This is a genomic window from Pseudomonas sp. R2-7-07 (assembly GCF_003852355.1).
In the GTDB taxonomy this organism is placed as follows: Bacteria; Pseudomonadota; Gammaproteobacteria; order Pseudomonadales; family Pseudomonadaceae; genus Aquipseudomonas.
The window spans coordinates 4,862,667-4,919,867 of sequence record NZ_CP027759.1 but is presented as its reverse complement, the minus strand read 5'-3'; the positions used below and the strand labels follow the sequence as shown (position 1 = coordinate 4,919,867).

Here is a 57,201-nt window from a genome sequence, read left to right as displayed (position 1 = left end):
AACCGTACTTGCCGTCGGGTCATTCCGGGGCGTAACTGGTCTATCATGTCCTGCGTGACGACATTGCCCTGCTGGATGTCGATTTTGTAAACCCCGGGGAATGAACAACCGGCGAGTGCGAGCAGTCCCACAAAGGTGAAACTGGTTAGCAAGAGCTTGGTGTTTTGCATCGGTGGGCGACTTCCACTATCTTGGCTGGGACAACGTAAACGCCGATCATACCCGTATTAAGAGAAGCTGCGAAGCAGCATCCGCGAGAAAGCTAACCATGGTTGAAAATAGCGAACTACGCAAAGCCGGTCTCAAAGTGACTCTGCCCCGAGTCAAGATTCTACAAATGCTCGATTCTGCTGAGCAGCGCCACATGAGTGCCGAGGACGTTTACAAGGCGCTGATGGAGTCTAATGAAGACGTCGGCCTGGCCACGGTTTACCGTGTCCTGACCCAGTTTGAAGCCGCAGGGCTGGTGGTTCGTCATAATTTCGACGGCGGTCATGCAGTGTTTGAATTGGCCGACGGCGGGCATCACGACCATATGGTTGACCTGGATACCAATGAGGTAATCGAGTTCACCAGCCCTGAGATCGAAGCGCTGCAGCATAAGATCGCTGAGGAGCATGGCTTCGATTTGGTCGACCATAATCTGGTGCTGTACATCCGTAAGAAAAAGTAAAAATCGACGCAGAGTTGCTCTGCGAAACGATTGAAGGCGACCCTAGGGTCGCCTTCGTGCTTTATATAAGAAGCAAAATGCTCGCCTCAAGCCTTCGCGGCGACGACCATTTTCTTCGCGTGCGCCAGAGACTCCTTGGTCAAATCAATACCGCCAAGCATTCGCGCCACTTCTTCCACGCGCTCCGACTTGTTCAGCTTGGACACGGCCGTGCGCGTCGCGTCGCTGCCTCGCACCTTGTGCACGAACAAATGTTGATGCCCTTGGGCTGCCACTTGCGGTAAGTGCGTCACCGTAAGCACCTGGCCTCGATCCCCCAGGCGTCGCAACAACTGGCCAACAATCTCTGCAGTTGGCCCGCCAATACCTACGTCCACTTCGTCAAACACCAGTGTCGGTACGCGCGAGGTTTGCGCGGTGATGACCTGGATGGCCAGGCTGATCCGTGAAAGCTCGCCGCCGGAGGCAACCTTTGCCAGGGCTTTGAGCGGTTGCCCCGGGTTGGCACTGACCAGCAGCTCCACCTGTTCCAGGCCATGGGGTTGCAGCTCATGGCTGGTGTTGGCGTTCAACTGGATGGTGAAGCGACCACCGGGCATGCCCAGGCGCTGGATTTCCTGTTCTACGGCGCCGGCCAGGCGGGTGGCGGCCTGCTGGCGAAGCTCGCTCAGCTCGCGAGCCTTTTCCTGATAATGCCGAGCGAAGGAGGCGAGTTCTTCGCCGAGGCGTTCAATGGACTCGTCGTTCGCGTTCAGGGTTTCGATTTCATCCAGCAGTTTTTGCTGCATCGCCGCCACTTCGGTTGGCTGGATTCGATGCTTGCGCGCCAGGGTGTAGATGGTGTCCAGGCGCTCTTCTATTTCCTGCAGGCGCGCCGGGTCGGCGTCGAAATGATCCAGAAAGCGATTCAGCTCGCCGACCGCTTCCTCCACCTGGATCTGCGCACTGGTCAGCAACGTGGTGGCTTCACTCAGTGAGCCGGACGCGTTATTCACGCTGGACAGCCGATTGAGGCTCGCCGTCAGTGCGTTAAGCACATTGCCGGAATCGCTTTCGCTGCATTGCTCGACCACCTGGCGACAGATGCCCAACAGTGTTTCGGCGTTGGTCAGGTTCTTGTGTTCCTGCTCAAGCTGCTCCAGTTCGGTCTCGCCCAGGCCCAGGCTTTCCAGCTCTTCGAGTTGATAGCTGAGCAATTGGTGGCGAGCGCGTTGCTCGTCGCCGGAATTGGAAAGGCGTTCCAGTTCCTGGCGCGTCTGCCGCCAGCGTTGAGCGGCCAGGTGAACCTGACGGGCAAGTTCGGTGGCGCCGGCGTACTCGTCGAGTAAGCGGCGATGGGTGTCGGTTTTAAGCAGGGATTGGTGTTCATGCTGGCTGTGAATATCGATCAGCAATTCGCCCAAGGCTTTGAGGTCGCCAAGGGGGCAGGGCGTACCATTGATGTAGCCGCGTGAGCGTCCTTCGGCGGTGATCACCCGGCGCAGAATGCACGGCCCTTCATGGTTGAGGTCGCGCTCGGCCAGCCAGGCCTCGGCTTCGGGAATGTCGACCAGGTCGAAGGTGGCCAAGATATCGGCCTTATCGGCGCCGGGGCGCACCACGCCGCTATCGGCGCGGTCGCCGAGTGTCAGGCCCAGGGCGTCGAGCATGATCGACTTGCCGGCGCCGGTCTCGCCTGTGATTACGCTCATGCCGCGATCCAGTTCGAGATCCAGATGTTCAACGATGGCGTAGTTATGTACGGACAGGTGCACGAGCATGAAGGTCGCTCCCAGGCTTTAGGTCTGGTTATTTATACAGTGTTTTGTTCTGGGCTGACAATCCTGACGCTTAGCTCGATTTGCTTGATAGATGTGTTTTTTTAGCGCGATTAGGAATGTAGAGGCAGGAAATGATCCAAGGCATGCGAAAGACTTTTGGTAACGCCTGCGCCCTTGAACCTGAAAATTGTGGCCCCATATACCGGAACAGAAGCGCGAGTTGAGTTCGCGCATGATTTTGAAAGGAGAAATCTATGGCTGACGAACAGACGCAGGATACGCAAACGCCAGACGCCAATTCGGCTGCCGGTGATGAACTGGCAACTCGTGTGCAAGTGCTCGAAGAGCAGCTGGCCGCAGCGCAGGATCAGTCGTTGCGTGTTGCCGCCGATCTGCAGAACGTCCGCCGTCGTGCCGAGCAGGACGTAGAAAAGGCTCACAAATTCGCGTTGGAAAAATTCGCCAACGACCTGCTGCCTATTATTGACAGCCTGGAGCGTGGCCTTGAATTGTCCAACCCGGACGACGAAAACATCCGCCCTATGCGCGAAGGGATCGAACTGACCCTGAAAATGTTCCAGGACACCCTGAAGCGTTATCAGTTGGAAGCCATCGATCCGCAAGGCGGTGAGCCGTTCAACGCGGAGCACCACCAGGCAATGGCGATGCAGGAAAGTCATGACCTCGAGCCCAACAGCGTATTGAAAGTGTTCCAGAAGGGCTACCTGCTCAATGGTCGCTTGTTGCGCCCGGCGATGGTCGTGGTGAGCAAGGCGCCTGCACCCGTTTCGCCTTCTATTGATGAGCAGGCTTGAAATCCGCCGCAAGGCCCCCATTTATAAGTCAAGCGTTTAAGTGCTACCGCAGTTAGCCACAACTGCTGCGGCATCCAAATTCAAGTTTCGGGAGAGTGAATCATGGGCAAAATTATCGGTATCGACCTGGGGACCACCAACTCGTGCGTCTCGGTCATGGAAAACGGCAAAGCCAAGGTTATCGAAAACGCTGAAGGCGCGCGTACCACGCCGTCGATCATCGCTTACGCCAACGACGGCGAGATCTTGGTCGGTCAGTCGGCCAAGCGTCAGGCTGTTACCAACCCGCACAACACCCTGTACGCGGTAAAACGTCTGATCGGTCGTAAGTTCGACGAAGAAGTCGTACAGAAAGATATCAAGATGGTGCCTTACAAAATCGCCAAGGCTGACAACGGTGACGCCTGGGTTGAAGTAAATGGCAACAAGATGTCTGCGCCGCAGATTTCGGCAGAAGTCTTGAAAAAGATGAAAAAAACTGCCGAAGACTACCTCGGTGAGACCGTGACCGAAGCGGTAATCACCGTTCCGGCCTACTTCAACGACAGCCAGCGCCAGGCGACCAAAGACGCCGGCCGCATCGCGGGCCTGGACGTAAAACGTATCATCAACGAGCCTACCGCAGCTGCCCTGGCTTACGGTATGGACAAGGCCAAAGGCGACCACACTGTGATCGTTTATGACCTGGGTGGCGGTACGTTCGACGTTTCGGTTATCGAAATCGCTGAAGTTGACGGCGAGCACCAGTTCGAGGTGTTGGCCACCAACGGCGACACCTTCCTGGGTGGTGAAGACTTCGATATCCGTCTGATCGACTACCTCGTTGACGAATTCAAGAAAGAAAGCGGCATGAACCTCAAGGGTGACCCGCTGGCGATGCAGCGCCTGAAAGAAGCTGCTGAGAAGGCCAAGATCGAACTGTCGTCGAGCATGTCCACCGACGTGAACCTGCCGTACATCACTGCAGACGCTACCGGCCCTAAACACTTGAACGTGAAGATCTCTCGCGCCAAGTTGGAAGCACTGGTTGAAGACCTGGTTCAGCGCACCATCGAACCATGCCGCATTGCGCTGAAAGACGCCGGTATCGACGTTGGCTCCATCAACGACGTGATCCTGGTCGGTGGTCAGACGCGTATGCCGCTGGTACAGCAGAAAGTAACCGAGTTCTTCGGTAAAGAAGCACGTAAAGACGTGAACCCGGACGAAGCGGTTGCCATGGGTGCTGCCATCCAGGGCGCGGTATTGGCCGGTGACGTGAAAGACGTGCTGCTGCTGGACGTCAGCCCGCTGACCCTGGGTATCGAAACCATGGGTGGCGTAATGACTGCGCTGATCGAGAAAAACACCACGATTCCTACCAAGAAATCCCAAGTGTTCTCGACTGCCGATGACAACCAGGGCGCCGTGACCATTCACGTGCTGCAAGGCGAGCGTAAGCAAGCTGCCCAGAACAAATCCCTGGGTAAATTCGATCTGGCCGAGATTCCACCAGCTCCACGTGGTGTGCCGCAGATCGAAGTAACCTTCGACATCGACGCCAACGGTATCCTGCACGTTGGTGCGAAAGACAAGGCTACCGGCAAAGAGCAGAAGATCACCATCAAGGCCAACTCGGGCCTGTCTGATGAAGAAATTCAACAGATGATTCGTGATGCTGAAGCCAACGCTGATGCGGATGCCAAGTTTGCCGAGCTGGCTGGCGCCCGTAACCAGGGTGATGCGCTGGTTCACTCGACGCGCAAAATGGTCGCTGACGCTGGCGACAAAGTGACTGCCGAAGAGAAAACTGCAATCGAAGCTGCCGTGGTTGCTCTGGAAGCCGCTATCAAAGGCGACGACAAGGCTGCTATCGAAGCCAAGGTTGAAGAGCTGTCGAAGGTGTCCGCGCCAGTGGCTCAGAAAATGTACGCCGAGCAAGGCCAGCCGGCCGAAGGTGCTGCACAACAAGCAGAGCCTGAAGCCAAGCACGACGATGTGGTCGATGCCGAGTTCGAAGAAGTCAAAGACCAGAAGTAACTTGGTCGCCCGGTTGACCGCTCACAAGCGGTGACTGGTAGGATGTCGCCGCGCGGGAGCTTGCTCCCGCGTTGGCGTGTCTGGGGTATGCGAATTTTTACAGTATGCGACAGCGTTCGGATGCTGGCGGTGTGATCGGGAATGCTCCTGCTTTCCGAGCAGTAAATGCCGCGTTTTTAGTCGGGTGGCCGGCTAAAGAGTAGTAATGACCAGGATCGTTGAATTGACGTGAGTTGGGTCCGGGCCTGCATTGGGGCTCAACGAGTTTGGCGAGGCTCAGGAGGGTCTGGCTGAACGTCCTTAAGAGTGCAAAGACTTATGGCAAAGCGTGACTATTACGAAGTATTGGGTGTGGAGCGTGGCTGCGCCGACGCGGACCTGAAAAAGGCTTACCGCCGTCTGGCAATGAAGCACCACCCGGACCGTAATCCGGATAGCAAAGAATCCGAAGAAATGTTCAAAGAGGCCAATGAGGCCTACGAATGTCTGTCTGATCCGAACAAGCGTGCAGCCTACGACCAGTATGGGCATGCCGGTGTCGACCCAAGCATGGGCGGCGGCGGTGCCGGTTTTGGTGGGCAGAACTTCTCCGATATTTTCGGTGATGTGTTCAGTGACTTCTTTGGTGGTGGCCGTGGCGGCCAGCGTGGCGGTGCCCAGCGTGGCAGCGACTTGCGCTACACCTTGGAGCTGAACCTGGAAGAAGCCGTGCGCGGCACCAACGTCAATATCCGTGTACCGACGCTGGTCAACTGCAAGCCGTGCGACGGTTCGGGTGCAAAGAAAGGCTCTTCGCCTATCACATGCCCGACCTGCGGCGGCATCGGTCAGGTTCGTATGCAGCAGGGCTTCTTCTCGGTGCAGCAAACCTGCCCGCGCTGCCATGGCCAGGGCAAGATCATCTCCGATCCGTGCGACTCCTGCCATGGCGAAGGCCGTGTCGAAGAGTACAAGACGCTGTCGGTGAAAGTGCCGGCGGGCGTGGATACCGGCGACCGCATTCGTCTGTCGGGCGAGGGGGAGGCGGGTGCTCAGGGTGGGCCCACGGGCGACCTGTACGTGGTCATCAATGTGCGCGAGCACTCGATCTTCCAGCGCGATGGCAAGCATCTGTTCTGTGAAGTGCCGATCAGCTTTGTCGATGCGGCCCTGGGTGGCGAGCTGGAAATTCCGACCCTTGACGGGCGGGTCAAGCTCAAGATCCCTGAGGGCACGCAGACCGGCAAGCAGTTCCGCATCCGTGGCAAAGGCGTTGCGCCAGTGCGCGGTGGTGGGGCGGGCGACTTGATGTGTCGTGTGGCGGTAGAAACGCCCGTCAATTTGAATCGCCGTCAGCGCGAGCTGCTTGAAGAGTTCCGCAGTTCGTTAGCGGGTGATGACTCCCACTCGCCAAAAACCACGGGCTTTTTCGATGGCGTGAAGCGCTTCTTCGGCGACCTGTAAGGAATTGAGTATGCGACGTATAGCCGTAATGGGCGCTGCCGGGCGCATGGGCAAGACGCTGGTCGAAGCGGTGCAGCAGCGCTCGCCGGCGTCCGGGCTGACCGCGGCGATCGTTCGCCCGGGCAGCACGTTGATCGGTGCGGATGCCGGTGAGTTGGCCTCGCTGGGCCGTATCGGCGTTTCGTTGTCCGGCAACCTGGAGCAGGTGGCTGACGAGTTCGACGTATTGATCGATTTCACGCTGCCGGAGGTGATGCTGAAAAACCTGGCGTTCTGTCGTAAGGCAGGCAAGGCGATGGTGATCGGTACCACCGGTTTGACGGCTGAGCAGAAGCACTTGTTGGTAGAGGCGGGCAAGGATATCCCGGTGGTCTTCGCTGCGAACTTCAGCGTGGGCGTGAACCTTTCTCTCAAGTTGCTGGACATGGCCGCTCGCGTATTGGGTGATGAGGCGGATATCGAGATTATCGAAACCCATCATCGTCACAAGATTGATGCACCGTCCGGAACTGCTTTGCGCATGGGCGAGGCTATCGCCGATGCATTGGGGCGTGACCTGTCGAAAGTGGCGGTGTATGGCCGCGAGGGGCATACCGGTGCCCGCGCGCGCGACACCATTGGGTTTGCGACAGTGCGCGGTGGTGATGTGGTGGGTGATCACACCGTGCTGTTCGCCACTGAAGGCGAGCGCCTTGAGATCACGCACAAGGCTTCCAGCCGCATGACGTTCGCCAAGGGTGCGGTACGTGCTGCGCTTTGGCTGGAGGGGCGCGAGCCTGGGCTGTACGACATGCGCGACGTGCTCGACCTGCACTAATCAGTAGCTTAAACAGGGCCTCAAGCTTATGCTTAGGCCCCGTTTTTACCCGCTAGGCGACGCCCTGTCGCATTCTCCTGCCTTTAAGGCTCATTAGCGGTGGACCCAAAAAGCCTTTTTCTGTAAGCTACAGCTTTAGTGTGTCCACTAAAAGCGCGCAGAATTATTCGGTGAAGAAGCGGGGTGACGTGTCCATACGTCACTCCGCTTTTTTACAACCTGCGATCGCCCTTTCAGGCTTTATTTACGGGAGGTCTTCTTGACTAAGCCAGCCATACTCGCCCTTGCTGATGGCAGCATTTTTCGCGGCGAAGCCATTGGAGCCGACGGTCAAACCGTTGGAGAGGTGGTGTTTAACACTGCCATGACCGGCTATCAGGAAATCCTTACCGATCCTTCCTACGCCCAACAGATCGTCACCCTGACCTATCCGCACATCGGCAACACCGGTACTACACCGGAAGACGTCGAGTCTGATCGTGTCTGGTCGGCCGGTCTGGTAATTCGTGACCTGCCTCTGGTTGCGAGCAACTGGCGTAACACGATGTCGCTGTCCGATTACCTGAAAGCCAACAACGTGGTGGCGATCGCGGGTATCGATACGCGCCGCCTCACGCGCATTCTGCGTGAAAAAGGCTCGCAGAATGGCTGCATCATGGTCGGTGACAATATCTCCGAAGAGGCGGCGATTGCCGCGGCGCAAGGGTTCCCTGGCCTGAAGGGCATGGACCTGGCGAAAGTCGTCAGCGTCAAAGAGCAGTACGAATGGCGCTCCACTGTCTGGGACCTGAAGACCGACAGTCACGCGACCATCGACGCGGCCGAGCTTCCATACCATGTGGTTGCCTACGACTACGGCGTCAAATACAACATCCTGCGCATGCTGGTTGCGCGGGGCTGCCGCGTCACCGTAGTGCCTGCACAAACCCCGGCCAGCGACGTGCTTGCCCTGCAGCCGGACGGTGTGTTCCTGTCCAACGGCCCAGGCGACCCTGAGCCATGCGACTACGCCATCCAGGCGATCAAGGAAGTGCTGGAAACCGAGATCCCGGTATTCGGCATCTGCCTGGGCCACCAGTTGCTGGCCCTGGCTTCCGGCGCCAAGACCCTGAAAATGGGGCACGGCCACCACGGCGCCAACCATCCTGTGCAGGATCTGGATACTGGCGTTGTAATGATCACCAGCCAGAACCACGGTTTTGCGGTGGATGAAGCGACCTTGCCGGCTAACGTGCGCGCCATTCACAAGTCGCTGTTCGACGGCTCCCTGCAAGGCATCGAGCGCACCGACAAGAGCGCGTTCAGCTTCCAGGGCCACCCTGAAGCCAGCCCGGGCCCGAACGACGTAGCGCCGCTGTTCGACCGTTTCATCAATGAGATGGCCAAGCGACGCTGACTGAGCGGCGTGCGGGCGGCCCCTGACTTCGGTGGCCCCCGCGGGCTCTTCAAGGATTGTTCAAGACGGCTTGCCGACTGACCTGCGGATTTGAGTGACAAACCCATGCCAAAACGTACAGACATAAAAAGCATCCTGATTCTCGGCGCTGGCCCGATCGTGATCGGCCAGGCCTGCGAATTCGACTACTCCGGCGCCCAGGCCTGTAAAGCCCTGCGCGAGGAGGGCTACCGCGTCATCCTGGTGAACTCCAACCCGGCCACCATCATGACCGACCCGGCCATGGCCGACGCCACCTACATCGAACCGATCAAATGGCAGACCGTTGCCAAGATCATCGAGAAAGAGCGTCCGGACGCGCTGCTGCCGACCATGGGTGGCCAGACCGCACTGAACTGCGCCCTGGACCTGGAGCGCGAAGGCGTCCTGGAAAAGTTCGGCGTAGAGATGATCGGTGCCAACGCCGACACCATCGACAAGGCTGAAGACCGTTCGCGTTTCGACAAGGCGATGAAGTCCATCGGCCTTGATTGCCCGCGCTCCGGTATCGCCCACAGCATGGAAGAGGCCAACGCCGTTCTCGAAAAGCTCGGCTTCCCGTGCATTATCCGTCCGTCCTTCACCATGGGCGGCACCGGTGGCGGCATTGCCTACAACCGTGAAGAGTTCGAAGAAATCTGTGCCCGTGGCCTGGACCTGTCGCCGACCAAAGAGCTGCTGATCGACGAATCCCTGATCGGCTGGAAAGAATACGAGATGGAGGTTGTCCGCGATAAGAAGGACAACTGCATCATCGTCTGCTCCATCGAAAACTTCGACCCAATGGGCGTGCACACCGGTGACTCGATCACCGTGGCTCCAGCGCAGACCCTGACGGACAAGGAATACCAGATCATGCGTAACGCCTCGTTGGCGGTATTGCGTGAGATCGGCGTTGAAACCGGTGGCTCCAACGTCCAGTTCGGCATCTGCCCGGACACAGGCCGCATGGTCGTGATCGAGATGAACCCGCGTGTATCGCGTTCTTCGGCGCTGGCCTCGAAAGCCACCGGTTTCCCGATTGCGCGTATCGCTGCCAAGCTGGCGATCGGTTACACCCTGGATGAGCTGCAAAACGAAATCACGGGCGGCGCCATGCCTGCCTCTTTCGAGCCGTCTATCGACTACGTTGTGACCAAGCTGCCGCGCTTTGCCTTCGAAAAATTCCCCAAGGCTGATGCGCGCCTGACCACCCAGATGAAGTCTGTCGGTGAAGTCATGGCAATCGGCCGCACGTTCCAGGAATCCCTGCAGAAAGCCCTGCGCGGCCTGGAAGTGGGTGTTTGCGGCCTGGACGAAAAGCTCGACCTGAGCAACCCGGAAAGCATGAGCATCCTCAAGCGCGAGCTGACCGTGCCGGGCGCCGAGCGTATCTGGTACGTGGCGGACGCCTTCCGCGCCGGCCTGAGCGTCGAAGATATCTTCGGCATGAACATGATCGACCCGTGGTTCCTGGTGCAGATCGAAGACCTGATCAAGGAAGAAGAGAAGGTCAAGACCCTCGGTCTTTCGTCGATCGACCGCGACCTGATGTTCCGCCTCAAGCGCAAGGGCTTCTCCGACCAACGCCTGGCCAAGCTGCTGGGTGTAACCGAGAAGAACCTGCGTACCCATCGCCACAAGCTGGATATCTTCCCGGTCTACAAGCGCGTTGACACCTGCGCAGCCGAGTTCGCCACCGACACCGCGTACATGTACTCCACCTACGAGGAAGAGTGCGAAGCCGCACCGTCGGACCGCGACAAGATCATCATCCTGGGCGGTGGTCCGAACCGTATCGGCCAGGGCATCGAGTTCGACTACTGCTGCGTACACGCCGCCCTTGCACTGCGCGAAGACGGCTACGAGACCATCATGGTCAACTGCAACCCGGAAACGGTTTCCACTGACTACGACACTTCCGACCGCCTGTATTTCGAGCCGGTAACGCTGGAAGACGTATTGGAAATCTGCCGCGTCGAGAAGCCAAAAGGCGTAATCGTCCAGTACGGCGGGCAAACCCCGTTGAAACTGGCGCGTGCCCTGGAAGCGGCTGGCGTGCCGATCATCGGTACCAGCCCGGACGCCATCGACCGCGCTGAAGACCGCGAGCGCTTCCAGCAAATGGTTGAGCGCCTGAACCTGCGCCAGCCGCCGAACGCCACCGTGCGCAGCGAAGACGAAGCCATCCGCGCAGCCAGCAAGATCGGCTACCCGCTGGTGGTGCGTCCGTCCTACGTACTGGGCGGCCGTGCGATGGAGATCGTCTACGAAGAAGACGAACTCAAGCGCTACCTGCGTGACGCGGTGAAAGTGTCCAACGACAGCCCTGTGCTGCTCGACCACTTCCTCAACTGCGCCATCGAAATGGACGTGGACGCGGTTTGTGACGGCACTGATGTGGTGATCGGCGCGATCATGCAGCACATTGAACAGGCTGGCGTTCACTCCGGTGACTCCGCCTGCTCGCTGCCGCCTTACTCGTTGCCTGCGCATATCCAGGACGAGATGCGCGAACAGGTCAAGAAAATGGCCCTGGAGCTGGGTGTGGTCGGCTTGATGAACGTACAGTTGGCGCTGCAAGGCGAAGACATCTACGTCATCGAAGTCAACCCGCGCGCTTCGCGTACCGTGCCGTTCGTGTCCAAGTGCATCGGTGTGTCCCTGGCCATGATCGCTGCGCGCGTGATGGCCGGTAAGACATTGAAGGAAATCGGCTTCACCAAGGAAATCATTCCGAACTTCTACAGCGTGAAAGAGGCGGTGTTCCCATTCGCCAAGTTCCCTGGCGTGGACCCGATCCTCGGCCCAGAGATGAAGTCCACCGGTGAAGTGATGGGCGTGGGTGACACCTTCGGCGAAGCATTCGCCAAGGCTCAGATGGGCGCCAGCGAAGTGCTGCCGACCGGCGGTACTGCGTTTATCAGCGTGCGTGATGACGACAAGCCACTGGTTGCGGGTGTGGCCCGTGATCTGATCAACTTGGGCTTTGATGTCGTGGCTACCGCCGGGACCGCCAAGCTGATCGAAGCTGCCGGCCTGAAAGTGCGCCGCGTGAACAAGGTGACCGAAGGTCGTCCGCACGTGGTCGACATGATCAAGAACGACGAAGTCACGCTGATCATCAACACCACCGAAGGTCGCCAGTCGATCGCGGACTCCTACTCGATTCGCCGTAATGCCTTGCAGCACAAGATCTACTGCACCACCACCATTGCTGCAGGCGAAGCCATCTGCGAAGCGCTCAAGTTCGGTCCGGAAAAGACCGTGCGTCGCTTGCAGGATCTACACGCAGGATTGAAGGCATGATCAAATATCCAATGACCGTCCAGGGCGCCAAGGCCCTGGAAGAGGAGCACGCCCATCTGACCAAGGTCGTACGTCCAAAGCTGAGCCAGGACATCGGTACGGCCCGCGAGCTGGGTGACTTGAAGGAAAACGCCGAATACCACGCTGCTCGCGAGCAGCAGGGTATGGTCGAGGCGCGGATCCGTGACATCGAAGGCCGTATGCAGAATGCGGTGATCATCGACGTCACGACCATCCCGCACACCGGCAAGGTGATTTTCGGCACCACGGTGGAAATCGCCAACGTGGAGACGGATGAGCGCGTTGTCTACCAAATCGTGGGCGAAGACGAGGCTGACTTCAAACTCGGCAAGATCTCTGTTGGTTCGCCGCTGGCCCGCGCCCTGATTGCCAAGGAAGAAGGCGACGTGGTTGCCGTGAAAACGCCGAGTGGCGTGATCGAGTACGAGATTGTCGAAGTTCGTCACATCTGAAAGACGGCGCCCGCTTCGTGCGGGCGCCATGCTGTGGCAACTTTCCCAGATGCTTTGGGTGGGTGGCCTATGGTTGTTGCATATTGGCGTGTTGCCGGCGCTGGGTTTAATAGGCCTGGCACCCTTGCTGATCGATGAGATCGATGGCTTGCTGACTACGTTGCTGGTGAGTTTTGCCGCAGCATGCGTGACGCTCCAGGCGTTGGTGCTGGTCAAGGCTGAAGGCTTGGGGAGTTTGTGGCGGGATATTCGCGGCCAACTGCTGTTGATGGCACTGTATGCGTGCGCAATGTATTGCATTGTGCATGTGTGGCTGCCGCAAGCGTTGCGCTGGCAGTTGTTCAGCTATCTTGTGCTAGGGTTTTCTGGCTTGGTGCTGGCGATACAGCCTGCGCCGGGATGGAGCGGCGGGGCGCGCGAAGCACGCCCTTGACCCTTGTCATCATTTGAAGCGATGAACGTTCGACAGTTGCTTGTTGACGTTGAAGTTCTTGCGATGCAGCAGCGCCATCTTGCCGATAACCTGAACCAGGTCCGCTTTGCCAACCTTGCACAGTTCTGCAATGGCGGCCAGGCGCGCTTCGCGATCAAGGATGTTGACCTTGATCTTGATCAGTTCATGATCATTGAGTGCACGTTCGAACTCGGCTAACACACCTTCAGTCAAACCGTTGTCTGCCACAATCAGAACTGGTTTCAAATGGTGGCCAATGGATTTGTACTGTTTCTTCTGCTCTTGAGTGAGCGGCATAATCTGACCCCTGCGTCTGATCTTGTAAAAAGCGGCGGCCAGTTTACCCGAGCGAGTCCGGGACCGCCCAGTTAATCACGACCCGTTTTATTTTCGAGGTGGCCCGTGGCCCGTTCCAAAACCAGCCTTAAGTGGCTACAAGAACATTTCAACGATCCTTACGTCAAAAAGGCGCAGAAGGACGGCTACCGTTCCCGGGCCAGTTACAAGCTGCTGGAGATCCAGGACAAGGACAAACTGATCCGGCCTGGCATGAGCGTTATCGACCTGGGCGCTGCTCCCGGAGGCTGGTCCCAGGTGACCAGTCGTCTGATTGGTGGGCAGGGCCGGTTGATCGCTTCCGACATCCTGGAAATGGACAGCATCCCCGATGTGACCTTTGTTCACGGGGACTTCACTCAGGACGCCGTGCTCGCGCAGATCCTCGAGGCCGTCGGAAATTCGCAGGTAGACCTTGTGATTTCCGACATGGCCCCCAATATGAGTGGATTACCGGCTGTTGATATGCCGCGCGCCATGTTCCTGTGCGAATTGGCACTGGATCTGGCTGGACGGGTGTTGCGTCCGGGTGGTGATTTTCTGGTCAAGGTCTTCCAGGGCGAAGGGTTTGACGAGTACCACAAGAACATCCGCAAGCTGTTTGACAAGGTTCAAACGCGTAAACCTGACTCTTCCCGGGACAGGTCCCGTGAGCAATACCTGCTCTGCCGCGGCTTTCGCGGTGTGGAAGGCGCGGCGAGCGAAGAGCGTTTTTGAGGAGTTGGAGGAGGGCGATAGGTTTTTTTATATCGCTTTCGTCACGAAGCTTTACGAATATTGTGTAGTTAAAGTTTCACAAAGGGTTACAGACGGCGCCTGCCAGTGGTGTAGGTAATGTAGTAAGTTAGGCCGGTGAATATCATGCGAAGCGCGCGCCAGTAGCGGAGCTTGCTTCAGAGGGTAGTTAATTGAACGATATGGCAAAGAATCTGATCCTGTGGTTGATCATCGCGGCTGTCCTGGTGACGGTGATGAACAACTTCTCCAGCCCTAACGAGCCGCAGACCCTCAACTATTCCGACTTCATCCAGCAAGTTAAGGATGGCAAGGTCGAGCGCGTAGCGGTTGATGGCTATGTGATTACCGGCAAACGTGTCGATGGCGACAGCTTCAAGACCATTCGTCCGGCCATTCAGGACAACGGTCTGATCGGCGACCTGGTAGACAACAAGGTCGTCGTGGAAGGCAAGCAGCCTGAGCAGCAGAGCATCTGGACCCAGCTCCTGGTAGCCAGCTTCCCGATCCTGGTAATTATCGCCGTGTTCATGTTCTTCATGCGCCAGATGCAAGGTGGTGCGGGAGGCAAGGGCGGGCCGATGAGCTTCGGCAAGAGCAAGGCACGCCTGCTCTCGGAGGACCAGGTGAAAACCACCCTGGCGGATGTCGCCGGTTGCGACGAAGCCAAGGAAGAAGTGGGTGAACTGGTCGAGTTCCTGCGCGATCCGGGCAAGTTCCAGCGCCTGGGCGGGCGTATTCCTCGCGGCGTGCTGATGGTCGGCCCGCCGGGTACCGGTAAAACCTTGCTGGCCAAGGCGATTGCCGGCGAAGCCAAGGTGCCGTTCTTCACCATTTCCGGTTCTGACTTTGTCGAGATGTTTGTCGGCGTCGGTGCCAGCCGTGTTCGCGATATGTTCGAACAGGCCAAGAAGCACGCGCCATGCATCATCTTCATTGACGAAATCGACGCTGTTGGTCGCCACCGTGGCGCCGGCATGGGCGGCGGTCATGACGAGCGTGAGCAGACCCTCAACCAGTTGCTGGTGGAGATGGATGGTTTCGAGATGAATGACGGCATTATCGTCATTGCCGCAACCAACCGTCCGGACGTATTGGACCCTGCGCTGCTGCGTCCAGGCCGTTTCGACCGTCAGGTGGTCGTGGGCTTGCCGGACATCCGTGGTCGCGAGCAGATCCTTAAAGTCCACATGCGCAAAGTGCCGATGGGCGACGACGTGGCTCCGGGCGTGATTGCCCGTGGTACGCCAGGCTTCTCCGGTGCCGACCTTGCCAACCTGGTGAACGAGGCTTCGTTGTTCGCGGCCCGTACCGGCAAGCGCATCGTTGAAATGAAAGAGTTCGAGTTGGCCAAGGACAAGATCATGATGGGCGCTGAGCGCAAATCCATGGTCATGTCCGAGAAAGAAAAACAGAACACCGCCTATCACGAGGCCGGTCACGCCATTGTTGGCCGCGTTGTGCCTGAGCATGACCCGGTCTACAAGGTGTCGATCATTCCACGCGGTCGTGCGTTGGGTGTGACGATGTTCCTGCCGGAAGAGGATCGCTACAGCCTCTCCAAGCGTGCGCTGATCAGCCAGATCTGCTCGCTGTACGGCGGTCGAATCGCAGAAGAAATGACCCTGGGCTTCGACGGGGTGACTACCGGCGCTTCCAACGACATCATGCGTGCCAGCCAGATCGCACGAAATATGGTGACCAAGTGGGGCTTGTCGGAAAAACTCGGTCCATTGATGTATGCCGAGGAAGAAGGCGAGGTATTCCTGGGCCGTGGCGGTGGCGGTCAAAGCGCCAGTTTCTCGGGTGAAACAGCCAAGCTGATCGATTCCGAGGTGCGCAGCATCATTGACCAGTGCTACGGCACGGCCAGGCAGATCCTTACCGACAACCGCGACAAGCTGGACGCGATGGCAGATGCGCTGATGAAGTACGAGACCATTGATGCCGATCAGATCGACGACATCATGGCCGGTCGTACACCTCGGGAGCCGCGCGATTGGGAAGGTGGTTCGGGCACCTCGGGCACTCCGCCAGTGGTGCAGAATGAGCGTCCTGAAGCCCCGATCGGCGGCCCGGCAGCTGACCACTAAGGTTTGAAATGATTTTCGCGTCGTACTCCACCCGGTTGCCTTGCGGCAACCGGGTTCTTGATTTGGCCCATGCACATGTCATGGGCATTCTTAATGTCACTCCAGACTCGTTTTCCGATGGTGGCCGCTTCAGCCAGCAGGATGCCGCGTTGCGTCATGCAGAGGCGATGGTGGCTGCCGGTGCAACGCTGATCGATGTCGGCGGCGAGTCGACTCGGCCTGGGGCTCGCGCCGTTTCTCCTGTGGAGGAACTGGAGCGGGTGGCGCCGATTGTCGAGCGCATTGCCCGGGAGCTGGATGTGATCATCTCCGTGGATACATCAACGCCGGCAGTGATGCGTGAGACTGCGCGCCTGGGGGCGGGGCTCATCAATGATGTGCGTGCGTTGCGGCGTGACGGTGCTCTCGACGCTGCTGCGGCGACTGGCCTGCCGGTATGTCTGATGCATATGCTGGGCGAACCCGGCAATATGCAGGATAATCCGCACTACGACGATCTGGTGGGCGAAGTCTGTGGTTTTCTTGCCGACAGGGTCGCTCAGTGCGCCAGCGTGGGCATTGGTCCTGAAAAGATCATCCTTGATCCGGGGTTTGGCTTCGCCAAGACCCTGCAACATAATTTAAGCCTGTTCAAACATATGGAAGCCCTGCATGCACTCGGTCGGCCCCTGTTGGTCGGCGTTTCGCGCAAGAGCATGATAGGGCAGGCCTTGAATCGCCCGGTGGGTGAGCGCTTGTTTGGCGGCCTCGCGCTGGCTGCGCTTGCCGTGACCAAGGGCGCTCGTATTTTGCGTGTGCATGACGTCGCCGAGACGATGGACGTGGTGCGCATGATTGCCGCTGTAGAATCAGCCGAATAAGAATGATGGAGCACTCATGACTAAAAAATATTTTGGCACCGACGGTATCCGTGGTCGGGTCGGTGAATACCCGATTACGCCGGATTTCATGCTCAAGCTGGGTTGGGCGGCAGGTATGGCGTTCCGCAGCATGGGCGCGTGCCGCATCCTGGTTGGCAAGGACACGCGTATTTCGGGCTACATGTTTGAATCCGCGCTGGAGGCCGGGTTGTCCGCTGCCGGCGCCGATGTAATGCTGCTAGGCCCCATGCCGACGCCGGCGATCGCCTACCTGACGCGTACCTTTCACGCTGAAGCCGGTATCGTGATCAGTGCTTCGCACAATCCCCATGACGACAATGGCATCAAGTTTTTCTCGGGGCAGGGCACCAAACTGCCGGACGAGATCGAGCTGATGATCGAAGAGCTGCTGGATGCGCCGATGACGGTGGTGGAGTCCAGCAAGCTGGGCAAGGTGTCGCGCATCAATGATGCCTCCGGCCGCTACATCGAGTTTTGTAAGAGCAGCGTTCCGAGCAGCACCAGTTTTGCCGGGCTGAAGATCGTCGTCGATTGCGCCCATGGTGCGACCTACAAAGTGGCGCCGAGCGTATTCAAGGAGCTCGGTGCGCAGGTCACCGTGCTGTCGGCCCAGCCTAACGGGTTGAACATCAACGACAACTGCGGCTCCACGCACATGGAGCAGTTGCAGGCGGCCGTTCTGGCTGAGCACGCGGACCTGGGCATCGCATTCGATGGCGATGGCGACCGCGTACTCATGGTGGATCACACCGGCATGATCGTGGATGGCGATGATCTGCTGTTCATCATTGCCCGAGACTTGCATGAGCGTAACAAGCTGCAGGGCGGCGTCGTTGGCACCCTGATGAGTAATCTCGGGCTTGAGTTGGCGTTGGCGGAGCTGGGCATTCCGTTTATTCGGGCCAATGTCGGCGATCGTTATGTGATCGCCGAGCTGCTGGAGCGCAACTGGCTGGTGGGCGGTGAGAATTCGGGGCACGTGGTGTGCTTCCAGCACACCACTACGGGCGACGCTATCATCGCTGCGCTGCAGGTGCTTCTGGCCTTGCGTCGCCGTCAGGAAAGCCTGGCCCAAGCGCGACAGGCGCTGCGCAAGTGTCCGCAGGTACTGCTCAACGTGCGTTTCGCCGGTGGCGCAAACCCGATCGAGCACCCTTCTGTCAAAGAAGCGTGCGAGCGCGTGACCCAGGCGATGGCTGGGCGTGGGCGTGTGTTATTGCGCAAGTCCGGCACAGAGCCTCTGGTGCGGGTGATGGTCGAGGGCGAGGACGAAACACAGGTTCGCGGCCATGCCGAAGACCTGGCAAAACTGGTAACTGAAGTTTGCGCCTGAATTCGGCTTGCCAGTGGTGATGTGGTTGGGTAACATCTGCGCCCACTTTGACCGACGGGGTACAGCATGCGTCGCACTATGGTAGCTGGTAACTGGAAGATGCACGGTACCCGCGCCAGTGTCGCTGAGCTGATCAATGGCCTTCGTCACTTGGCCTTGCCTAGCGGTGTTGATGTCGCGGTGTTCCCGCCTTGCTTGCATATCAACCAAGTGGTTGATGGCTTGAAGGGTAAGTCGATTCAGGTCGGCGCGCAGAACTCTGCGGTGGAGCCCATGCAAGGTGCGTTGACCGGTGAGATTTCGCCGAGTCAGCTGGTTGATGCGGGCTGTTCCTATGTGCTTGTCGGGCACTCCGAGCGTCGTCAGATGATGGGCGAGCGTGATGGAACCCTCAACCGCAAGTTCGCAGCGGCACAGGCTTGTGGCTTGATTCCAGTGTTGTGCATTGGGGAAACCCTTGAGCAGCGTGAGTCGGGCAAGACACTTGAAGTTGTCTCGCGTCAGCTGGGCAGCATCATCGAAGAGCTGGGTGTCGGTGCATTTGCAAAAGCGGTCATTGCTTACGAGCCGGTCTGGGCCATTGGCACCGGGCTGACTGCTACACCGCAACAGGCGCAGGATGTGCACGCAGCCATCCGCGCGCAGTTGGCGGCAGAGAATTCTGAAGTCGCACAAGGTGTGCGTCTTCTATACGGCGGCAGCGTGAAGGCGGCCAATGCGGTCGAACTGTTCGGCATGCCGGATATCGATGGGGGGCTCATTGGTGGAGCTTCCCTGAATGCAGATGAGTTCGGTGCGATCTGTCGCGCCGCGGGAAACTGAAAAAATGCTGGAAACAGTCGTAGTCGTTTTTCATCTGTTGGCTGCCCTGGGCGTAGTTGCCCTGGTTTTGTTGCAACAGGGCAAAGGTGCGGATGCTGGTGCGTCTTTCGGTGCAGGTGCTTCAAATACTGTATTCGGAAGCCAAGGTTCCTCTACCTTTCTTAGTAAGTTTACTGCTATACTTGCCGCCGGTTTCTTCATAACCAGCTTAGGGTTAGGTTACTTTGCTAAAGAGAAAGCTCATGTGCTGACTCAAGTAGGTTTGCCAAACCCAGCAGTGTTGGAAGTACCAAAAGCAAAACCGGCTTCTGATGATGTCCCGGTGCTTCAAGAGCAAAAGTCGGCTACTCCAGCGACTGACGTGCCTCCAGCTCAAGAGCAGAAGTAAGAAGGTTGTAAACGCTGTATTGCCGAGGTGGTGGAATTGGTAGACACGCAACCTTGAGGTGGTTGTGCCCATAGGGTGTAGGGGTTCGAGTCCCCTTCTCGGTACCAATTATCAGGAGAGCCCGCTGTTGCGGGCTTTCTTGTAGGTGGAAGGTTACATTGACCCTGTAAGGGATCGGTCGTATACTTCCGCCCCAGCTTTGTCGCGGGGTGGAGCAGTCTGGTAGCTCGTCGGGCTCATAACCCGAAGGTCGTCGGTTCAAATCCGGCCCCCGCAACCAGTTTTAGCGGAGCCCCTTTTAAGGGGCTTTTTGTTAGCTGGACACTTTCAACGCCGCTGTTCGACGGCGTTTCAAGGATGGGCGTTTCGCCCATTTTTTTATTTTGCACAGCATGCACATACATGCACGAGGGGGTTCAGGTGTCGAGCAAGCTAGAAGAGTTGCAGGCCTTGCTGGCCCCGGTGGTCGTGGCCCTAGGCTATGAATGCTGGGGTATTGAGTTTTCGGCTCAAGGTCGCCACTCAATGTTGCGCGTTTATATCGATAAAGAGGGCGGCGTGCTGGTGGACGATTGTGCCATTGTCAGCCGTCAGATCAGCGGTGTCCTGGATGTTGAAGATCCAATCGCCGTTGAATACACCCTTGAAGTTTCCTCGCCAGGCATGGAACGCCCACTGTTCACTATTGAGCAGTTTGCAAAATTTGCCGGTGAACAAGTGAAGATCAAGCTGCGCTCCCCCTTCGAGGGGCGACGCAACTTTCAGGGCCTTCTGCGCGGTGTAGAAGAGCAGGATGTCGTGGTGCAGGTAGAAGACCATGAGTTCCTGTTGCCGATCGATATGATCGACAAGGCCAACATTATTCCCAGTTTTGGCTGAGACGCGGATCCCGCGGATCCAATGGCTTGCGAAAGGCGAGGCGTACGATGAGCAAAGAAGTACTGCTGGTTGTTGAGTCGGTATCCAATGAAAAGGGCGTACCGGCAAACGTGATTTTTGAAGCGCTGGAGCTGGCCCTGGCCACTGCGACCAAAAAGCGTTTCGAAGATGAAGTTGATCTGCGTGTGGAAATCAACCGCCACACCGGTGCCTATGAGACTTTCCGTCGCTGGACGGTCGTCGAAGAAGCCGATCTTGATGATCCGGCGATTGAAACCTGGCCGAGCAAGGTTGCGCAAACGCACCCTGGCGCCAACGTCGGTGATGTCGTCGAAGAGAAGATCGAATCGATCGAGTTCGGCCGTATCGCTGCACAGACCGCCAAGCAGGTCATCGTGCAGAAGGTTCGCGAAGCCGAGCGTGCTCAAGTCGTCGACGCCTATCGCGAGCGCCTGGGTGAAATCATCTCCGGCACCGTGAAAAAAGTCACCCGCGACAACGTGATCGTCGACCTGGGCAACAACGCTGAAGCGTTGCTGGCCCGTGAAGACATCATTTCTCGCGAAACCTTCCGTGTCGGCGTGCGCTTGCGTGCGCTGCTCAAGGAAATCCGCACCGAGAACCGCGGCCCTCAGTTGATCCTGTCGCGTACCGCGCCGGAAATGCTGATCGAGCTGTTCCGTATCGAAGTGCCGGAAATTGCCGAAGGCCTGATCGAAGTCATGGCTGCGTCCCGCGACCCGGGTTCGCGCGCCAAGATCGCGGTCCGCTCCAAGGACAAACGCATCGACCCGCAGGGCGCTTGCATTGGTATGCGCGGTTCGCGCGTCCAGGCAGTGTCGGGTGAGTTGGGCGGTGAGCGTGTGGACATCGTCCTGTGGGACGATAACCCGGCGCAGTTCGTGATCAACGCCATGTCGCCAGCTGAAGTGGCGGCAATTATCGTTGACGAAGATGCCCATGCAATGGACATCGCCGTTGGCGCAGACAATCTGGCTCAGGCCATTGGTCGTGGTGGTCAGAACGTGCGTCTGGCCAGCCAACTGACCGGTTGGACCCTGAACGTGATGACCGAATCGGACATCCAGGCTAAGCAGCAAGCTGAAACCGGCGACATCCTGCGCAACTTTATCGAAGAGTTGGAAGTCGATGAAGACCTGGCTCAGGTGCTGGTAGATGAGGGCTTCACCAGCCTGGAAGAGATTGCCTACGTACCGTTGGAAGAAATGCTCAACATCGACGGCTTTGACGAAGACACCGTCAACGAGCTTCGCGCTCGGGCCAAGGATCGTTTGTTGACTAAAGCCATCGCTACTGAGGAAAAGCTGGCAGACGCCCATCCGGCCGAAGACCTGCTCTCGCTTGAGGGTATGGACAAGGATTTGGCGATGGAACTGGCGGTGCGCGGCGTAATTACCCGCGAAGACCTGGCCGAGCAGTCTATTGACGATCTGCTCGACATCGACGGCATTGACGAAGATCGTGCCGGCAAGTTGATCATGGCCGCCCGAGCCCATTGGTTCGAGTAATTAGGCGCGGCCTGAGGAGAGAAGTGCATGACGCAAGTCACGGTGAAACAACTGGCCGATGAGGTCAAAACACCGGTAGAGCGCCTGTTGCAGCAGATGCGTGAGGCAGGTCTGCCGCACACCGCCGCCGATGAAGGTGTGAGCGATAGTGAGAAGCAGTCTTTGCTGACTCACTTGAAGAGCAGCCACAAGGCGAAAGTGGAAGAACCGCGCAAGATTACATTGCAGCGCAAAACCACCAGCACCCTGCGTGTAGCGGGTAGCAAGAGCATCAGCGTTGAAGTACGCAAGAAGAAAGTCTTCGTACAGCGCAGCCCGGAAGAAATCGAAGCCGAGCGCAAACGCGAACTTGAAGAGCGTCGCGCAGTAGAAAATGCTGCTCGTCAGAAGGCTGAAGAAGAAGCCAAGCGTCGCGCCGAAGAAGAAGCGCGTCGCCAGCCTACTGCTGCGCAACCTGCTAACACTGACGCGGTTGCCGCTCCTGTTGAAGCTGTGCGTGAGGCCGCTCCGGTGGCTGCCGCACCTGCTCCTGCAGCAGATGCCCGCAAGCGCGACGAACCTCGTCGTCCGGACAAACCACGTGCCGACGATAACAATCGTCGCGGTGGTGGTGGCGATGGCGAGCGTAAAAACGCTCCACATCGTGCCTCGGTCAAAGAGAAAGCGCCTGCTCCACGCGTTGCCCCACGTACTACTGACGAAGAGAGCGATAGCTTCCGTCGCGGTGGTCGCGGCAAGGCCAAGCTGAAAAAACGCAACGCCCACGGTTTCCAGAGCCCAACCGGCCCTGTCGTGCGTGATGTGCAGATCGGCGAGACCATCACCGTTGGCGATCTCGCCAATCAGATGTCGGTCAAGGCTGCTGAAATCATCAAGTTCATGTTCAAACTGGGTACTCCAGCGACCATCAACCAGGTGCTTGATCAGGAAACTGCTCAGCTGGTAGCCGAAGAACTGGGCCATAAAGTGACCCTGGTCAGCGACACCGCCCTGGAAGATTCCCTGGCCGAGTCCCTGAAGTTTGAAGGTGAGACGTTCTCCCGTGCGCCAGTTGTGACCGTAATGGGCCACGTTGACCACGGTAAGACATCCCTGCTCGACTACATCCGTCGTGCCAAGGTAGCTGCTGGCGAAGCCGGTGGTATCACCCAGCACATCGGTGCGTACCACGTTGAAACCGAGCGCGGCATGGTCACCTTCCTCGACACCCCAGGACACGCCGCGTTTACCGCGATGCGTGCCCGTGGTGCCAAGGCGACTGACATCGTGATCCTGGTCGTTGCAGCGGACGACGGCGTGATGCCGCAGACCATTGAAGCTGTCCAGCATGCCAAGGCCGCTGGTGTTCCACTGGTTGTTGCAGTGAACAAAATCGACAAGCCGGGCGCCGATCTCGATCGCATCCGTAGCGAACTGTCGGTTCACGGCGTGACATCCGAAGAGTGGGGCGGTGATACGCCGTTCGTTTCGGTCTCGGCCAAGGTCGGTACTGGCGTGGACGAACTGCTCGAAGCAGTCCTGCTGCAGGCTGAAGTACTCGAACTGAAAGCAACTCCATCGGCTCCAGGTCGTGGTGTTGTGGTTGAATCGCGTCTCGACAAAGGTCGCGGCCCGGTTGCAACCGTCTTGGTTCAAGACGGTACCCTGCGCCAAGGCGACATGGTGCTGGTCGGTTCGAACTATGGCCGCGTGCGTGCCATGCTCGACGAGAACGGCAAGCCAATCAAGGAAGCCGGTCCTTCCATCCCTGTCGAGATCCTCGGCCTGGACGGTACCCCGGACGCTGGCGACGAGATGAGCGTGGTTGCCGACGAGAAGAAAGCCCGTGAAGTGGCTCTGTTCCGTCAAGGCAAGTTCCGCGAAGTCAAACTGGCTCGTGCTCACGCCGGCAAGCTGGAAAACATCTTCGAGAACATGGGCCAGGCAGAGAAGAAGACACTTAACATCGTCCTCAAATCTGACGTACGCGGTTCCCTCGAAGCGTTGAACGGCGCCTTGAACGGCCTGGGTAACGACGAAGTGCAAGTGCGCGTTGTCGGTGGCGGTGTCGGTGGTATCACCGAGTCCGACGCCAACCTGGCACTGGCTTCCAACGCTGTACTGTTCGGCTTCAACGTGCGTGCCGATGCTGGCGCTCGCAAGATCGTCGAGCAGGAAGGCCTGGACATGCGTTACTACAACGTCATCTACGACATCATCGAAGACGTCAAGAAAGCCCTTACCGGCATGCTTGGCAGCGACGTTCGGGAGAATATCCTGGGTGTTGCCGAGGTGCGTGACGTGTTCCGCTCGCCGAAATTCGGCGCGATCGCCGGTTGCATGGTTATTGAAGGTGTTGTGCACCGTAACCGTCCAATCCGTGTACTGCGTGAAGACATCGTTATCTTCGAAGGCGAGCTGGAATCCCTGCGCCGCTTCAAGGATGACGCTTCCGAAGTACGTGCCGGCATGGAATGCGGTATCGGCGTCAAGAGCTACAACGACGTCAAGCCTGGCGACAAGATCGAAGTCTACGAGAAGGTCCAGGTTGCTCGCAGCCTCTAACTCGCGCACTTCCGGAGCCACGCGGCGTGTGGGCATGCAAATGCCCCGCGTAGCGTACGGACTCTAAACGCAACGCCCGGTCTGGCTTTTGTCAGGCCGGGCGTTTGCCGCTTTCAGACCCCACGGGTTTCACCGTGTGGCAGCAACAGGTAACAAGACATGGCAAAAGAATACAGCCGTACCCAACGTATCGGCGATCAGATGCAGCGCGAGCTGGCCCAACTGATCCGTCGCGAAGTCAAAGACCCGCGCGTTGGCCTGGTCACCATCACCGCCGTTGAAGTGAGCCGTGACGTGGGTCACGCCAAAATCTTCATCACCGTGATGGGCCAGGACAACAGCGAAGAAATCGCGCAAAGCATCAAGGTGCTGAACTCGGCCGCAGGTTTCCTGCGCATGCAGTTGGCCCGTGAAATGAAGTTGCGCAGCGTTCCGCAGTTGCACTTCCACTACGACGAAAGCGTCGTACGTGGCGCACATTTGTCGGCACTGATCGAGCGCGCCGTGGCTGAAGACAGTCAGCATCCGTCCACACCTGAAGACGCCAAGGAGTAAGCGGTGGCTCAGGTCAAACGTATCCGCCGTAACGTCAGTGGCATCATTCTGCTCGACAAGCCCATTGGCTTTACCTCCAATGCCGCGTTGCAGAAAGTTCGCTGGCTGCTCAACGCCGAAAAGGCCGGGCACACCGGTAGCCTCGACCCGCTGGCTACCGGCGTGCTGCCGTTGTGCTTTGGCGAGGCGACCAAGTTCTCGCAATACCTGCTCGATTCCGACAAGGGTTATGAAACCCTGATGCAACTGGGCAAGACCACCACCACGGCCGACGCCGAAGGTGATGTGTTGCAGGTTCGCGATGTGACCGTTGGTCGTGCCGATATTGAAGCCGCCTTACCCGCTTTCCGTGGGCAAATCAGCCAGATACCGCCGATGTACTCGGCTCTCAAGCGTGACGGGCAACCTCTTTACAAGCTGGCACGTGCGGGTGAAGTGGTGGAGCGTGAACCGCGTTCTGTTACTATTGCCCGGCTGGAATTGCTCGCCTGTGAAGGTGACACCGCCCGATTGGCCGTGGACTGCAGCAAAGGCACCTATATCCGTACCCTGGTGGAAGATATTGGTGAGCAACTGGGCTGTGGCGCATACGTTGCCGAACTGCGACGTACACAGGCCGGCCCTTTCACCCTGGCCCAGACGGTCACGCTGGAAGAGCTCGAAGCGGTACACGCCGAAGGCGGCAACGAAGCGGTAGATCGCTTCCTGATGCCATCGGACAGCGGTTTGCTGGATTGGCCATTGCTGCACTTCTCGGAACACAGCGCGTTCTACTGGCTCAACGGCCAACCGGTACGCGCCCCGGATGCTCCGAAGTTCGGCATGGTGCGAGTACAGGATCATAACGGTCGCTTTATCGGTATCGGTGAAGTGAGCGAAGACGGGCGCATCGCGCCGCGTCGACTGATTCGGTCAGAATGACCGAACGAGTGTGGCTGTTAACAGGCATGGTCAACACTCATTTTTAGATACAGGGATTTGTCCCTGGCCTGTTGAAACTACCCCTGGGTGGTTTCCTGAAAAAAGGATTGCCTCATGGCTCTCGACGTTCAAGAAAAAGCACAAATCGTAGCTGACTATCAGCAAGCTGTTGGTGACACTGGTTCGCCAGAAGTGCAAGTTGCACTGCTGACCCACAACATCAACAAACTGCAAGGTCACTTCAAGGCCAACGGTAAAGATCACCACTCCCGTCGTGGTCTGATCCGCATGGTAAACCAGCGCCGTAAGCTGCTGGACTACCTGAAAGGCAAGGATCTGGGTCGTTATCAGGCTCTGATCGGTCGCCTGGGTCTGCGTCGCTAATCAGCGATTGCGCTAGAGGTTGGTTGTCTGCCGTGTGTCAGTGGGATTCCCGCTGGCCCATGGCAGGCTCCCAGCCTCAAGTTTTATCTGGATACACGTTTTACCCTGGACAAGGGTTGGGCCGATTCCCGACATTGCCCAAGAATTTCGCAAGAAAACAAGTTCCCCAAGAGCCACAAAGAAGGTAGGACACCGTGAACCCGGTTATCAAAAAATTCCAGTTCGGTCAGTCGACCGTTACCCTCGAGACAGGCCGTATCGCCCGTCAAGCCTCCGGCGCAGTGCTGGTTACCGTTGACGACGACGTTACCGTACTGGTGACCGTGGTTGGCGCCAAGACCGCTGACCCGAGCAAAGGCTTTTTCCCTCTGTCCGTTCACTACCAGGAAAAGACTTACGCTGCCGGTAAGATCCCTGGCGGTTTCTTCAAGCGCGAAGGCCGTCCTTCCGAGAAAGAAACCCTGACTTCCCGACTGATCGACCGTCCGATCCGTCCGCTGTTCCCAGAAGGCTTCATGAACGAAGTGCAGGTTGTCTGCACCGTCGTTTCCACCAGCAAGAAAACCGATCCGGACATCGCTGCGATGATCGGTACCTCGGCTGCACTGGCCATCTCCGGCATTCCTTTCGATGGTCCGATCGGCGCAGCTCGCGTGGCGTTCCACGAAAGCACCGGCTACCTGCTGAACCCGACTTACGAGCAACAGAAAGCCTCGAGCCTGGACATGGTCGTTGCCGGTACCTCGGAAGCGGTATTGATGGTTGAATCGGAAGCCAAAGAGCTGACCGAAGACCAGATGCTGGGCGCCGTATTGTTTGCTCACGACGAGTTCCAGGTTGTGATCAACGCCGTTAAAGAACTGGCTGCTGAAGCCGCCAAGCCAACCTGGGCCTGGGCTCCACAGCCTGAAGCCACCGCACTGCTGGGCGCTATCCGCGCAGAGTTCGGTGCTGCTATCTCCGATGCCTACACCATCACCGTCAAGGCCGACCGTTACGCTCGCCTGGGCGAGTTGAAGGACCAGGTCGTGGCCAAGCTGTCCGGTGAAGAAGGCCAGCCTTCTGCCAGCGAAGTCAAAGCAGCCTTCGGCGAAATCGAATACCGCACCGTTCGCGAAAACATCGTAAACGGCAAGCCACGTATCGACGGCCGTGACACCCGCACCGTGCGCCCGCTGAACATTGAAGTCGGCGTTTTGCCGAAGACTCACGGTTCGGCGCTGTTCACCCGTGGTGAAACCCAGGCCCTGGTAGTCGCGACGCTGGGCACCGCCCGTGACGCGCAGCTGCTGGACACCCTGGAAGGCGAGAAAAAAGACCCGTTCATGCTGCACTACAACTTCCCTCCGTTCTCGGTGGGCGAGTGTGGTCGCATGGGTGGCGCTGGTCGTCGCGAAATCGGCCACGGCCGTCTGGCCCGTCGTTCGGTCCAGGCCATGCTGCCGGCTGCTGACGTGTTCCCGTACACCATTCGTGTTGTATCGGAAATCACCGAGTCCAACGGTTCCAGCTCCATGGCTTCCGTTTGCGGTGCTTCGCTGGCATTGATGGACGCTGGTGTGCCGATGAAGGCGCCGGTTGCCGGTATCGCCATGGGCCTGGTTAAAGAAGGCGAGAAGTTCGCCATCCTGACCGACATCCTGGGCGACGAAGACCACCTGGGCGACATGGACTTCAAGGTAGCCGGTACCGCCAAAGGCGTGACCGCGCTGCAGATGGACATCAAGATCAAAGGCATCACCGAAGAGATCATGGAAATCGCTCTGGGCCAAGCCCTGGAAGCGCGCCTGAACATCCTCGGCCAGATGAACCAGATCATTGGTCAGTCGCGTACCGAGCTGTCGGAAAATGCTCCGACCATGATCGCGATGAAAATCGACACCGACAAAATCCGTGATGTCATCGGTAAAGGCGGCGCGACGATCCGTGCGATCTGTGAAGAGACCAAGGCCTCGATCGATATCGAAGACGACGGTTCGATCAAGATCTTCGGCGAAACCAAGGAAGCGGCTGAAGCTGCACGTCAGCGCGTCCTGGGCATCACCGCTGAAGCCGAAATCGGCAAGATCTACGTCGGTAAGGTTGAGCGCATCGTCGACTTCGGTGCCTTCGTCAACATCCTGCCGGGCAAAGACGGTCTGGTTCACATCTCCATGCTGAGCGACGCTCGCGTTGAGAAAGTGACCGACATTCTCAAAGAAGGCCAGGAAGTGGAAGTGTTGGTACTGGACGTGGACAACCGCGGCCGTATCAAACTGTCCATCAAGGACGTAGCAGCAGCCAAGGCTTCGGGCGTTTAATTACGCGCAAGCTTTACGCTGAAAAAAAGGACTCTACGGAGTCCTTTTTTTATGCGCGCGAGAAAGTGAAGCGGAATCAGCTGTTTAGCCTCTCCCAAAAGCCGCAACTTGCATGCAGGCACGATGACCTTCATGCAAGTTGCACGATTCCGAAAATCAGGTGTTTTTTTAACTCTTTGTTTTATAAGAGTTTTTAACTGTACGGCGACTTGGCACACTGCCTGCACTATCTCTGGTAGCGCTGCAGCACCGAGATTTATGTGCTGCAGTCTTTTAATAAAACAGGAGTTACTCGTATGAAGAAGTTCGCTCTCGCTACTGCTACCGCTCTGACTCTGGCCATGGGTGCTAACGTAGCCTTTGCTCAGACTTCCCAAGCCCCTATGACTCTGGCGGCTGGTGAAGCGACCCAGGCTAAGGAAAGCGTTTCGGATACTTGGATCACCACCAAAGTCAAAGCTGACCTGCTGACTGAAAAAGGCATCCCAGGTTCGGACATCAAGGTTGAAACCAACAAAGGTGTGGTTTCCCTGTCTTCCGATGTAGCTATCTCGGACTCGCAGAAAGCGACCGCTGTAGCGATCACCAAGAAAATCAAAGGCGTGACTGCTGTTTCGGCAGACGGCCTGCTGGCTGGCGGCGCTACCAAGGCTGACGGTATCGACAAAACCAAAGGCGCAGCCCATAACGCTGGAGAGGCGACTAGCGACACTTGGATCACCACCAAAGTGAAGGCTGATCTGGTTACCGAGAAAGGTATTCCTGGCACCGACATCAAGGTTGAAACCAACAAAGGCGTTGTGTCCCTGTCGTCCCCTACCGCTGTAACCGCTTCGCAGAAAGAAACGGCTGTTGCGATCGCCAAGAAAATCAAAGGCGTTAAAGCTGTATCGGCCGATGGCCTGAAAGCAGAGTAACGCTGCAGGTTTCGTCTGAACTGAATGGCGGCGGCGTGGGGTGAGTTAGTTATCCATCCCATGCACCTCTGGAGTTCATGCGACCGACCATACGGATGTGGTCATTACAGGCCCCGGCACTCTGTGTCGGGGCCTGTTCTATGTGGCGCGCAATAATTTGCTGGCCAGGCGAGGCTAGAAATGTGGGAGGGGGCTTGCCCCCGATAGCGGTGTAGCAGTCGACGTATCATTGACTGAACTACCGCCATCGGGGGCAAGCCCCCTCCCACATTGGTTACTCAGCATCCAGATGCATCGGCGTCACGACCCGACCATCCTTCTCGGCCTGCCCCAACTGCGCATCAATGAAGTACACGCGGTCGTCTTCCAGCTGCGCCTTATCCACCAGATAGTCCTTGATGGTACTGGCGCGGTCCTGGCCCAGCTGGCGCAGCAGCACGTCACTGCCACTCCAGAACTTGATCACGCCGTCCTTGAGCCGGGCTGTGCGCTCGTCAGTGCCAAGGTCTTTCCATTCGGCCGGGGGTTGCTGTTTCAGACGGGTACGGTAGATGCCCTCCAGCAAAGGCGGCTTTTCCTTCTCCGGCACCACAAGCAATGACGCCTGGGCCGGGACTTTATCGCCGCGACGCTGCAGGATTTTGTAGTAGTTGTATTGGTACTCACGCTCCAGCCGTTGTGCGGCCAGCAACGGGCCGTCACTGCTGGCCGCTGCGGTCCCTTCGATTTCCAGGCGCAGGGCAGGGCGTTCCTTGAGTGCCTTGGCCAGCGTGTTGAGGGCGCCTTCGGCGTCTTTATTCAATTCACTGGAGCCTGCGGCGAACGACACATTACCCAGGTCTTCCGAGCCCCCGCCGGTAACCAGCCCGCCAATGAACTTGAAGGGTGCCGTCGCTGCGCGCACCACGAGGTTACGCAGGGTTTGCCACACAATCGGCATCACGCTGAATTGTGGATTGTTCAAGTCACCGGTGACCGGCAGTTCGATGGAGATCTTGCCGTCGCTGTCCTTGAGCAGGGCAATCGCCAGGCGAATCGGCAAGTCCACGGCATCGGCGCTGTCGACCTTCTCACCCAGTTGCAGCTGCTCGACCACCACCTTGTTCTCGGCCTTCAACTGGCCTTTGGTGATCATGTAATGCAAGTCCAGGTTCAGGCGACCCTTGCGGATTCGAAAACCCGCGAATTTGCCCGAGTATGGCGTCAGGGTCGTCAACTCGACACGTTTGAAGCTGGTCGCGATGTCCAGCGCTGCCATGGGGTCAAACGGGTTTACGCTGCCCTTGATGGTCACTGGCGCATAACGATCTACCTTGCCCTTGATGTCGACGCTGGCCGGCTTGGCCTGGCGACTGTCAATGGTGCCGATCTGGCCGTTGAGTTGTTGAATCGCGGTGGCGAAGTTGGGCGTGAGGCTGAAGTCGGCGAAATTGGCCGAGCCGTCGTTGATCGCAATCTGGCCGATGCGGATGCCCAGCGGCTTGTCTTTGCTTGATGCCGACTTGGCCGCCGGCTTGGTAGCGCTGTCGGCCGGCTGTGGAATCAGCAGGTCGTCAATGTTGGTGGTGCGGTCATCGTTGATCATGAAGCGCGCATAGGGCTGCAGCAGGTTGACCTTGTCGATCGTCAGGCTGTCGCCATGCTGGTAATTGACGCCTTCCAGCACCAGCCGCTGCCATTTGAGGAAGTCGCGGGACTTGAGGGTGTCGAGGGTGTGCAGCTGATCTATCTGCGCCCGGCCGGTGACCTGGAGGGCCAGCGGCTCGGTGCTTTTCAGGTTCACATCCAGGTTGCTGCCGAGCATGCCGCTGCGCAGCTCCAGGCGGATGAATGGGCTGATATAGGCTTGGGCGATGCGCAGGTCGATGTCCTGGGTGTTCACCTTCAGCTTGGCGCTGACCGGGTTCAGGTTGACCTCGCCGGTTGCCTGAATCTTGCCTTGCTTGCCCAGGCCGGTGTCGACTTTCAGGGTAAAAGGGCTCTGGTTGAGGCTGTCGAAGTTCTGCATGTCGACGTTCAACGGGCCCAGCTCCAGTGCTACCGCAGGGTTGGCCTGACGGTCAGCCAAGTGCACCTGGTAATTGCGCAGTTGCACATCCTTGAGCAGCACTTGCCAGGGTTTGTTCGGCGCCGCCGGTGGCGCTTCTGGCGAATCGGCCGTGGCTGGCGCGGAGGCGGGCTCAGGGGGCTTGGCCGGTTTGCCGGGTTGGCTGGCGAACAGCTTTTGCCAATCCAGTTGGCCGTCGGCTTCGCGGGCAGCCCAGGTTTCCAGCTTGTTGCTGCGGATCTTGCCGATCACCACCTTCTGTTTGGCCAGGTCCACCGTGGTCTCGCTGACGTCCAGGCGTTCCAGGCGTGCCAAGGGCCGGCCATCCGGCGCCTTGATCGCAAAGGGCGCGATGCTGGCGGCGGTGTTGGTCAGGTTCAGTTCGGTCTCTTTGGCCAGGCTGAATTTATAGTCGGTGCTGAAATTGAGCACACCGTCCTCGAGCACCAGCGGCAACGCATCGCGCACATACGGCCACCAGGCTTTCATTTTGCCGTCGGTGACTTTCAGCGAGCCTTCGGAGGTGATCGGTACCAGGCTGAAGTTGCCTTTCCAGTCGATCTGCCCACCCTCGGGGCCGGCGGCCACCAGGGTCATGTCGGCGTTATCTTCCGGCAAGGTGCTGAGGTTTTTCAGCTCGAAGTCGAGTGTGTCGTAGAGAAATTCGATGGGTTCGCTGGGGCGCAGATCCTGGAAGTGCACATAACCGCGCGCCAGCTTGATGCTGTCGATACGCAGCGGGAAAGGCTTGGCATCGGGGTCTGCGGGGGTTGGTTCGCTCGGCGGCAACTTGAACAACTGCGCCAGGTTCAGTTGGCCGGACTTGTCGAAGAGCAGTTCGGTCTTGGGCTGATCGAGTTGCACATCGGCCAGGTGCAGGGCGCGGGTCCAGAGACTGTCGATCTGCAGGTTGGCGTAGAGGCGCTCGAAACCCAACTGTTCCTTGCCCGGTTCACCAATCTTCAGGCCCCATAGCGTCAGCTCCAGGCTGAACGGGTTGAGCTCGATACGCTCGATACGCGCCGGTACCGTCGCGTAATCGGCCAACTGTTGGTTGGCAATGCGAAGGGCAATGCCGGGCAGAATCAGAAAGCCCAGCAAGCTGTACAACGCAAGGGCGGTCAACAAGGCGCCTAGGGCGCGGATCAATCCTTTGGGCATGGGTGACGCCATCTATGTCGAACGAGAGTGCCTTGGAGTATGGCACGGGATTTCGGTTCCGAAGAACCGCGGGGCTTGGGAAACTTCCTACAATTGCAGGATCAGGGTCTTCAGCGGAGGTTGCTGATCTTTCGACGGAAAGTCGGCTCCCGGCGCCATGGCCTGCCAATCGCGTACAGGGCGGCCGGCTTTTTCCGCGCAACGCAGCACCTGTTCGCGCCAGTCCTCCATGCTCACTTTCGCCAGGTTGTTGCAGCAAATGAGCACACCATTATCGGCGGTGGCCAACAATGCTGGCTTGAGCAGGCTTTGGTAGTCGCGCAACAGGTCGACGGTGCCGAACGCGCTTTTGGCCCAGGCGGGGGGATCGAGCAGCACCAAGTCATATTGACGCTGTTCCAGGCGCGGATAGCTCGGCAGTTTCTGGCCACGACGCTGGGTGATCGCAAGGCCGGCCAGCTGGCGAATGGCAGGGAAATAATCGGACTGCACGAATTCCATCGTCGGCACGTGCGGATTAAGCAGGCCGTTCTCGCGCCCTACGGCCAGGTTGCCCTCGGCAAAGTCCAGGTTGCAGACCTCGCGCGCGCCACCGGCAGCGGCGCTCAAGCCGACGCCGCAGGTGTAGGCGAACAGATTGAGCACGCTTTTACCGGCGCTGTGGTCCTTGACCCAGCCACGGGTGTTGCGCAGGTCGAGAAACAGCAGCGGGTCCTGCCCGGCATGCCGTCCACGCACACGGTAGTTAAGGCCCCATTCGTGACCGACCAAGTCTTCCAGTGCGGCAGGTTCGGCGCGGTATACCGTGTCTTCACGGTCGATACGCGAATTGCCACGGGAGCGGTCGTTGTATACCAGCAGCAACTCCAGGCCCATGTAGTGGTTGATTAGTTGGTGCAGGTCCAACAGCTCAGCGCTTTGCAGGGATTGGTGGAAGCTTTGCACCAACAATTGCGGACCGTAGCGGTCGATTGTCAGGCCGCCGGCGCCTTCCTGGCTGCCGTGGAACAAACGGTAGCAATCGGTACCTTGGGCATGCAGTTCACTGATCAGGTCTTGGCGATGATCTAGAGCGGCGCGCAGCGCCTGGTTCAAGGGAGTCATGGAGCGCGCCTTGCTTGCGGGTAAATGAGTACAAAGGGGGCGCGCAGTTTAACAGCCCCGGCCTGAACAGGCCGGGGGTTATTTCGAGGCTATCGGTTCAGGTGTTGCTATCCGTTCAAGCGTTGCTATCGGTTCAGGCGTGCGTCGATCAGGCCATCCACCACGCTCGGGTCGGCCAGCGTCGAGGTATCGCCCAGGCTGTCCAGCTCGTTGCAGGCAATCTTGCGCAAAATCCTGCGCATGATCTTGCCGGAGCGGGTTTTCGGCAGGGCGGGCGCCCATTGGATCAATTCCGGCTTGGCGAAGCTGCCGATTTCCTTGCTGACCAACTCCAGCAGGTGCTTTTTCAGCGCATCGCTGGGTTCGACACCGTTCATAGGCGTGACGAACGCATAAATGCCCTGGCCTTTGACGTCGTGGGGGTAGCCGACCACCGCGGCCTCGGCGACCAGGTCATGCAGCACCAGGGCGCTTTCGACTTCGGCAGTCCCGATGCGATGGCCTGATACGTTGATAACATCGTCGATTCTCCCGGTGATCCAGTAATCGCCCTGCTCATCGCGCCGCGCGCCGTCGCCGGTGAAGTAGTAACCGGGGTAGGGTTTGAAGTAGGTGTCGAGCATGCGCTGCGGATCGCCATAGACGCTGCGAATCTGCCCCGGCCAGCTGGCTTTGATTGCGAGCACGCCGCTGCCGGCACCGCTGATTTCCTTGCCTTGCTCATCCAGCAACACCGGCTGTACGCCGAACATCGGCTGGGTGGCACACCCTGGCTTGATAAGCTGGGCGCTGGCCAGAGGGCTGAGCATGATGCCGCCGGTTTCGGTCTGCCACCAGGTATCGACAATCGGGCAGCGCTGTTCGCCGACGGCGTTGAAGTACCAGTCCCAGGCTTCCGGGTTGATCGGCTCACCGACGCTGCCCAGCAGGCGCAAGCTGGCGCGGGAAGTGCTTTGCAACGGGCCGTGACCTTCACGCATCAGGGCGCGCAATGCGGTCGGCGCGGTGTAGAAAATATTCACCTGGTGTTTGTCGATGACCTGCCAGAAGCGCGAGCTGTCCGGGTAGCTTGGCACACCTTCGAACATCAACGACGTAGCGCCATTGGCCAAAGGGCCATAGACGATGTAGCTGTGGCCGGTAACCCAGCCCACGTCGGCGGTGCACCAGAACACTTCGCCCTCGCGGTAGTCCAGTACGTACTTGAAGGTCATCGCCACGTGCAGCAGATAGCCGCCGGTGCTGTGCAAGACGCCCTTGGGTTTGCCTGTGCTGCCGGAGGTATAAAGAATGAACAGCGGGGCCTCGGCGTCCATTGGCTCGGGTGGGCAATCGTCGCTCGCGGCCTCCACGGCGTGTTGGTATTTGAGGTCGCGGCCTTCGTTCCAGTTCACGCTTGCGCCGGTGCGCTGGACAACCAGGACGGTGCTGACGTTTGGGCAACTGGCCAGCGCTTTATCCACGTTATGTTTCAGCGCGACCGGTTTGCCGCCGCGTACGCCTTCATCGGCGGTGATGACCGTGCGACAGTCGGCATCCAGTATGCGGTCGCGCAGGGCGTCCGGTGAGAACCCGCCAAATACCACCGAGTGCACCGCGCCAATGCGTGTGCAGGCCAACATGGCGTAGGCCGCTTCCGGGATCATTGGCATATAAATGCACACCCGGTCACCTTTGCTTACGCCACGGCTCTTCAGCACGTTGGCCAGGCGGCTGACATTTTGATGAAGTTGGCGGTAAGTGATGGTGGAGGATTGTGTCGGATCATCGCCTTCCCAGATGAAGGCCGGCTGATCGGCATGCTGGGGCAAATGACGGTCAATGCAGTTGTAGCTGACGTTCAGTTGGCCGCCGGCAAACCATTGCGCAGCACCGGTGTTGATGTTGGCGCTATGGACGGTGTGCCATGGCGTTATCCAATCGAGAAAGCTCTTGGCCTGGTCGGCCCAGAAGGCGTCCGGCTGTTCGATGGATTGGCGATAGAGGCGCTGATAGTCCTCTTGACTGAGTTGTGCAGCCCGGCGGACGGCATCGGCGCGGGGGAATTGGCTGATATCGAACATGAGCGCTCCTTATTCTTGTTTTGCGACAAGTAATAAAGATGCACCCTGAGGAGAGAGGGTTCAAGGCCAACGTCCAAACGGACATTGGCCTTGAGGTTGCCGGATCAGCCGCGGTGACGGCCGCGGAAGTAGTTGATCAGGCCCTGGGTCGAAGCATCCTCGGCCGAGGTTTCTTCGGCGCCGGTCAAGCGGTTGTAGACACCCTTGCCCAGCTCTTTACCCAGCTCGACACCCCATTGGTCGAAGGCGTTGATGCCCCAGATCACGCTCTGGACGAACACCTTGTGCTCGTACATGGCAACCAACGCGCCGAGGCGACGGGGGCTGATGCGTTCGACCACGATGGTGTTGCTCGGGCGGTTGCCCGGGATCACCTTGTGCGGCGCGAGTTTCTGCACGTCGGCTTCGGGGATGCCTTTTTCGCGCAGCTCGGCTTCGGCTTCGGTGCGGGTCTTGCCGAGCATCAGTGCCTGGCTCTGGGACAGGCAGTTGGCGTACAGCCACTGGTGGTGATCGGAGACCGGGTTGAAACTCACGATCGGCACGATGAAGTCGGCCGGGATCATTTGCGTGCCTTGGTGCAGCAACTGGTGATAAGCATGTTGCCCGTTGCAGCCCACGCCGCCCCAGATGACCGGGCCAGTATCGGTGGCGACCGGCGTGCCGTCCTGGCGCACGCTCTTGCCGTTGGATTCCATGTCCAACTGCTGCAAATGCTTGGTGATGTTACGCAGGTAGTGGTCGTACGGCAGGATCGCATGGCTCTGCGAACCCCAGAAATTGCCGTACCACACGCCCAGCAAGCCCAGCAGCACCGGCATGTTGTCTTCGAACGGCGCGTTCTGGAAATGCTGGTCCATGGTGTAGGCACCGGACAGCAGTTCCTTGAAGTTGGACATGCCGATTGCCAAGGCAATAGGCAAGCCGATTGCGGACCACAGCGAGTAACGACCACCGACCCAGTCCCACATCGGGAAGATGTTTTCTTCGCGGATACCGAACGCCACGGCCGCTGCGTTGTTGCTCGACACGGCGATGAAGTGGCGGTACAGCTCGGCTTCCGAGCCGCCCTGCGCCAAGTACCAGGCGCGGGCGGCCTGGGCATTCTTCAGGGTTTCGAGGGTGTTGAAGGATTTGGACGAGACGATAAACAGCGTGGTCTCGGCGCGCAGCTTCATGGTCAGCTCGTGAAACTCGCTGCCGTCGATGTTCGCCAGGTAATGACAGCGCACGCCTTTATGGGCGTAGGACAGCAGTGCTTCGGAGACCAGCTCCGGGCCGAGGAACGAACCACCGATGCCTATATTCACCACGTCCGTGATCGGCTTCTCGGTATAGCCACGCCACAGGCCGTCGTGGATGCGGCCGACCAGGTCAGTGATCTGGTTCAGCACTTTGTGCACGTCCGGCATGATGTTCACGCCGTTGACCGACAACTTGTCGCCTACCGGGCGGCGCAGGGCTGTATGCAACGCCGGGCGGCCTTCGGAGGAGTTGACCGGCTCGCCGGCATACAGCGAGTCGATCGCGTCTTTAAGGCCGACTTCGTTGGCCAAGCCCACCAGCAGGTCGCGGGTTTCGCGGGTGATCAGGTTTTTCGAGTAATCGAGGAAAAGCCCGCAGCTGCTCAGGGTGAATTCTGAAAAACGCTGGGGGTCGGCATTGAAGGCCTCGCGCATGCTGAAATCCTGCATGGCTTGGCGATGTTGATTGAGCGCTTGCCAGGCGGGCAGCGCGGTAACGTCATGAGGGGTGCGGTAGTACGCCATCGCTGCGGGTTTCCTTTTTATTACAGGGACTGCCTTTTAGGACACTTCAAAATCCGGAACATCCAGTCTTTTAACTGGCCACGGGTTCCGGACAGCGCTAACCATACGCGCAGGGCGATTACATTAAACCTAGCGTGTCGATATGTCTTGGCTTTGTCTGCGCTGTAGCCGGTACTTTTTTATACCGGCACAGCGATCAGGGCAATCGGCGGGCTGTTGGCTGGGGTCAGTCGAGGGTCAGATGCAGGTTGTCGATCAGGCGAGTCGCGCCCAGATAGGCCGCCACCAGAATCACAATGTCTCGATCCTCAGGCGTGGCTGGCCTCAGGTGTACGCCTTGGCGCACTTCCAGGTAGTCCATGCGCAAACCAGCGGCTTCGATCTGCTGGATGTGCTCGGCGCGCAGCCTGGCGAAATCACGCTCACCGCTTTTGATGGCGGCGGCAATCTGGCTGAGACTGCGGTACAGCACCGGTGCAATCGCGCGTTGCTCTTCGGTGAGGTAGCCATTGCGCGATGACAGCGCCAGGCCATCGGCTGCGCGGACGGTTGGCTCGCCGATGATCTGGATCGGCATGTTCAGGTCATGCACCATGGCGCGAATCACCGCCAGTTGCTGATAGTCCTTCTGGCCAAATACGGCCATGTCCGGCTGGACCATGTTGAACAGCTTGCTGACCACCGTGGCGACACCTTCGAAATGGCCTGGACGGCTGGCGCCGCACAGGCCTTCGGACAGCAGCGGGACGCTGACGCGGGTCTGGCCGGTCATGCCGCCGGGGTACATTTCCTCCACCGTTGGCGCGAACAGCAGGTTGCAACCGGCTTGCAGCAGCCGTTCCTGATCGGCGGCGAGGGTGCGCGGGTATTTGTCCAGGTCTTCGCCGGCGCCGAATTGCAGCGGGTTGACGAAAATGCTCGTCACCACGAAATCCGATTGCTGCGCAGCCTTGCTCACCAGGGTCGCGTGGCCACTGTGCAGGTTGCCCATGGTCGGCACGAAGCCGATGCGCTTGCCGGCGTTGCGCGCGTGGGTCACGGCGGCGCGCAGTTCGCGCAGGGTTTTAACGGTGTTCATGCAGAGAATCCGTGTTCGGCGCCAGGGAAGGTCACGGCTTTGACTTCGCTGACATAAGCGCTCAGTGCGGCGTGAATGCTGGGCTGGCCGGCCATGAAGTTTTTTACGAACTTGGGCACGTGGCCGCTGATCGACAGGCCGAGCATGTCGTGCAGCACCAGCACCTGGCCATCAGTGGCGGAGCCGGCACCGATGCCGATCACCGGTACTTTGACAGCCTGGGTGATTTCGGCGGCCAGTTCACTGGGTACGCACTCCAGCAGAATCATCGCGACGCCGGCTTGTTCCAGGGCGATGGCATCGGCGCGCATCTGGCGTGCCTGGGCTTCATTGCGGCCCTGGACCTTGTAGCCGCCGAGGAGATTGACCGACTGCGGCGTCAGGCCCATGTGCGCGCAGACCGGTACGCCGCGCTCAGCCAGCAGCCGGATCGACTCGGCGAGCCATACGGCACCTTCGACCTTGATCATGTGCGCACCCGCCTGCATCAGTTTGCCGGCGTTCTGGAAGGTCTGTTCGAGCGTGGCATACCCCATGAATGGCAGGTCGGCGATGATGAACGCACCGTCATTGCCACGCTTGACGCTGGCGGTGTGGTACGCGAGTTCATCGGTGGTGACGGGGAGCGTGCTGTCATTCCCTTGCAGAACCATGCCCAGGGAGTCGCCTACCAGCAACACCTCGACCCCGGCCTGGCAACAGGCGTGGGCGAAGGTCGCGTCGTAGCAGGTCAGCATGGTGATTTTTTCACCCCTGAGCTTGAGGCTCTGCAAGGTGGTCAGGGTAATGTCTGGCATGAAAAGGGTCCTCGTTCAGGCGCTTGGAAACAGCGAGTAACGCGCGTGAGTCTTCGTTTATACAGGCGCACCGTCTTGATAGCAGTGCTTATATGGCCTGGATTGCGCCCTTCAGCGCCGGGTTGGCGGCGGCGGGACGCCTATAGTCGTGAGGAGGACACGGGAAGTCAATTGGATGTGTTACCGCCTTGTTACGATGGCGGTGTTACCGCTGTTACGGACGCAATTGTAGGAGCGAGCTTGCTCGCGAAGAATCCAAGGGCACCGCGTTCAATCAGGCTGAGCGCGTGATCGTTGACGATTTTCGCGAGCAAGCTCGCTCCTACAGAGGCAAGCGCTCCAAGCCGACGAATGGGCAAGCTGTCAGCAGTTCACCCAGCGTTTGGCCCTCGGGCAACTGAAAGTCGGCAGGCACCAGCTCAGCCAATGGATAAAGCACGAACGCCCGCAGGTGCATCTGGTAATGCGGCACCTTGAGGCGCGGCTCATCAATCAGGCGATCACCGAATAACAGGATATCCAGGTCCAGCGTGCGTGGGCCCCAACGCTCAGTGCGCTCGCGGCCCTGGTCGTTTTCGATGGTGTGCAGCGCGTCGAGCAGATCCAGCGGCGTGAGGTTGCTGTCCACGGCCGCCACCGCGTTGGTGTAGCGCGGTTGGCCTGGCAGCAGGGAGTCGCTTTGATAGAAGGCGGATACATCGACGAGGGCCGTGTCGGGCAATTGCGTCAGGGCTTCGATAGCGTCGCGCAGTTGCTGCTGCGGGGCAGCCAGGTTGCTGCCCATGCCGATGTAGATACGTTCCACGTTTATTCGCCCGTTGCGCCCGAGGCATCGGCGGCGCTGCGTTTGCGCTTGCTGGAGCTGCGGCGGCGCTTTTTCGGCCCTTCGCCGACGCTGTCGCCTTTGCTGCCAAGCTCACGAATCATCTCGCGCCGCTGGCTGTCATTGGCATCCTGATAGTCGGTCCACCATTCGCCCAGGCCGTCGGTCTGCTCGCCGGCGCTTTCGCGCAGCAACAGGAAGTCGTAGCCGGCGCGGAAGCGCGGGTTGTCCAGCAACAGGTCGGCGCGTTTGCCACTGCGGCGCGGCAGGCGCTCCTGCATGTCCCAGATTTCGCGGATCGGCAGGGTGAAGCGTTTCGGAATGGCGATGCGCTGGCACTGCTCGGTGATCAATTCGTGGGCAGCTTCCTGCATGGCAGGAATCGGCGGCATGCCACGGTCCTGCAAGCGCAGAACGCGTTTGGGCAGGGCCGGCCATAACAGGGCGGCAAACAGGAACGCCGGGGTCACCGGCTTGTTCTGCTTGATGCGCAGGTCAGTGTTGATCAACGCTTCGCTGATCAGTGTGTGGGTGTACGTCGGGTTGTGTTCCAACGCCTCGGCGCTGGCCGGGAACAGTGGATCGAACAACTGCAGGTCGACGAGCATTTCAAAGGTGTCGGCGGCATAGCCCGAAAGGAACAGCTTGAGCACTTCTTCAAACAGGCGTGCCGACGGGATTTCCCGCAGCATCGGTGCCAGTTCGCGAATCGGTGCGGCCGTGTGTTTCTCGATACCGAAGTTGAGCTTGGCGGCGAACCGCACGGCGCGCAGCATGCGCACCGGGTCTTCCTGGTAGCGCTGCGTCGGGTCGCCGATCAGTCGGATCAGGTTGTTGCGGATATCGTGTACGCCATTGGCGTAATCGAGGATCCGCTCGCTCACCGGATCGTAATACAGGGCATTGATGGTGAAGTCGCGGCGTTGCGCGTCTTCTTCCAGGGTGCCGTAGACGTTGTCGCGCAGGATGCGCCCGCTCTCGTTGCGGGAAGACTGATTGGTGTCTTCCTCTTCATCGTTTTGCGGGTGGCCGGCGCGGAACGTCGCGACCTCGATGATTTCGCGACCGAAGTGGATATGCACCAGCTTGAAGCGGCGCCCGATGATCCGCGCATTGCGGAATTCGGCACGCACCTGTTCAGGCGTGGCGCTGGTGGCGACGTCGAAATCTTTCGGCGTGATATTGAGCAGCATGTCACGTACGCAGCCGCCCACCAGGTAGGCCTGGTAACCGGCGTTCTGCAAACGTTCGACGATGTTCACCGCATAACGGCTGAATTGAGCGCGCTGCAATGAATGCTGATTGCTGTTAAGCACTTCAGGCGTGCTGCGAATGTGTTGCGTACGACGCAAGGGAGAACGGAATGACTGGAACAACTTCTTCAGCATGGGATGCACTGTTTGAAGGAATGTTCGGCCATAACGAAGAATGACCGCATGATGGGCCGGGATTCTAGCATTTAGTCAGGGGATGGTGTAGGAACAAGCTGCAGGCGTTGCGCCATAAGCGTTTAAAAGGCAAATTCAGGGGCTAACTGTCGGAAACTACAAGGGGAGCCGAAGCTCCCCCAGAAGTAGTTGCGTACTCTATTTTTATTATGGTGTCGGGCTTCTTGTTTTTGTTGATCGCCCTCGCCATGAAGCTTCACCTTCATGGCACTCCCAATCGGGAGCCAAGAGCAAACGGATTGCTTTGGTCGCTGTGTTGCTGATCTACGATCCAACCAGTTCAGGCTCTGCCTTAGGGCAGTTTTTGTTGTTCTCGGCCTGGTTGCGGGGCAAGCCCCAATGCAACGCCTCTCCAAAAGAATCAGTTAGCTGCGCCTCCGCCGTGTTGTTTTTGTTATGCGTGAGTCGATTCGTCTTATTTTTATTGTCTGGTACAAAGCTTGTTATTGTTTTTGTACTAAGCATATAGCAGGGTGCGTGCCAACTTTCGCGCCGCCCAGCAAAAGCAGGGGGTTGAGGCGGTTTTCGGGTTTTGACGGGCGAAAAAAAGCCGGGGCTTCGTTACCGTAAGCCCCGGCTTTTGTTACGCGACATATCTGCGGTAACAGTTTTTTCACATTAGCCGGTGTTACCTCAGCTCTCGCTGGGAACACCGGTCTTGCGCCGTGGAATGCCCAGGCGTTGGCGACGTTCCCACAGGCACTTGCGGCTTACCCCGAGCTTGCGGGCCAGTTCGGTCTCGGTCATGTGGTCCTGGTGCTCGAGGACGAAATGCTGGAAGTAGTCTTCCAGGGACAAATCTTCCGTCGGCTCATGGCTGGTCGCGCTACCTGCGCCCTGTTGTGGCGCCAGGCCGATGAAGTCGTCGTCGTCCAGATCGCTGAGCTCGATATCGATGCCCAACAGCTCGGCGGATATTTCCGGGCTTTCCGACAGGATGACCGCGCGCTCGACGGCGTTCTCCAGTTCGCGCACGTTGCCCGGCCATGCGTAATGCCGGATCGCCTGCTCTGCGTCCGGCGCAAACTTCAGATCGGTACGGTTGATGCGCGCGCTCTGGCGCAGCAGGAACGCGCTGGCGATCTCGTTGACATCGGCGCCACGCTCGCGCAGTGGCGGCAGCTTGAGCGCAATCACATGCAGTCGGTAATACAGGTCTTCACGGAACTGGCCGATCTTGGCCAGGCTCTTGAGGTCACGGTGCGTCGCTGCGATCAGGCGTACATCGACCTTTTGCGATTGCACCGAACCGACCCGGCGAATTTCGCCTTCCTGCAGCACCCGCAACAAGCGCGCCTGGGCTTCCAGGGGCAACTCGCCGATTTCGTCGAGGAACAGCGTACCGCCGTCGGCGGCTTCGACCAGGCCCGCACGCCCGGCGCTGGCACCGGTGAACGCGCCTTTTTCGTGGCCAAACAATTCCGACTCGATCAGGGATTCGGGGATCGCCGCGCAGTTCACCGAGATCATTGGGGCCTTGGCGCGCCTGGACAGGTTATGCAGCGCGCGGGCCACCAGTTCCTTGCCGGTGCCCGACTCACCCTGGATCAACACATTGGAGTCGGTCGGCGCCACTTTGCGGATCTTGCTGTACAGGTCCTGCATCGGCGGGCAGGAGCCAATGATGCCGATTTCGCCGTTACTGTTATCGACGCCCGGTTTGTCGGCTGCTTTTCCGGCCGGACGGGGTTCGGCTGGCGCGCTGCTGGCCGACTGGCGGTCACGCAGGATGCGCGCCACAGCCTGCAGCATCTCGTCATGGTCGAAAGGCTTGGCGATGTAGTCCACCGCGCCCATCTTCATCGAGTCCACCGCCGAGCGCAGGCTGGCGTAGCTGGTCATGATCAGCACCGGAGTGCCCTGGCCCAGCTTGATCAATTCGGTACCCGGAGCGCCCGGCAAGCGCAGGTCGCTGACGATCAGGTCGAACGTGGGAATGCTGAACCGCTCCTGGGCTTCCTGCACCGAGCCGGCTTCGCTGACCTGGTACTGATTACGTTCAAGCAGGCGACGCAAGGCAGAGCGGATAATGGTTTCGTCTTCGACGATCAAAATGTGCGGCATTGATTCAATTCTCTCGACGGTCTCAGTTCACAGCGGACGTCGCTTCGACATGACGCGGCAAGGTCACCCGGATACGGGTGCCGCGTTGGCTTTCGGTGTCAGCCGGGCTGTCGATGGTGATTTGTCCATAATGCTCTTCAACGATGGAATAGACCAGTGCAAGGCCCAGACCGGTACCTTCACCCGGGTCCTTGGTGGTGAAGAAGGGTTCGAACAGTCGGTCCATGATGTTCTGTGGAATGCCGCTGCCTTCGTCTTCGACGATCAGATCGACCGTATGTTCGAAAGCCTCGGTCTTGACGCGTACCGCGCCGCCGCCGGGCGTTGCATCGCGGGCGTTGGACAGCAAGTTGATCAGGACCTGGGCCAGGCGTTGTGAGTCGCCATCGACCCAGTGGTCCGGATCGCACAGGTTAAAGAACTGTACTTCGAAATTGCGCCGGTTCAAGGCCAGCAGCCCAATGGCATCCTGCGCCACTTTGGCCAGGCACACCGCTTCGTCTTGATTCTGATGGGCGCCGGAGTGGGCGAAGCTCATCAGCGACTGCACGATGCGCGACACGCGCTTGGTCTGCTCCAGGATCTGCCCGCTGATCTCGGTGATTTCACCGTCTTCCTCGCGCTCTTCCCGCAGGTTCTGCGCCAGGCAGGCGATACCGGTGATCGGGTTGCCGATCTCATGCGCCACGCCGGCGGCCAGGCGACCAATACTGGCCAGGCGCTCGGAGTGCACCAGCTTGTCTTCGAGCATCTGGGTGTCGGTGAGGTCTTCCACCAGCAACACCAGGCCGCTGTTGCCCGGGGCCAGGGGCTCGTCAATGGCGGCCTTGTGCAGGTTGAGCCAACGGGTCTGGCCGTCGAGGGCCAAGTGCTGCTTGTGCAAATGCTCATCGGGCAGGTTGATAAAACCTTGCAACAATTCTTTCCAGGGGTCGCCGAGGGTATTGAGGCGAGAGCCGACCACGCGTTGCGCGGCGATGCCGGTAAGCTCTTCCATGGCCTTGTTCCACATCAGGATTTCCTGGTCCTTGGCCAGGGAACACACGCCCATCGGCAGTTCCTGCAGCGTCTGGCGGTGATAACGGCGCAGGGCATCGAGCTCGGCGGCGAGGCCGGTGAGGCGTGAGTGATAGTCCTCCAACCGGCTTTCGATGAAATGGATGTCTTCGGTCACGTAGTTTTCGCCGCCAGCCTTGTAGGGCAGGAAGGTTTCCACCATGTCCTGGGACACGCTGGGACCCATCAGCCCGGACAGGTTGGCTTCGATACGGTCACGCAGGCGCCGTAGCGCATAGGGACGGCGCTCGTCGAACGGCAGGTACAGATCGCGCAAGGCCTGTTCGACTTCCTTTTGCGCGGCCTTGGCGCCGAGCGGCTTGGCCAGTTGCGTGGCGAATTCCTGGGGCGAGGCCGCATGCAGTTCGCGGCGTTGCGGGCGACGCACGTTGTCTACCGCGCAGGCCTCGGCGGCGCTGGTTTCTTCGGGGCTGGCGTTGGTGAACAGCGAAATCAGGGTGAACATCAGGACGTTGGCGGCCAGCGACGCGATTGCTGCCATGTGCCAGCTGGTGTCATCCAGCACGTAAATCATGTTCAGCAACGGTATGTAGAAACCCTGCAGGTTGCCGACCAGCGGTAGCAGCATGGTCACCAGCCACACCAGGATGCCCGCCAGCAACCCGGCGATAAAGCCACGGCGATTGGCGGTCGGCCAGTACAGCACCGAGAGTACGCCCGGCAGGAACTGCAAGGTGGCGACAAAGGCCACGATGCCGAGGTTGGCCAGGTCCTGCCCGGCGCCCAGCAGCAGATAAAAGGCATAGCCGGCCATGATGATCGCGACGATCAGCGCGCGGCGCGTCCATTTCAACCAGCGGTAGATGTTGCCTTCGGCCGGTGGTTGGTACAGCGGCAGCACCAGGTGGTTGAGGGCCATCCCGGAAAGTGCCAGCGTGGTGACAATGATCAAGCCACTGGCCGCCGACAAACCGCCGACATACGCCAACAGCGCCAGGGCCGGGCTGTTGGCGGCGATGCCGATGCCGAGGGTGAAATACTCAGGGTTGGTGGTGGCCCCCAGTTTCAGGCCGGCCCACAGAATCAGCGGCACCGCCAGGCTCATCAGCAGCAGGAACAGTGGCAAACCCCAACTGGCGCTGACCAATGAGCGTGGGTTGAGGTTTTCGGTGAAGGTCATGTGGTACATGTGCGGCATCACGATCGCCGAGGCGAAGAACACCAGCAGTAGCGTGCGCCAGGGGCCTTCCTGCAGGGGCGTGTGCAAGGCGGCGAGGGCGGTCTGGTTTTGCAGCAGCCACAATTCCAGCTGTTGCGGGCCGTCGAACACGCCGTAGAGCGCATAAAGGCCGACACCGCCGATGGCGACCAGCTTGATGACCGACTCAAAGGCAATCGCAAACACCAGGCCCTGGTGTTTTTCGCGGGTGGCGATATGGCGTGAGCCAAAGAAAATGGTGAACAGGCTGATCAATGCGCAGAAGGCCAGGGCAACGCGATGTTGCACCGGCTCGCGGGTGAGGATGCTGATCGAGTCGGCCACTGCCTGGATCTGCAGGGCCAGCAACGGCAGCACGCCGATCAGCATGAAAATCGTGGTGAGTGCGCCGGCCCAGGTGCTGCGAAAACGAAAGGCAAACAGGTCCGCCAGGGAGGACAACTGATAGGTGCGGGTGATTTTCAAAATCGGGTACAGCAGCACCGGCGCCAGCAGGAACGCACCGGACACCCCCAGGTAGCTGGAGAGGAAACCGTAGCCATATTGATAGGCCAGGCCCACCGTACCGTAGAACGCCCAGGCGCTGGCGTATACGCCCAGGGACAAGGTGTAGGTCAAGGGATGGCGAATGATCGCCCGCGGAATCATTCCACGCTCACTGATCCAGGCGACGCCGAACAACGCCGCCAGGTAGGCGGCGCTGATCAGCAGCATCTGGGTGAGGCTAAAGCTCATCGGCATCTTTTTGGCTCTGCAGGATGAAGGTCACGACGATCAGGATCAGCCAGAGCAGATAAGGACGGTACCAGGCGCCCGTGGCATCGATCCACCAGTCCATGATGGCGGGGGAAAACAGGTAGATCCCGACGACCAGCAGCAGGACCAATCGATAGATGTACATGTTGGCCTCTGATTGAAGAATTGCGGCGATGGTAACGGATGGCTGGCAAGCTGCAAGCGCCTTCAGTTCAATTGCGCTTCGGCCAGGGTGAGTGTGCGCGGGATCCGCGTGGCATCCCACTGCCGAATGCCCCAATCCAGCAGTTCCCTGGGGCTGGCGTAAAGCAGCTCGTCACCGGCCGGCTGGCCAAGGGCGCGTAGCGCTCTGAGTAACAATGGCGTGGCCTGGTCTGCGGTCAGCGGTGGCGAACGGTACGACTTGCCCAGTTTGTGACCGTCCGGCTGGACGATCAGGGGCACATGCAGATAACGCGGCTGGCGCAGGCCAAGCAATTCCTGCAGGTAAAGCTGGCGTGGCGTGGAATCGAGCAGGTCGGCGCCGCGCACGATGTCGGTAACGCCTTGCCAGGCGTCATCCAGGACCACGGCCAATTGATAGGCGTACAGGCCGTCGCGGCGGCGGATGATGAAGTCGCCTGCATCGCGCCCCAAGTGCTGTCGGAACTCGCCCTGTACGCGGTCGGTAAAATGGTATTCAAGCTCGGGCACGCGCAAGCGGATAGCGGCGTCTTGCTGGTCGTGGCCGGCATTGCGACAAAGCCCGGGGTAAATCCCGTTGTAGGGCTCCAGCTGTTTGCGCGAGCAGGTGCAGGCGTAGGCCAGGCCGTGGTTGAACAAGTCGTTCAATACCTTGGCGTAGGCGTCGTGCCGCTCGCTCTGGCGGACCAGTTCGCCGTCCCATTCAAAACCGTAGCTTTCCAGGGCATGCAGGATTGCCGTCTGGGCGCCGGGTTCTTCACGGGGTGGGTCGAGGTCTTCCATGCGCATCAGCCAGCGGCCTTGATTGGCGCGGGCATCGAGGTAGGAGGCGAGGGCGGCGACCAGGGAGCCGAAGTGCAGATGGCCGCTGGGCGTGGGGGCGAAGCGCCCGATATAGGTAGAGGCAGTCATGGGCCGGATACTACTGGAAAATCGGTAAACGCCAGCAACAAAAATGGGGCGTTCGCACGCCCCATTCGTTCAGCTCGACAAGCATTACTTGCCGACCTGTTTTTCCTTGATTTCGGCCAAGGTCTTGCAGTCTACACAGAGGTCCGCGGTCGGGCGGGCTTCCAGGCGACGAATACCGATCTCGACGCCGCAGGATTCGCACCAGCCGTATTCTTCGTCTTTGATCAGTTGCAGGGTCTTGTCGATCTTCTTGATCAACTTGCGCTCGCGATCACGGGCGCGCAGTTCGAGGGCGAACTCCTCTTCCTGGCTGGCACGGTCGGCCGGGTCAGGGAAGTTGGCTGCTTCGTCCTTCATATGGTCAACCGTGCGGTCGACTTCCTGCATCAAATCCTGTTTCCACTTGTTCAGGATTTTGGTGAAGTGCTCGCGCATGGGCTCGCCCATGTACTCCTCGCCCTTTTTTTCCACATAGGGTTCGAAGCCGCCGAGGCCTTGAGTCTGCTGTTGCTTTGCTTGGGTGGACATGAATAGACCGCCTCTCACTCTTCTAATCCATTGCGCAGGATTGCAACGTCACCGACACCTGCCGGCCCTGCGGCTGCAAGCGGGCGAACTTACCAGATAGATTCGGGGTGCGCCACTCCCGGTTGTCGAGCCTGTCGCGTCGGGGGTTGCAAACTGCAGCGGCCCGTCGTGGCTGGGTATGTCCCGTCTCGAATGTTGATTTTAGTCGTTTTGCCGGCGCTTGCCTGGCCGTGAAGTCGGCCGGGCAGGCAATAGAACATGTTTTATCGCGAGGGTTCGGTAGAATCCTGATTTTGTCCTCACCGTCTAGGAAGGCTAATGGCTCAGCCCTACAGTGCGCGCAGTCGCGCCATCGAACCTTTTCATGTCATGGCATTGCTGGCGCGCGCCAATGAGCTGCAGTCAGCCGGCCACGACGTGATCCATCTGGAAATCGGTGAGCCGGATTTCACCACCGCCGAACCGATTATCCAGGCAGGCCAGGCCGCGTTGGCCAATGGCAAGACCCGTTACACCGCCGCCCGTGGGCTGCCCGAATTGCGCGAGGCGATCAGCGGTTTCTACCAGCAGCGCTACGGGTTGAACATCGATCCGCAGCGCATTCTGATCACGCCCGGCGGCTCCGGTGCGTTGTTATTGGCCACCAGCCTGCTGGTGGATCCGGGCAAGCACTGGCTGCTGGCGGATCCGGGCTACCCCTGCAACCGGCATTTCCTGCGCTTGATCGAGGGCGCGGCGCAGCTGGTGCCGGTCGGCCCGCAAGTACGCTACCAATTGACCGCCGACCTGGTGGCGCAACACTGGAACCAGGACAGCGTCGGCGCGCTGGTTGCCTCCCCGGCCAACCCGACCGGGACGCTTCTGACGCGGGACGAACTGGCCGACCTGTCCAACGCCATCAAGGCGCGCGACGGCCATCTGGTGGTGGATGAGATCTATCACGGGCTCACCTACGGCACCGACGCCGCGAGCGTGCTGGAAGTCGACGACGATGCCTTCGTCCTGAATAGTTTTTCCAAGTATTTCGGCATGACCGGCTGGCGCCTGGGCTGGCTGGTGGCGCCACCTGCAGCCGTCGGTGAGTTGGAGAAGTTGGCGCAAAACCTCTACATCAGCGCGCCGAGCATGGCCCAACATGCCGCCATGGCCTGTTTCACCCCACAAACCCTGGGCATTCTGGAGGAGCGCCGCGCCGAATTTGGCCGGCGCCGTGATTTCCTGCTGCCGGCCCTGCGTGAGTTGGGATTCGGTATCGCCGTAGAGCCCGAAGGCGCGTTCTATCTCTATGCCGATATCAGCGCGTTTGGTGGAGATGCCTTCGCGTTCTGTCGCCATTTCCTGGAAACCGAACATGTAGCCTTTACCCCCGGGCTGGATTTCGGTCGCTATCAGGCGGGTCATCATGTGCGTTTTGCCTACACGCAAAACCTTGATCGGCTACAAGAGGCGGTGGAGCGGATTGCCCGTGGCCTGCGGAGTTGGCAAGGCTGATGCGTTTTCATCCTCCCCTCGAAGAAGGGCGGCTGATCCGCCGCTACAAGCGTTTTCTCACCGATATCGAAACCGTTACCGGCGAGTTGCTCACCATTCACTGCCCGAACACCGGTTCGATGCTCAACTGCATGGTCGAAGGCGGCCAAGTCTGGTTCAGCCGTTCCGCCGACCCCAAGCGCAAATTGCCCGGTACCTGGGAAATCGCCGAAACGCCCCAGGGCCGGCTGGCCTGCGTCAATACGGCACGCGCCAATCAGTTGGTCGAAGAGGCACTGCGCGCGGGGCTGATCACTGAACTCAACGGCTTTACCGCGTTGAAACGCGAAGTGCCTTACGGTCAGGAACGAAGCCGGATCGATTTTCGCCTGGAATACCCGCACGGGGCGGCGTTTGTCGAAGTCAAAAGTGTCACCTTGGGCTTTGATGGCTCCTCCGTGGCGGCTTTCCCTGATGCGGTGACCCAGCGCGGTGCCAAGCACTTGCGGGAGCTGGCCCACCTGGCGCGTGAAGGTGTGCGGGCGGTGCAGTTGTACTGCGTTAATTTGTCGGGGATCGATGCGGTGCGCCCAGCCGTGGAAATTGACGCGGGTTATGCCGCCGCGTTGCGTGAGGCCAAGGCAGCGGGTGTGGAGGTGCTGGCGTACGGCGTGCGGGTCACACCTGAAGAAATCTGTATCGAACGGCCGTTGAAGGTGCTGTTGGGCAACTAGAGTTGCACCCACAGGCCTTGTGCGTCTTCGCGGCCGGGCAGGGCGGTGAGGCTTTGGCCTGCGCACGGGCCGGCAATGCATTCGCCGCTTTCGATCAGGAACAGCGCGCCATGGGTGGCGCATTGAATCAGGCTGGCGCTTGAGTCGAGGAAGCTGTCCGGTTGCCATTCCAGTGGGACGCCGCGATGAGGGCAGCGGTTGACATAGAAGTAGGCAACGCCAGCGCGCCGCACGGCCAACAGTTTGCAACCGTCGATATCAAAACCGAGGCTGCTGTCGGGCGCCAAGGCCTCGGAGGGGCAGAGAAACTTCATTTCAATCCTTAAGTGCCTTGACGTTCAAATGCAAACAATTATCAAATGCCCGCTTCGCCCGTCAGCTGATCGGGTGCTCACTACGATGCCGGGTAGGGTTTATCTGTCACATCAATGAGTGCTTGAGCGGCCCCGCCTTGGAAGGAAACCCTGTTATGCGCCTGAGTGCCAGCGTTATTGCGCTAGTTGCCGGACTGCTGGTCAGCCACGCGGCCCAAGCCTTGGACCTGCCGCAACGCTGGGTCAGCGCCGGTGGCGCGTTATCGGAATGGGTGACGGCATTGGGAGGTGAGCCGAAGCTGGTCGGCGTGGACACCACCAGCCAGCATCCGGCGTCGCTCAAGGCATTGCCCAGTATTGGTTATCAGCGCCAATTGTCGGCTGAGGGCATTCTCAGCCTGCGCCCGCAGGTGCTGGTGGGGACCGAAGAGATGGGGCCACCACCGGTGCTGGCGCAGATCCGCAATGCGGGGGTGCAGGTAGAGATGTTCTCGGCGCAGCCGGACTTACCCAGCCTGAAAGCCAACCTGTCGCACCTGGGCACGCTGCTGGGCAGCGAGGCCAAGGCCAACGAATTGTTTGCCGCATATGAGCAGGCGCTGGATCAACAGAAAGCCTGGGTGACCAAGGCCCGCTTGACGCAAAAAACGCCAGGCGTGTTGCTGTTGCTCGGGCATGCCGGCGGCAAACCGTTGATCGCCGGTAAGGGCACCGCCGCTGACTGGATGTTGCAGCAGGCCGGGGGCCATAACCTGGCGACTCACAGCGGTTACAAGCCGTTCTCGGCGGAGTCGCTGGCCGGGTTGAGCCCGGATGTGCTGGTAGTTGCTGATCGGGCGCTCAGTGGTGAAGCGGCTCGGGTGGCGTTGTTCAAGGAAAACCCCATCCTCGCTTCCACGCCAGCGGCCAGGAACGGCCGGGTGATGGAATTGGACCCGACGCTGTTGGTGGGCGGGCTCGGGCCGCGCTTGCCGCAAAGCCTGGTGCAATTGTCCGCTGGGTTTTACCCGTCCCAGGCTGAACCCGCCCCATGACCCGGTTGGTCAAACCGAAAACGCTGTTTATCGGGCTGGCGCTGTTATGTCTGCTGGCGATCTGGCTTTCATTGGCCCTGGGACCGGTCAGCCTGCCGTTGTTCGACACGCTCAGGGCGGCGTTGCGAATGATCGGAGTGCCGATTGAGGCCCAGGGGCTCGAACAGGCAGAGTTGATCCTGGGGCAGATTCGCTTGCCGCGCACGTTACTGGGCCTGGCCGTGGGCGGTGTGCTCGCCTTGTCGGGCGTGGCGATGCAGGGCTTGTTTCGCAACCCGCTGGCCGATCCTGGCTTGGTGGGTGTGTCCAGTGGCGCGGCGCTGGGGGCTGCGGTGGCCATTGTTGGCGGCTCGTTGTTTGGCGGGCTGCCGGAGGCGCTCGGGCCGTATCTTTTGTCGATTTGCGCGTTTCTGGGCGGCCTGGGCGTGACGGCGCTGGTGTATCGACTGGGCCGACGCAATGGCCAGACCAACGTCGCGACGATGTTGCTTGCCGGCATCGCGCTGACAGCCCTGGCCGGTTCCGCGGTGGGGCTGTTTACCTACCTGGCGGACGACGCCACCTTGCGCACCCTGACATTCTGGAACCTGGGCAGCCTCAATGGTGCCAGCTATTCACGTTTATGGCCGTTGCTGCTGGTGAGCGCGGGCGTGGCGCTGTGGTTGCCGCGCCGGGCGAAAGCCTTGAATGCGCTGTTGCTGGGTGAGTCCGAAGCCAGTCACCTGGGCATTGATGTTGAAAAGCTCAAGCGTGAGCTGGTGTTCTGTACGGCGCTGGGTGTTGGTGCGGCGGTGGCTGCGGCGGGCATGATCGGCTTTGTCGGGTTGGTGGTGCCGCATCTGGTGCGGTTGCTGGCCGGACCGGACCACCGCGTATTGTTGCCGGCTTCGGTACTGGCGGGCGCGAGTTTGTTGCTGTTGGCGGACCTGGTGGCGCGTTTGGCATTGGCGCCGGCGGAACTGCCGATCGGTATTGTCACCGCGTTTATTGGCGCGCCACTTTTCCTCTATTTATTACTGCGAGGGCGCGCCTGATGCTGCGGGTGGAAGCGTTGCAGGTCCGCCGCGGGCGCAAGACCGTATTGGCGGATATCACCCTGGAGCTGCTGCCCGGCGAAGTGCTCGGCGTATTGGGCCCCAATGGTGCAGGCAAAAGTACCTTGCTCAGTGCGCTGTGCGGCGAGTTGACCCCTGACCAGGGCAAGGTCTGGCTGGATCAGCAAGAGTTAAAGCAATGGAGCGGCGCGCAACGAGCCCAGCGCTTGGCGGTACTGCCCCAGAGCTCGACCCTGGACTTCGCGTTCCGTGTCGAAGAGGTGGTAGGACTGGGGCGTTTGCCGCATCAGACCGGGCGAGTACGTGATGAGGAAATCATCAGCGCGGCACTGCACGCGGCGGATGTGGGGCACTTGAGTGGTCGCAGTTACCTGGCGTTGTCGGGCGGGGAGCGTCAACGGGTGCACCTGGCCCGTGTATTGGCGCAATTGTGGCCGGGCGAGGCGGGCCAGACCCTATTGCTGGATGAGCCGACATCGATGCTCGATCCGTTGCATCAGCACACGACCTTGCAGGCGATCCGGCGTTTTGCCGATCGTGGCGCAGCGGTGTTGGTGATCCTGCATGACCTGAACCTGGCCGCGCGTTACTGTGATCGCATCCTGTTGCTGGAAAACGGATGCCCGCGTGCGCTCGACACGCCCGCACAGGTGCTGCGCCCCGAGCTGCTCAAGGCGGTATTTGGTCTGGATGTGCTGGTGCAGTTGCACCCGGAGCGTGGTCATCCGTTGATCATCGCGCGTTGAGTCCGGCGTCTTGCAGGCAAAAAAAGACCCGGCAAGAGCCGGGTCAAATAACCGTGATTAGCCTGATGAGGAGATAATCTGAGAGTCCGAACCAATGGTCTTTCAGTTATCGGCTGATCTCGCGACCAGCTGTGATAATCATAACGATTCTCATTTGAGAGTCAACAACATTCCCCTACTTTTCTCAAAAATCCTGAAAATACTACTGGATTGATCGGCGAATCTACGTCTTCTGGCGCGTTGAGAGCGCCTCCAACTGTAGGTTCAACGCCTCTTTGCGCTCCGTGGGAATGTCATTCCAATGCACGTCCATCAATGCGCCTTCAATCGCATACAGCAACACTTTTGATGCCCGGAACCCGCGAGTTCGCACGGCTCGGTAAGCATCGACCGCGCCCAGGCGGCGCAGGTCGGACGCGCTGTGGATGCCCGCTGCATGCAGCCACTGCGCCGACGTCTTGCCAAGATTCTTCAGGTGTTGCAGCTCATCGTTCATCGAGCCTCCTTGCGACGGCCGAATGGTGCGGTGGGTATCGTGACCAGGCAAGCCTGAAAATGAGTGTAGCGCTCAGTAGGAAAAGCGTGATTCTTTGCTCGAGAACGGCTGAAAAGCTTATAAGAATGACGCTGCATGCCAGGCACGGGAAAACGCCCGGCGAGCTTGAAAGCAGCCGGGAGCCGGAGTCTTGAGGTTATTTGGTGCGGTAACGCAGGCGGGTACCGAAATTCACCGACATCAGAATCTCGTCAGCCGTCAGGTCGGGTGAGAAGTAAGTACCGGAAATCTGCGCATGGGCCAGGCTGGCGCCTTCCAGTGAACACTCGCGCAAATCCAGCCCGCGCAGGTCGGCGGAGCGGAAATAGGCGTCGGTAAAGTCGATCCCCGCAGCGTTCAGCTCGCGCAGGTCCAACCCTCGGAAGTCGCCGCCGCGCATGTCGATAACGCCGCTTTCGGGGCGCTCCTGATTGAAGCCCCGGATGTCGTCCTTGTGCAGGAGCGCGTAGAGCGGGGTATCAAGAAGCTTGGGCTGACTCATGACGGCGACTCCTGTTGGTATTATGGCGCCATTATAGTGCCACTATTGCAGGGTCGTGCGCCAAAGTAGACGACACGACCAAGAAATATTTCTTACAGGCCGGGCAAGCGTTGACGAATATGCCCGACCAATGCATCGAGCGTCCCGCTTTCATTGGTCTCGACGCGTTTACTCAACAGCAGCTCTTGAGCGGTCAGCGGGTCACGACTGGCGTTTTGTTCTTCAATAACCAGCAACGTTGCGTCGGACGGATCGTTTTTATCTGCCTGACGTTGTGCCAGCCAACTGGCGATGACGGCCTGAGGGGCATTGCAATCCAGAATCAGGAACGGGGCGCCGGTGGCTTCGGCAACCCGGGCCGCCGCGTCACGTTGTGCGCGTTTGAGGAAGGTGGCATCCAGCACCACCGGGAAACCGGCGCGCAGCACGGTGTCGGCCATTTCATTCAGGCGTGTGTACGTCGCAGCGCTGGCGTCCTCGCTGTAGATGCCGGCTTGCGGGGTGTTTTCGACCTGCTGCTCGCCAAACAGGCGCTTGCGTTCCACGTCCGAGCGTAGGCGAACAGCGCCTAAGGCCTCGACCAGGCGCATGGCTACATGGCTTTTGCCCACGGCCGAAACCCCATGGGTGATGGCCAGGAAGCGCGACGGAATCGTGCTGTAGCTTTCCGCCAGATTGGCATAATTACGGTACTGGCGCAGGGTGGTGGCACGTTGCACCGGGTCGGCTTCGCTCGGCATGCTGAACAGCGCAACTTTCGCCCGCACCAGTGCGCGATAAGCCTTGTAGAAATTCAGCAACTCCAGCCCCTGGTAATCGCCGGTCAGTTCCAGGTACTGGCTGATAAACCGGCGTGCCAGGCATTTGAGGCCACGGTCTTCCAGGTCCATCGCCAGGAATGCGGTGTCGGCGTACACGTCGGTAAAGCGGAACGGCTCGTTGAATTCGATGCAGTCGAAGATTACTACATGACCATCGATCAGCGTGGCATTACCCAGGTGGATATCACCATGGCATTCACGGGTAAAACCGTTGAGCTTGCGCTGCTCCAGCAATGGCTTGAGGCGTTCGAAGCTGCTTTGCGCCCAGGCTTGCAGGGCTTCCAGTTGAATGAGGTCGGCCTTGTCACTCAGGAACGGGCGGATCTGTTCGAAGTTCTGGCGGACCGGTGCCATCACTTCTTCCGGAGTGCCCGCCGGGTGCTCTTGCGCGACTTTGGGCGCGTTGAGGTGGAAGTGCGCAATCTGCCTGGCCATTTCGTCTATGTGCGCGCTGGTGAGTTCACCGTTGGCTTGCAAGGTGCTCAGCATCTGGCTTTGCGGGAACTGACGCATTTTCAGCGCGTACTCGATCACCGGGCCGTCGCCCGCCAATTGCGGTGCGTCGGCGGTGCCGGTAATTGGCAACACTTCAAGATACAAATCTTCGGTCAGGCGCTGGTTGAGGCGCAGTTCTTCGTTGCAGAAATGGCCGCGCTTTTCCAGGTCGGTGAAATCGAGGAAGCCGAAGTTCATCGGTTTCTTCAGTTTATAAGCATAGGGACCGGTCAGGATCACCCAGGAAATATGGGTTTCAATGACTTGAAACGCTTCCACCGGATGCGGGTACAAAGCCGGGTTTTGCAGGGCGGCAATCAGGGACTGGCTCACGGGCGATCCTTCAAAGTCTGGGAGAAATCATGGCAAGCATTATGGCCGCTACGGGCGGTCGTGCAAACCGCTGTCCGGCTCATGTTGATCGTTAATAAAGTGCGTATAATCCGCCGCCATGACTCGAACCCGATCTCCCCGTTCCCGTAAAAAACCTCCTTCGCGCAGCCTGCGCCCGTGGCTGGGCTGGGCGCTCAAGCTCGGCCTGGTTGGCCTTGTGGCGCTCGCCGGCGTGGCGGTGTATCTCGACGCCGTGGTCCAGGAGAAGTTCTCCGGCAAGCGCTGGACCATCCCGGCCAAGGTGTACGCACGCCCGCTGGAATTGTTCGCCGGCCAGAAGTTGAGCAAGGAGGACTTCCTCACCGAACTCGATGCGCTGGGCTATCGCCGCGAACCTGT

The 57,201-nt window shown here is 59.3% G+C and carries 49 protein-coding genes and 2 tRNA genes (2 of these 51 running past the window's edge); 31 read left to right on the top strand and 20 right to left on the bottom strand.

Features of this window, described 5'->3' with window-relative positions; all coding sequences use genetic code 11:
* Nucleotides 1-170: the beginning of an outer membrane protein assembly factor BamE gene (locus C4J86_RS22535; RefSeq protein ID WP_124371896.1), read on the bottom strand. 358 nt of this gene lie to the left of the window's left edge; the window shows 170 of its 528 coding nt (coding positions 1-170); its start codon is at nucleotides 168-170; the stop codon falls past the left edge of the window.
* A 98-nt stretch (nucleotides 171-268) separates the two neighbouring features.
* Here C4J86_RS22535 and fur point away from each other — a divergent pair, with 98 nt between their 5' ends.
* A complete protein-coding gene (fur, locus tag C4J86_RS22530) occupies nucleotides 269-673 on the top strand; it encodes a ferric iron uptake transcriptional regulator (RefSeq protein WP_003194220.1) in 405 nt (134 codons plus the stop codon).
* 86 nt (nucleotides 674-759) lie between these two features.
* Here fur and recN read toward each other — a convergent pair whose 3' ends face one another.
* Nucleotides 760-2,433, bottom strand: coding sequence for a DNA repair protein RecN (gene recN / locus C4J86_RS22525; RefSeq protein WP_124371895.1), 1,674 nt, complete (start codon nucleotides 2,431-2,433; stop codon nucleotides 760-762).
* Nucleotides 2,434-2,687: 254 nt separating this feature from the next.
* On the opposite strand from recN, the gene grpE reads away from it, so the two are divergent.
* The 8 genes from grpE to C4J86_RS22485 all read left to right on the top strand — a co-directional run bounded on the left by grpE (nucleotide 2,688) and on the right by C4J86_RS22485 (nucleotide 13,156).
* Entirely contained in the window at nucleotides 2,688-3,248 is a 561-nt protein-coding gene (grpE, locus tag C4J86_RS22520; protein WP_124371894.1) for a nucleotide exchange factor GrpE, read from the top strand.
* Between the two features lie 102 nt (nucleotides 3,249-3,350).
* A complete protein-coding gene (gene dnaK, locus C4J86_RS22515) occupies nucleotides 3,351-5,267 on the top strand; it encodes a molecular chaperone DnaK (RefSeq protein ID WP_124364448.1) in 1,917 nt (638 codons plus the stop codon).
* A 318-nt stretch (nucleotides 5,268-5,585) separates the two neighbouring features.
* Complete coding sequence (gene dnaJ / locus C4J86_RS22510) at nucleotides 5,586-6,710, top strand: molecular chaperone DnaJ (protein WP_124371893.1); 1,125 nt, start codon at nucleotides 5,586-5,588, stop codon at nucleotides 6,708-6,710.
* A gap of 10 nt (nucleotides 6,711-6,720) precedes the next feature.
* The gene (gene dapB, locus C4J86_RS22505; RefSeq protein ID WP_124364446.1) at nucleotides 6,721-7,527 is read left to right on the top strand and encodes a 4-hydroxy-tetrahydrodipicolinate reductase; all 807 of its coding nucleotides are present in this window, start codon (nucleotides 6,721-6,723) and stop codon (nucleotides 7,525-7,527) included.
* A 259-nt stretch (nucleotides 7,528-7,786) separates the two neighbouring features.
* Nucleotides 7,787-8,923: a glutamine-hydrolyzing carbamoyl-phosphate synthase small subunit gene (gene carA / locus C4J86_RS22500; protein ID WP_124364445.1), complete on the top strand. Its 1,137-nt coding sequence runs from the start codon at nucleotides 7,787-7,789 to the stop codon at nucleotides 8,921-8,923.
* A gap of 105 nt (nucleotides 8,924-9,028) precedes the next feature.
* Nucleotides 9,029-12,250 (top strand): carbamoyl-phosphate synthase large subunit, encoded by a 3,222-nt coding sequence (gene carB / locus C4J86_RS22495; protein ID WP_124371892.1) that lies wholly within the window; start codon nucleotides 9,029-9,031, stop codon nucleotides 12,248-12,250.
* On the top strand, nucleotides 12,247-12,723 hold the full coding sequence (greA, locus tag C4J86_RS22490) for a transcription elongation factor GreA (protein WP_124364443.1): 477 nt from the start codon (nucleotides 12,247-12,249) through the stop codon (nucleotides 12,721-12,723). The genes carB and greA overlap by 4 nt, the downstream gene beginning before the upstream one ends.
* Before the next feature lie 28 nt (nucleotides 12,724-12,751).
* On the top strand, nucleotides 12,752-13,156 hold the full coding sequence (locus C4J86_RS22485) for an MFS transporter (protein ID WP_124364442.1): 405 nt from the start codon (nucleotides 12,752-12,754) through the stop codon (nucleotides 13,154-13,156).
* Nucleotides 13,157-13,165: 9 nt separating this feature from the next.
* Here C4J86_RS22485 and C4J86_RS22480 read toward each other — a convergent pair whose 3' ends face one another.
* Entirely contained in the window at nucleotides 13,166-13,474 is a 309-nt protein-coding gene (locus C4J86_RS22480; RefSeq protein ID WP_124364441.1) for a YhbY family RNA-binding protein, read from the bottom strand.
* A 105-nt stretch (nucleotides 13,475-13,579) separates the two neighbouring features.
* On the opposite strand from C4J86_RS22480, the gene rlmE reads away from it, so the two are divergent.
* From rlmE to C4J86_RS22400, 16 genes are all read left to right on the top strand, one after another.
* Nucleotides 13,580-14,230 carry a 23S rRNA (uridine(2552)-2'-O)-methyltransferase RlmE gene (rlmE, locus tag C4J86_RS22475; RefSeq protein ID WP_032862906.1) on the top strand — a complete coding sequence of 217 codons (651 nt, stop codon included), beginning with the start codon at nucleotides 13,580-13,582 and terminating at the stop codon, nucleotides 14,228-14,230.
* Nucleotides 14,231-14,430: 200 nt separating this feature from the next.
* On the top strand, nucleotides 14,431-16,341 hold the full coding sequence (gene ftsH, locus C4J86_RS22470) for an ATP-dependent zinc metalloprotease FtsH (protein WP_124364440.1): 1,911 nt from the start codon (nucleotides 14,431-14,433) through the stop codon (nucleotides 16,339-16,341).
* 8 nt (nucleotides 16,342-16,349) lie between these two features.
* Nucleotides 16,350-17,201, top strand: coding sequence for a dihydropteroate synthase (gene folP / locus C4J86_RS22465; RefSeq protein ID WP_124368381.1), 852 nt, complete (start codon nucleotides 16,350-16,352; stop codon nucleotides 17,199-17,201).
* 16 nt (nucleotides 17,202-17,217) lie between these two features.
* Nucleotides 17,218-18,555, top strand: coding sequence for a phosphoglucosamine mutase (gene glmM, locus C4J86_RS22460; protein WP_124368380.1), 1,338 nt, complete (start codon nucleotides 17,218-17,220; stop codon nucleotides 18,553-18,555).
* A 66-nt stretch (nucleotides 18,556-18,621) separates the two neighbouring features.
* Nucleotides 18,622-19,377 carry a triose-phosphate isomerase gene (gene tpiA / locus C4J86_RS22455; protein ID WP_003194193.1) on the top strand — a complete coding sequence of 252 codons (756 nt, stop codon included), beginning with the start codon at nucleotides 18,622-18,624 and terminating at the stop codon, nucleotides 19,375-19,377.
* A 4-nt stretch (nucleotides 19,378-19,381) separates the two neighbouring features.
* The gene (secG, locus tag C4J86_RS22450) at nucleotides 19,382-19,765 is read left to right on the top strand and encodes a preprotein translocase subunit SecG (RefSeq protein ID WP_010206600.1); all 384 of its coding nucleotides are present in this window, start codon (nucleotides 19,382-19,384) and stop codon (nucleotides 19,763-19,765) included.
* A gap of 21 nt (nucleotides 19,766-19,786) precedes the next feature.
* Nucleotides 19,787-19,872 (top strand) — tRNA-Leu (locus tag C4J86_RS22445).
* Between the two features lie 96 nt (nucleotides 19,873-19,968).
* A tRNA-Met gene (locus tag C4J86_RS22440) sits at nucleotides 19,969-20,045 on the top strand.
* Nucleotides 20,046-20,185: 140 nt separating this feature from the next.
* Nucleotides 20,186-20,644 (top strand): ribosome maturation factor RimP, encoded by a 459-nt coding sequence (rimP, locus tag C4J86_RS22435; protein WP_164484568.1) that lies wholly within the window; start codon nucleotides 20,186-20,188, stop codon nucleotides 20,642-20,644.
* Between the two features lie 47 nt (nucleotides 20,645-20,691).
* On the top strand, nucleotides 20,692-22,173 hold the full coding sequence (gene nusA / locus C4J86_RS22430) for a transcription termination factor NusA (RefSeq protein ID WP_057725019.1): 1,482 nt from the start codon (nucleotides 20,692-20,694) through the stop codon (nucleotides 22,171-22,173).
* A 27-nt stretch (nucleotides 22,174-22,200) separates the two neighbouring features.
* Nucleotides 22,201-24,717 (top strand): translation initiation factor IF-2, encoded by a 2,517-nt coding sequence (infB, locus tag C4J86_RS22425; protein ID WP_124364436.1) that lies wholly within the window; start codon nucleotides 22,201-22,203, stop codon nucleotides 24,715-24,717.
* Nucleotides 24,718-24,876: 159 nt separating this feature from the next.
* Nucleotides 24,877-25,272 carry a 30S ribosome-binding factor RbfA gene (gene rbfA / locus C4J86_RS22420; RefSeq protein WP_003176137.1) on the top strand — a complete coding sequence of 132 codons (396 nt, stop codon included), beginning with the start codon at nucleotides 24,877-24,879 and terminating at the stop codon, nucleotides 25,270-25,272.
* A 3-nt stretch (nucleotides 25,273-25,275) separates the two neighbouring features.
* A complete protein-coding gene (truB, locus tag C4J86_RS22415; protein WP_003176136.1) occupies nucleotides 25,276-26,193 on the top strand; it encodes a tRNA pseudouridine(55) synthase TruB in 918 nt (305 codons plus the stop codon).
* 114 nt (nucleotides 26,194-26,307) lie between these two features.
* Nucleotides 26,308-26,577, top strand: coding sequence for a 30S ribosomal protein S15 (gene rpsO / locus C4J86_RS22410; protein WP_003176135.1), 270 nt, complete (start codon nucleotides 26,308-26,310; stop codon nucleotides 26,575-26,577).
* Nucleotides 26,578-26,771: 194 nt separating this feature from the next.
* Nucleotides 26,772-28,877 (top strand): polyribonucleotide nucleotidyltransferase, encoded by a 2,106-nt coding sequence (gene pnp, locus C4J86_RS22405; RefSeq protein ID WP_124364435.1) that lies wholly within the window; start codon nucleotides 26,772-26,774, stop codon nucleotides 28,875-28,877.
* Nucleotides 28,878-29,173: 296 nt separating this feature from the next.
* A complete protein-coding gene (locus C4J86_RS22400; RefSeq protein WP_124371891.1) occupies nucleotides 29,174-29,794 on the top strand; it encodes a BON domain-containing protein in 621 nt (206 codons plus the stop codon).
* 274 nt (nucleotides 29,795-30,068) lie between these two features.
* Here the strand turns inward: C4J86_RS22400 and C4J86_RS22395 are convergent, their stop codons facing one another.
* The 13 genes from C4J86_RS22395 to dksA form a co-directional block, all read right to left on the bottom strand.
* The gene (locus C4J86_RS22395) at nucleotides 30,069-33,002 is read right to left on the bottom strand and encodes a DUF748 domain-containing protein (protein WP_124371890.1); all 2,934 of its coding nucleotides are present in this window, start codon (nucleotides 33,000-33,002) and stop codon (nucleotides 30,069-30,071) included.
* 87 nt (nucleotides 33,003-33,089) lie between these two features.
* Nucleotides 33,090-34,106: a class I SAM-dependent rRNA methyltransferase gene (locus tag C4J86_RS22390; protein ID WP_124371889.1), complete on the bottom strand. Its 1,017-nt coding sequence runs from the start codon at nucleotides 34,104-34,106 to the stop codon at nucleotides 33,090-33,092.
* A 125-nt stretch (nucleotides 34,107-34,231) separates the two neighbouring features.
* Nucleotides 34,232-36,169: an acetate--CoA ligase gene (gene acs / locus C4J86_RS22385; RefSeq protein ID WP_124371888.1), complete on the bottom strand. Its 1,938-nt coding sequence runs from the start codon at nucleotides 36,167-36,169 to the stop codon at nucleotides 34,232-34,234.
* Nucleotides 36,170-36,273: 104 nt separating this feature from the next.
* On the bottom strand, nucleotides 36,274-37,938 hold the full coding sequence (gene pgi, locus C4J86_RS22380) for a glucose-6-phosphate isomerase (protein ID WP_124371887.1): 1,665 nt from the start codon (nucleotides 37,936-37,938) through the stop codon (nucleotides 36,274-36,276).
* A gap of 226 nt (nucleotides 37,939-38,164) precedes the next feature.
* Entirely contained in the window at nucleotides 38,165-39,016 is an 852-nt protein-coding gene (gene panC / locus C4J86_RS22375) for a pantoate--beta-alanine ligase (RefSeq protein WP_124364429.1), read from the bottom strand.
* A complete protein-coding gene (gene panB / locus C4J86_RS22370; RefSeq protein ID WP_124371886.1) occupies nucleotides 39,013-39,813 on the bottom strand; it encodes a 3-methyl-2-oxobutanoate hydroxymethyltransferase in 801 nt (266 codons plus the stop codon). Before panB ends, panC begins: the two co-directional genes overlap by 4 nt.
* Nucleotides 39,814-40,135: 322 nt before the next feature.
* Nucleotides 40,136-40,618 (bottom strand): 2-amino-4-hydroxy-6-hydroxymethyldihydropteridine diphosphokinase, encoded by a 483-nt coding sequence (folK, locus tag C4J86_RS22365; protein WP_124371885.1) that lies wholly within the window; start codon nucleotides 40,616-40,618, stop codon nucleotides 40,136-40,138.
* A gap of 2 nt (nucleotides 40,619-40,620) precedes the next feature.
* Complete coding sequence (locus tag C4J86_RS22360; protein WP_124368369.1) at nucleotides 40,621-42,024, bottom strand: polynucleotide adenylyltransferase PcnB; 1,404 nt, start codon at nucleotides 42,022-42,024, stop codon at nucleotides 40,621-40,623.
* A gap of 693 nt (nucleotides 42,025-42,717) precedes the next feature.
* On the bottom strand, nucleotides 42,718-44,148 hold the full coding sequence (locus tag C4J86_RS22355; RefSeq protein WP_124364425.1) for a sigma-54 dependent transcriptional regulator: 1,431 nt from the start codon (nucleotides 44,146-44,148) through the stop codon (nucleotides 42,718-42,720).
* Nucleotides 44,149-44,170: 22 nt separating this feature from the next.
* Entirely contained in the window at nucleotides 44,171-47,125 is a 2,955-nt protein-coding gene (locus C4J86_RS22350) for a sensor histidine kinase (RefSeq protein ID WP_164487673.1), read from the bottom strand.
* Complete coding sequence (locus tag C4J86_RS22345) at nucleotides 47,109-47,285, bottom strand: hypothetical protein (RefSeq protein ID WP_003176118.1); 177 nt, start codon at nucleotides 47,283-47,285, stop codon at nucleotides 47,109-47,111. Before C4J86_RS22345 ends, C4J86_RS22350 begins: the two co-directional genes overlap by 17 nt.
* Nucleotides 47,286-47,347: 62 nt before the next feature.
* Nucleotides 47,348-48,235: a tRNA glutamyl-Q(34) synthetase GluQRS gene (gene gluQRS / locus C4J86_RS22340; RefSeq protein ID WP_124371884.1), complete on the bottom strand. Its 888-nt coding sequence runs from the start codon at nucleotides 48,233-48,235 to the stop codon at nucleotides 47,348-47,350.
* A gap of 84 nt (nucleotides 48,236-48,319) precedes the next feature.
* Nucleotides 48,320-48,763 carry an RNA polymerase-binding protein DksA gene (gene dksA, locus C4J86_RS22335; RefSeq protein WP_003194150.1) on the bottom strand — a complete coding sequence of 148 codons (444 nt, stop codon included), beginning with the start codon at nucleotides 48,761-48,763 and terminating at the stop codon, nucleotides 48,320-48,322.
* A 318-nt stretch (nucleotides 48,764-49,081) separates the two neighbouring features.
* Between dksA and C4J86_RS22330 the strand changes: the two genes are divergently transcribed.
* Both C4J86_RS22330 and sfsA read left to right on the top strand, forming a co-directional pair.
* On the top strand, nucleotides 49,082-50,254 hold the full coding sequence (locus C4J86_RS22330; protein ID WP_124371883.1) for a pyridoxal phosphate-dependent aminotransferase: 1,173 nt from the start codon (nucleotides 49,082-49,084) through the stop codon (nucleotides 50,252-50,254).
* Nucleotides 50,254-50,967 (top strand): DNA/RNA nuclease SfsA, encoded by a 714-nt coding sequence (sfsA, locus tag C4J86_RS22325; RefSeq protein WP_124371882.1) that lies wholly within the window; start codon nucleotides 50,254-50,256, stop codon nucleotides 50,965-50,967. The genes C4J86_RS22330 and sfsA overlap by 1 nt, the downstream gene beginning before the upstream one ends.
* Here the strand turns inward: sfsA and C4J86_RS22320 are convergent.
* Nucleotides 50,964-51,281, bottom strand: coding sequence for a Rieske 2Fe-2S domain-containing protein (locus C4J86_RS22320; protein WP_124368364.1), 318 nt, complete (start codon nucleotides 51,279-51,281; stop codon nucleotides 50,964-50,966). The genes sfsA and C4J86_RS22320 overlap by 4 nt on opposite strands.
* A gap of 155 nt (nucleotides 51,282-51,436) precedes the next feature.
* Here C4J86_RS22320 and C4J86_RS22315 point away from each other — a divergent pair, with 155 nt between their 5' ends.
* From C4J86_RS22315 to C4J86_RS22305, 3 genes are read left to right on the top strand one after another with little or no spacing between them, the layout of a single operon-like run.
* Nucleotides 51,437-52,315, top strand: a complete 879-nt coding sequence (locus C4J86_RS22315; RefSeq protein WP_124371881.1) for a hemin ABC transporter substrate-binding protein — start codon at nucleotides 51,437-51,439, stop codon at nucleotides 52,313-52,315.
* A gap of 50 nt (nucleotides 52,316-52,365) precedes the next feature.
* Nucleotides 52,366-53,349, top strand: coding sequence for an iron ABC transporter permease (locus C4J86_RS22310; RefSeq protein ID WP_164487693.1), 984 nt, complete (start codon nucleotides 52,366-52,368; stop codon nucleotides 53,347-53,349).
* Nucleotides 53,349-54,116, top strand: coding sequence for a heme ABC transporter ATP-binding protein (locus C4J86_RS22305; protein WP_124371880.1), 768 nt, complete (start codon nucleotides 53,349-53,351; stop codon nucleotides 54,114-54,116). The genes C4J86_RS22310 and C4J86_RS22305 overlap by 1 nt, the downstream gene beginning before the upstream one ends.
* 223 nt (nucleotides 54,117-54,339) lie before the next feature.
* Here C4J86_RS22305 and C4J86_RS22300 read toward each other — a convergent pair whose 3' ends face one another.
* The 3 genes from C4J86_RS22300 to C4J86_RS22290 form a co-directional block, all read right to left on the bottom strand.
* The gene (locus C4J86_RS22300; protein ID WP_124371879.1) at nucleotides 54,340-54,612 is read right to left on the bottom strand and encodes a TfoX/Sxy family protein; all 273 of its coding nucleotides are present in this window, start codon (nucleotides 54,610-54,612) and stop codon (nucleotides 54,340-54,342) included.
* 196 nt (nucleotides 54,613-54,808) lie between these two features.
* Nucleotides 54,809-55,153, bottom strand: a complete 345-nt coding sequence (locus tag C4J86_RS22295) for a pentapeptide repeat-containing protein (RefSeq protein WP_124371878.1) — start codon at nucleotides 55,151-55,153, stop codon at nucleotides 54,809-54,811.
* A 92-nt stretch (nucleotides 55,154-55,245) separates the two neighbouring features.
* Nucleotides 55,246-56,802 (bottom strand): bifunctional aminoglycoside phosphotransferase/ATP-binding protein, encoded by a 1,557-nt coding sequence (locus C4J86_RS22290; RefSeq protein WP_124371877.1) that lies wholly within the window; start codon nucleotides 56,800-56,802, stop codon nucleotides 55,246-55,248.
* Nucleotides 56,803-56,920: 118 nt separating this feature from the next.
* Between C4J86_RS22290 and mrcB the strand changes: the two genes are divergently transcribed.
* Nucleotides 56,921-57,201: the 5' end (the start) of a penicillin-binding protein 1B gene (gene mrcB, locus C4J86_RS22285; RefSeq protein ID WP_124368359.1), read on the top strand. Its footprint extends 2,044 nt past the window's final position; 281 of the gene's 2,325 nt are visible here — the first part of the coding sequence; its start codon is at nucleotides 56,921-56,923; its stop codon lies beyond the right edge, outside the window.

What these genes read in the sequence shown, in the direction of transcription:
- dksA (WP_003194150.1), bottom strand. Translation starts at nt 48,763, where the DNA reads ATGTCCACCCAAGCAAAGCAACAGCAGACTCAAGGCCTCGGCGGCTTC.
- C4J86_RS22320 (WP_124368364.1), bottom strand. Translation starts at nt 51,281, where the DNA reads ATGAAGTTTCTCTGCCCCTCCGAGGCCTTGGCGCCCGACAGCAGCCTC.
- rpsO (WP_003176135.1), top strand. Translation starts at nt 26,308, where the DNA reads ATGGCTCTCGACGTTCAAGAAAAAGCACAAATCGTAGCTGACTATCAG.
- panC (WP_124364429.1), bottom strand. Translation starts at nt 39,016, where the DNA reads ATGAACACCGTTAAAACCCTGCGCGAACTGCGCGCCGCCGTGACCCAC.
- C4J86_RS22400 (WP_124371891.1), top strand. Translation starts at nt 29,174, where the DNA reads ATGAAGAAGTTCGCTCTCGCTACTGCTACCGCTCTGACTCTGGCCATG.
- folP (WP_124368381.1), top strand. Translation starts at nt 16,350, where the DNA reads ATGATTTTCGCGTCGTACTCCACCCGGTTGCCTTGCGGCAACCGGGTT.
- ftsH (WP_124364440.1), top strand. Translation starts at nt 14,431, where the DNA reads ATGGCAAAGAATCTGATCCTGTGGTTGATCATCGCGGCTGTCCTGGTG.
- recN (WP_124371895.1), bottom strand. Translation starts at nt 2,433, where the DNA reads ATGCTCGTGCACCTGTCCGTACATAACTACGCCATCGTTGAACATCTG.
- C4J86_RS22360 (WP_124368369.1), bottom strand. Translation starts at nt 42,024, where the DNA reads ATGCTGAAGAAGTTGTTCCAGTCATTCCGTTCTCCCTTGCGTCGTACG.
- dnaJ (WP_124371893.1), top strand. Translation starts at nt 5,586, where the DNA reads ATGGCAAAGCGTGACTATTACGAAGTATTGGGTGTGGAGCGTGGCTGC.
- pgi (WP_124371887.1), bottom strand. Translation starts at nt 37,938, where the DNA reads ATGGCGTACTACCGCACCCCTCATGACGTTACCGCGCTGCCCGCCTGG.
- dapB (WP_124364446.1), top strand. Translation starts at nt 6,721, where the DNA reads ATGCGACGTATAGCCGTAATGGGCGCTGCCGGGCGCATGGGCAAGACG.
- C4J86_RS22330 (WP_124371883.1), top strand. Translation starts at nt 49,082, where the DNA reads ATGGCTCAGCCCTACAGTGCGCGCAGTCGCGCCATCGAACCTTTTCAT.
- nusA (WP_057725019.1), top strand. Translation starts at nt 20,692, where the DNA reads ATGAGCAAAGAAGTACTGCTGGTTGTTGAGTCGGTATCCAATGAAAAG.
- C4J86_RS22295 (WP_124371878.1), bottom strand. Translation starts at nt 55,153, where the DNA reads ATGAGTCAGCCCAAGCTTCTTGATACCCCGCTCTACGCGCTCCTGCAC.
- fur (WP_003194220.1), top strand. Translation starts at nt 269, where the DNA reads ATGGTTGAAAATAGCGAACTACGCAAAGCCGGTCTCAAAGTGACTCTG.
- infB (WP_124364436.1), top strand. Translation starts at nt 22,201, where the DNA reads ATGACGCAAGTCACGGTGAAACAACTGGCCGATGAGGTCAAAACACCG.
- C4J86_RS22300 (WP_124371879.1), bottom strand. Translation starts at nt 54,612, where the DNA reads ATGAACGATGAGCTGCAACACCTGAAGAATCTTGGCAAGACGTCGGCG.
- carB (WP_124371892.1), top strand. Translation starts at nt 9,029, where the DNA reads ATGCCAAAACGTACAGACATAAAAAGCATCCTGATTCTCGGCGCTGGC.
- glmM (WP_124368380.1), top strand. Translation starts at nt 17,218, where the DNA reads ATGACTAAAAAATATTTTGGCACCGACGGTATCCGTGGTCGGGTCGGT.
- C4J86_RS22395 (WP_124371890.1), bottom strand. Translation starts at nt 33,002, where the DNA reads ATGCCCAAAGGATTGATCCGCGCCCTAGGCGCCTTGTTGACCGCCCTT.
- C4J86_RS22315 (WP_124371881.1), top strand. Translation starts at nt 51,437, where the DNA reads ATGCGCCTGAGTGCCAGCGTTATTGCGCTAGTTGCCGGACTGCTGGTC.
- rbfA (WP_003176137.1), top strand. Translation starts at nt 24,877, where the DNA reads ATGGCAAAAGAATACAGCCGTACCCAACGTATCGGCGATCAGATGCAG.
- C4J86_RS22390 (WP_124371889.1), bottom strand. Translation starts at nt 34,106, where the DNA reads ATGACTCCCTTGAACCAGGCGCTGCGCGCCGCTCTAGATCATCGCCAA.
- C4J86_RS22480 (WP_124364441.1), bottom strand. Translation starts at nt 13,474, where the DNA reads ATGCCGCTCACTCAAGAGCAGAAGAAACAGTACAAATCCATTGGCCAC.
- acs (WP_124371888.1), bottom strand. Translation starts at nt 36,169, where the DNA reads ATGTTCGATATCAGCCAATTCCCCCGCGCCGATGCCGTCCGCCGGGCT.
- C4J86_RS22345 (WP_003176118.1), bottom strand. Translation starts at nt 47,285, where the DNA reads ATGTACATCTATCGATTGGTCCTGCTGCTGGTCGTCGGGATCTACCTG.
- C4J86_RS22350 (WP_164487673.1), bottom strand. Translation starts at nt 47,125, where the DNA reads ATGCCGATGAGCTTTAGCCTCACCCAGATGCTGCTGATCAGCGCCGCC.
- greA (WP_124364443.1), top strand. Translation starts at nt 12,247, where the DNA reads ATGATCAAATATCCAATGACCGTCCAGGGCGCCAAGGCCCTGGAAGAG.
- dnaK (WP_124364448.1), top strand. Translation starts at nt 3,351, where the DNA reads ATGGGCAAAATTATCGGTATCGACCTGGGGACCACCAACTCGTGCGTC.
- C4J86_RS22305 (WP_124371880.1), top strand. Translation starts at nt 53,349, where the DNA reads ATGCTGCGGGTGGAAGCGTTGCAGGTCCGCCGCGGGCGCAAGACCGTA.
- secG (WP_010206600.1), top strand. Translation starts at nt 19,382, where the DNA reads ATGCTGGAAACAGTCGTAGTCGTTTTTCATCTGTTGGCTGCCCTGGGC.
- gluQRS (WP_124371884.1), bottom strand. Translation starts at nt 48,235, where the DNA reads ATGACTGCCTCTACCTATATCGGGCGCTTCGCCCCCACGCCCAGCGGC.
- C4J86_RS22355 (WP_124364425.1), bottom strand. Translation starts at nt 44,148, where the DNA reads ATGCCGCACATTTTGATCGTCGAAGACGAAACCATTATCCGCTCTGCC.
- panB (WP_124371886.1), bottom strand. Translation starts at nt 39,813, where the DNA reads ATGCCAGACATTACCCTGACCACCTTGCAGAGCCTCAAGCTCAGGGGT.
- tpiA (WP_003194193.1), top strand. Translation starts at nt 18,622, where the DNA reads ATGCGTCGCACTATGGTAGCTGGTAACTGGAAGATGCACGGTACCCGC.
- sfsA (WP_124371882.1), top strand. Translation starts at nt 50,254, where the DNA reads ATGCGTTTTCATCCTCCCCTCGAAGAAGGGCGGCTGATCCGCCGCTAC.
- C4J86_RS22485 (WP_124364442.1), top strand. Translation starts at nt 12,752, where the DNA reads ATGCTGTGGCAACTTTCCCAGATGCTTTGGGTGGGTGGCCTATGGTTG.
- grpE (WP_124371894.1), top strand. Translation starts at nt 2,688, where the DNA reads ATGGCTGACGAACAGACGCAGGATACGCAAACGCCAGACGCCAATTCG.